This window comes from Pseudarthrobacter sp. TAF60_1, assembly GCF_052113505.1.
Lineage (GTDB): Bacteria > Actinomycetota > Actinomycetes > Actinomycetales > Micrococcaceae > Arthrobacter.
Genome location: NZ_JBFRDI010000001.1, coordinates 280264 through 337621, shown reverse-complemented (window position 1 = coordinate 337621; position 57358 = coordinate 280264). Strand labels below are relative to the sequence as shown.

Annotated in this window: 55 protein-coding genes (1 of these 55 cut by a window edge); 25 read left to right on the top strand and 30 right to left on the bottom strand. The window is 61.3% G+C overall.

Annotated elements, in window-relative coordinates:
- Positions 1-70: the 3' portion of a DUF4839 domain-containing protein gene (locus AB4Y73_RS01670; RefSeq protein WP_441867718.1), read on the top strand. It extends 716 nt beyond the left edge of the window; only the last 70 of its 786 coding nucleotides appear in the window; the start codon falls outside the window, past its left edge; it ends in the stop codon at positions 68-70.
- A 124-nt stretch (positions 71-194) separates the two neighbouring features.
- Here AB4Y73_RS01670 and AB4Y73_RS01665 read toward each other — a convergent pair whose 3' ends face one another.
- From AB4Y73_RS01665 to AB4Y73_RS01645, 5 genes are all read right to left on the bottom strand, one after another.
- Positions 195-650 (bottom strand): hypothetical protein, encoded by a 456-nt coding sequence (locus tag AB4Y73_RS01665; RefSeq protein WP_441867716.1) that lies wholly within the window; start codon positions 648-650, stop codon positions 195-197.
- Positions 650-907 (bottom strand): hypothetical protein, encoded by a 258-nt coding sequence (locus AB4Y73_RS01660; protein ID WP_441867714.1) that lies wholly within the window; start codon positions 905-907, stop codon positions 650-652. The genes AB4Y73_RS01665 and AB4Y73_RS01660 overlap by 1 nt, the downstream gene beginning before the upstream one ends.
- A gap of 171 nt (positions 908-1078) precedes the next feature.
- Positions 1079-1774 carry a CDP-alcohol phosphatidyltransferase family protein gene (locus AB4Y73_RS01655; RefSeq protein WP_441867712.1) on the bottom strand — a complete coding sequence of 232 codons (696 nt, stop codon included), beginning with the start codon at positions 1772-1774 and terminating at the stop codon, positions 1079-1081.
- A 44-nt stretch (positions 1775-1818) separates the two neighbouring features.
- Positions 1819-2226: a hypothetical protein gene (locus tag AB4Y73_RS01650; protein ID WP_441867710.1), complete on the bottom strand. Its 408-nt coding sequence runs from the start codon at positions 2224-2226 to the stop codon at positions 1819-1821.
- Entirely contained in the window at positions 2223-2615 is a 393-nt protein-coding gene (locus AB4Y73_RS01645) for a cupredoxin domain-containing protein (protein WP_441867708.1), read from the bottom strand. The genes AB4Y73_RS01650 and AB4Y73_RS01645 overlap by 4 nt, the downstream gene beginning before the upstream one ends.
- A 339-nt stretch (positions 2616-2954) precedes the next feature.
- Here AB4Y73_RS01645 and AB4Y73_RS01640 point away from each other — a divergent pair, with 339 nt between their 5' ends.
- From AB4Y73_RS01640 to AB4Y73_RS01620, 5 genes are all read left to right on the top strand, one after another.
- A complete protein-coding gene (locus AB4Y73_RS01640) occupies positions 2955-3503 on the top strand; it encodes a hypothetical protein (RefSeq protein ID WP_441867706.1) in 549 nt (182 codons plus the stop codon).
- Complete coding sequence (locus tag AB4Y73_RS01635; protein WP_441867704.1) at positions 3500-3781, top strand: PqqD family protein; 282 nt, start codon at positions 3500-3502, stop codon at positions 3779-3781. The genes AB4Y73_RS01640 and AB4Y73_RS01635 overlap by 4 nt, the downstream gene beginning before the upstream one ends.
- 29 nt (positions 3782-3810) lie before the next feature.
- Positions 3811-5013: a hypothetical protein gene (locus tag AB4Y73_RS01630; RefSeq protein WP_441867702.1), complete on the top strand. Its 1203-nt coding sequence runs from the start codon at positions 3811-3813 to the stop codon at positions 5011-5013.
- An 86-nt stretch (positions 5014-5099) separates the two neighbouring features.
- Complete coding sequence (locus AB4Y73_RS01625) at positions 5100-6680, top strand: polysaccharide biosynthesis tyrosine autokinase (protein WP_441867700.1); 1581 nt, start codon at positions 5100-5102, stop codon at positions 6678-6680.
- Between the two features lie 8 nt (positions 6681-6688).
- The gene (locus tag AB4Y73_RS01620) at positions 6689-7600 is read left to right on the top strand and encodes a nucleotidyltransferase family protein (protein WP_441867698.1); all 912 of its coding nucleotides are present in this window, start codon (positions 6689-6691) and stop codon (positions 7598-7600) included.
- A gap of 12 nt (positions 7601-7612) precedes the next feature.
- On the opposite strand, the gene rfbA is transcribed toward AB4Y73_RS01620, so the two are convergent.
- Positions 7613-8518 carry a glucose-1-phosphate thymidylyltransferase RfbA gene (rfbA, locus tag AB4Y73_RS01615; protein WP_441867944.1) on the bottom strand — a complete coding sequence of 302 codons (906 nt, stop codon included), beginning with the start codon at positions 8516-8518 and terminating at the stop codon, positions 7613-7615.
- A 64-nt stretch (positions 8519-8582) separates the two neighbouring features.
- Here rfbA and rfbB point away from each other — a divergent pair, with 64 nt between their 5' ends.
- From rfbB to galU, 3 genes are all read left to right on the top strand, one after another.
- Positions 8583-9581 (top strand): dTDP-glucose 4,6-dehydratase, encoded by a 999-nt coding sequence (gene rfbB / locus AB4Y73_RS01610; protein ID WP_441867696.1) that lies wholly within the window; start codon positions 8583-8585, stop codon positions 9579-9581.
- Between the two features lie 3 nt (positions 9582-9584).
- Positions 9585-11036, top strand: a complete 1452-nt coding sequence (locus AB4Y73_RS01605) for a sugar nucleotide-binding protein (RefSeq protein WP_441867694.1) — start codon at positions 9585-9587, stop codon at positions 11034-11036.
- A 93-nt stretch (positions 11037-11129) separates the two neighbouring features.
- Positions 11130-12020: a UTP--glucose-1-phosphate uridylyltransferase GalU gene (galU, locus tag AB4Y73_RS01600; RefSeq protein ID WP_441867692.1), complete on the top strand. Its 891-nt coding sequence runs from the start codon at positions 11130-11132 to the stop codon at positions 12018-12020.
- Positions 12021-12044: 24 nt separating this feature from the next.
- Here the strand turns inward: galU and AB4Y73_RS01595 are convergent, their stop codons facing one another.
- From AB4Y73_RS01595 to AB4Y73_RS01530, 14 genes are all read right to left on the bottom strand, one after another.
- Positions 12045-12491, bottom strand: a complete 447-nt coding sequence (locus AB4Y73_RS01595; RefSeq protein ID WP_441867690.1) for a VanZ family protein — start codon at positions 12489-12491, stop codon at positions 12045-12047.
- A gap of 80 nt (positions 12492-12571) precedes the next feature.
- Positions 12572-13183, bottom strand: a complete 612-nt coding sequence (locus AB4Y73_RS01590) for an LPXTG cell wall anchor domain-containing protein (protein WP_441867688.1) — start codon at positions 13181-13183, stop codon at positions 12572-12574.
- A 168-nt stretch (positions 13184-13351) separates the two neighbouring features.
- The gene (locus AB4Y73_RS01585; protein ID WP_441867686.1) at positions 13352-15220 is read right to left on the bottom strand and encodes a DUF4012 domain-containing protein; all 1869 of its coding nucleotides are present in this window, start codon (positions 15218-15220) and stop codon (positions 13352-13354) included.
- A gap of 2 nt (positions 15221-15222) precedes the next feature.
- The gene (locus AB4Y73_RS01580) at positions 15223-16536 is read right to left on the bottom strand and encodes a UDP-glucose dehydrogenase family protein (protein ID WP_441867684.1); all 1314 of its coding nucleotides are present in this window, start codon (positions 16534-16536) and stop codon (positions 15223-15225) included.
- A 63-nt stretch (positions 16537-16599) separates the two neighbouring features.
- Positions 16600-18030 (bottom strand): sugar transferase, encoded by a 1431-nt coding sequence (locus tag AB4Y73_RS01575; protein ID WP_441867682.1) that lies wholly within the window; start codon positions 18028-18030, stop codon positions 16600-16602.
- 510 nt (positions 18031-18540) lie between these two features.
- Entirely contained in the window at positions 18541-19641 is a 1101-nt protein-coding gene (locus AB4Y73_RS01570) for a glycosyltransferase (RefSeq protein ID WP_441867680.1), read from the bottom strand.
- On the bottom strand, positions 19634-20995 hold the full coding sequence (locus tag AB4Y73_RS01565) for a lipopolysaccharide biosynthesis protein (protein ID WP_441867678.1): 1362 nt from the start codon (positions 20993-20995) through the stop codon (positions 19634-19636). The genes AB4Y73_RS01570 and AB4Y73_RS01565 overlap by 8 nt, the downstream gene beginning before the upstream one ends.
- Positions 20923-22266 (bottom strand): O-antigen polymerase, encoded by a 1344-nt coding sequence (locus AB4Y73_RS01560; protein WP_441867676.1) that lies wholly within the window; start codon positions 22264-22266, stop codon positions 20923-20925. Before AB4Y73_RS01560 ends, AB4Y73_RS01565 begins: the two co-directional genes overlap by 73 nt.
- 73 nt (positions 22267-22339) lie before the next feature.
- On the bottom strand, positions 22340-23263 hold the full coding sequence (locus AB4Y73_RS01555) for a glycosyltransferase (RefSeq protein ID WP_441867674.1): 924 nt from the start codon (positions 23261-23263) through the stop codon (positions 22340-22342).
- Entirely contained in the window at positions 23232-24206 is a 975-nt protein-coding gene (locus tag AB4Y73_RS01550; protein ID WP_441867672.1) for an NAD-dependent epimerase/dehydratase family protein, read from the bottom strand. Before AB4Y73_RS01550 ends, AB4Y73_RS01555 begins: the two co-directional genes overlap by 32 nt.
- 73 nt (positions 24207-24279) lie before the next feature.
- Positions 24280-25770, bottom strand: a complete 1491-nt coding sequence (locus tag AB4Y73_RS01545; protein WP_441867670.1) for a polysaccharide biosynthesis tyrosine autokinase — start codon at positions 25768-25770, stop codon at positions 24280-24282.
- 754 nt (positions 25771-26524) lie between these two features.
- Positions 26525-28030 (bottom strand): WD40/YVTN/BNR-like repeat-containing protein, encoded by a 1506-nt coding sequence (locus AB4Y73_RS01540; RefSeq protein ID WP_441867668.1) that lies wholly within the window; start codon positions 28028-28030, stop codon positions 26525-26527.
- Between the two features lie 406 nt (positions 28031-28436).
- Complete coding sequence (gene galE / locus AB4Y73_RS01535; RefSeq protein WP_441867666.1) at positions 28437-29444, bottom strand: UDP-glucose 4-epimerase GalE; 1008 nt, start codon at positions 29442-29444, stop codon at positions 28437-28439.
- Positions 29445-29530: 86 nt separating this feature from the next.
- Complete coding sequence (locus tag AB4Y73_RS01530; RefSeq protein WP_441867664.1) at positions 29531-31396, bottom strand: glycosyltransferase; 1866 nt, start codon at positions 31394-31396, stop codon at positions 29531-29533.
- Between the two features lie 786 nt (positions 31397-32182).
- On the opposite strand from AB4Y73_RS01530, the gene AB4Y73_RS01525 reads away from it, so the two are divergent.
- From AB4Y73_RS01525 to AB4Y73_RS01515, 3 genes are all read left to right on the top strand, one after another.
- Positions 32183-32446: an acyltransferase family protein gene (locus tag AB4Y73_RS01525; RefSeq protein WP_441867662.1), complete on the top strand. Its 264-nt coding sequence runs from the start codon at positions 32183-32185 to the stop codon at positions 32444-32446.
- Positions 32447-32540: 94 nt separating this feature from the next.
- The gene (locus AB4Y73_RS01520; protein WP_441867660.1) at positions 32541-32822 is read left to right on the top strand and encodes a hypothetical protein; all 282 of its coding nucleotides are present in this window, start codon (positions 32541-32543) and stop codon (positions 32820-32822) included.
- A gap of 256 nt (positions 32823-33078) precedes the next feature.
- Positions 33079-35187, top strand: a complete 2109-nt coding sequence (locus AB4Y73_RS01515; protein WP_441867658.1) for an acyltransferase family protein — start codon at positions 33079-33081, stop codon at positions 35185-35187.
- Positions 35188-35276: 89 nt separating this feature from the next.
- Here the strand turns inward: AB4Y73_RS01515 and AB4Y73_RS01510 are convergent, their stop codons facing one another.
- From AB4Y73_RS01510 to AB4Y73_RS01495, 4 genes are read right to left on the bottom strand one after another with little or no spacing between them, the layout of a single operon-like run.
- Positions 35277-35453 carry a hypothetical protein gene (locus tag AB4Y73_RS01510; protein ID WP_441867656.1) on the bottom strand — a complete coding sequence of 59 codons (177 nt, stop codon included), beginning with the start codon at positions 35451-35453 and terminating at the stop codon, positions 35277-35279.
- 50 nt (positions 35454-35503) lie between these two features.
- Positions 35504-35800 (bottom strand): hypothetical protein, encoded by a 297-nt coding sequence (locus AB4Y73_RS01505; RefSeq protein WP_441867654.1) that lies wholly within the window; start codon positions 35798-35800, stop codon positions 35504-35506.
- Positions 35788-36579: a hypothetical protein gene (locus tag AB4Y73_RS01500; RefSeq protein ID WP_441867652.1), complete on the bottom strand. Its 792-nt coding sequence runs from the start codon at positions 36577-36579 to the stop codon at positions 35788-35790. The genes AB4Y73_RS01505 and AB4Y73_RS01500 overlap by 13 nt, the downstream gene beginning before the upstream one ends.
- A 12-nt stretch (positions 36580-36591) precedes the next feature.
- A complete protein-coding gene (locus AB4Y73_RS01495) occupies positions 36592-36714 on the bottom strand; it encodes a hypothetical protein (protein WP_441867650.1) in 123 nt (40 codons plus the stop codon).
- Between the two features lie 63 nt (positions 36715-36777).
- Between AB4Y73_RS01495 and AB4Y73_RS01490 the strand changes: the two genes are divergently transcribed.
- Positions 36778-37038 (top strand): hypothetical protein, encoded by a 261-nt coding sequence (locus AB4Y73_RS01490; RefSeq protein ID WP_441867648.1) that lies wholly within the window; start codon positions 36778-36780, stop codon positions 37036-37038.
- 56 nt (positions 37039-37094) lie between these two features.
- On the top strand, positions 37095-38297 hold the full coding sequence (locus AB4Y73_RS01485; RefSeq protein WP_441867646.1) for an acyltransferase family protein: 1203 nt from the start codon (positions 37095-37097) through the stop codon (positions 38295-38297).
- A gap of 885 nt (positions 38298-39182) precedes the next feature.
- Here AB4Y73_RS01485 and AB4Y73_RS01480 read toward each other — a convergent pair.
- Together AB4Y73_RS01480 and AB4Y73_RS01475 are read right to left on the bottom strand one after the other, a co-directional pair.
- Positions 39183-39572, bottom strand: coding sequence for an Hpt domain-containing protein (locus AB4Y73_RS01480; RefSeq protein ID WP_441867644.1), 390 nt, complete (start codon positions 39570-39572; stop codon positions 39183-39185).
- A gap of 280 nt (positions 39573-39852) precedes the next feature.
- A complete protein-coding gene (locus AB4Y73_RS01475; protein ID WP_441867642.1) occupies positions 39853-40317 on the bottom strand; it encodes an Lrp/AsnC family transcriptional regulator in 465 nt (154 codons plus the stop codon).
- A gap of 217 nt (positions 40318-40534) precedes the next feature.
- Between AB4Y73_RS01475 and AB4Y73_RS01470 the strand changes: the two genes are divergently transcribed.
- The 6 genes from AB4Y73_RS01470 (at position 40535) to AB4Y73_RS01445 (ending at position 48032) form a co-directional block, all read left to right on the top strand.
- Positions 40535-41161, top strand: a complete 627-nt coding sequence (locus AB4Y73_RS01470) for a TetR/AcrR family transcriptional regulator (protein ID WP_441867640.1) — start codon at positions 40535-40537, stop codon at positions 41159-41161.
- Positions 41158-42765, top strand: a complete 1608-nt coding sequence (locus AB4Y73_RS01465) for an MDR family MFS transporter (RefSeq protein WP_441867638.1) — start codon at positions 41158-41160, stop codon at positions 42763-42765. Before AB4Y73_RS01470 ends, AB4Y73_RS01465 begins: the two co-directional genes overlap by 4 nt.
- 281 nt (positions 42766-43046) lie before the next feature.
- Positions 43047-44288, top strand: a complete 1242-nt coding sequence (gene pdhA / locus AB4Y73_RS01460) for a pyruvate dehydrogenase (acetyl-transferring) E1 component subunit alpha (RefSeq protein ID WP_441867636.1) — start codon at positions 43047-43049, stop codon at positions 44286-44288.
- The gene (locus AB4Y73_RS01455; RefSeq protein ID WP_441867634.1) at positions 44285-45397 is read left to right on the top strand and encodes an alpha-ketoacid dehydrogenase subunit beta; all 1113 of its coding nucleotides are present in this window, start codon (positions 44285-44287) and stop codon (positions 45395-45397) included. Before pdhA ends, AB4Y73_RS01455 begins: the two co-directional genes overlap by 4 nt.
- Positions 45398-45400: 3 nt before the next feature.
- A complete protein-coding gene (locus tag AB4Y73_RS01450) occupies positions 45401-46843 on the top strand; it encodes a dihydrolipoamide acetyltransferase family protein (RefSeq protein ID WP_441867632.1) in 1443 nt (480 codons plus the stop codon).
- 1 nt (position 46844) lies between these two features.
- Positions 46845-48032, top strand: coding sequence for an FAD-dependent monooxygenase (locus AB4Y73_RS01445; protein ID WP_441867630.1), 1188 nt, complete (start codon positions 46845-46847; stop codon positions 48030-48032).
- 8 nt (positions 48033-48040) lie between these two features.
- On the opposite strand, the gene AB4Y73_RS01440 is transcribed toward AB4Y73_RS01445, so the two are convergent.
- Complete coding sequence (locus tag AB4Y73_RS01440) at positions 48041-48475, bottom strand: universal stress protein (RefSeq protein ID WP_441867628.1); 435 nt, start codon at positions 48473-48475, stop codon at positions 48041-48043.
- A 144-nt stretch (positions 48476-48619) separates the two neighbouring features.
- On the opposite strand from AB4Y73_RS01440, the gene AB4Y73_RS01435 reads away from it, so the two are divergent.
- From AB4Y73_RS01435 to AB4Y73_RS01415, 5 genes are all read left to right on the top strand, one after another.
- On the top strand, positions 48620-49813 hold the full coding sequence (locus tag AB4Y73_RS01435; RefSeq protein ID WP_441867626.1) for an SLC13 family permease: 1194 nt from the start codon (positions 48620-48622) through the stop codon (positions 49811-49813).
- Positions 49814-49839: 26 nt separating this feature from the next.
- Positions 49840-50364 (top strand): DinB family protein, encoded by a 525-nt coding sequence (locus tag AB4Y73_RS01430; protein ID WP_441867624.1) that lies wholly within the window; start codon positions 49840-49842, stop codon positions 50362-50364.
- A gap of 63 nt (positions 50365-50427) precedes the next feature.
- Positions 50428-50958, top strand: coding sequence for a hypothetical protein (locus AB4Y73_RS01425; RefSeq protein ID WP_441867622.1), 531 nt, complete (start codon positions 50428-50430; stop codon positions 50956-50958).
- The gene (locus AB4Y73_RS01420) at positions 50958-51692 is read left to right on the top strand and encodes an ABC transporter ATP-binding protein (protein ID WP_441867620.1); all 735 of its coding nucleotides are present in this window, start codon (positions 50958-50960) and stop codon (positions 51690-51692) included. Before AB4Y73_RS01425 ends, AB4Y73_RS01420 begins: the two co-directional genes overlap by 1 nt.
- A gap of 2 nt (positions 51693-51694) precedes the next feature.
- The gene (locus tag AB4Y73_RS01415; protein ID WP_441867618.1) at positions 51695-52477 is read left to right on the top strand and encodes an ABC transporter permease; all 783 of its coding nucleotides are present in this window, start codon (positions 51695-51697) and stop codon (positions 52475-52477) included.
- A 6-nt stretch (positions 52478-52483) separates the two neighbouring features.
- Here the strand turns inward: AB4Y73_RS01415 and nhaA are convergent, their stop codons facing one another.
- The 3 genes from nhaA to arsA all read right to left on the bottom strand — a co-directional run bounded on the left by nhaA (position 52484) and on the right by arsA (position 56954).
- Positions 52484-53827, bottom strand: coding sequence for a Na+/H+ antiporter NhaA (gene nhaA, locus AB4Y73_RS01410; protein ID WP_441867616.1), 1344 nt, complete (start codon positions 53825-53827; stop codon positions 52484-52486).
- A 94-nt stretch (positions 53828-53921) separates the two neighbouring features.
- Positions 53922-55187: an MFS transporter gene (locus tag AB4Y73_RS01405; RefSeq protein ID WP_441867614.1), complete on the bottom strand. Its 1266-nt coding sequence runs from the start codon at positions 55185-55187 to the stop codon at positions 53922-53924.
- Positions 55188-56954, bottom strand: a complete 1767-nt coding sequence (arsA, locus tag AB4Y73_RS01400; protein ID WP_441867612.1) for an arsenical pump-driving ATPase — start codon at positions 56952-56954, stop codon at positions 55188-55190.
- Between the last annotated feature and the right edge of the window lie 404 nt (positions 56955-57358).

Here is a 57358-nt window from a genome sequence, read left to right as displayed (position 1 = left end):
TCGGGTGGAAGGTTTCAACCGCACCCAGGGCCTCTTCTTCTTGAAGCCGGTTTCCACCTCAGTACGTTGAGTATGGCTGTCTTGGCCCGCAGCTTCCCTAGACGGAGGACAGGACCCGGCGGCGCCGTTCCAGCGCAACGATGCCGCGGCCGAATGAGAACACCAGCAGCGGAAAGGGCCAGTACGGGCCGGCCTTAGCCTGTGGCCTTGGCCCGCCGGTCCGGGATCTCGATTTGGAACCCGCACGCGCACCGGAGGACGCGGGTGGACAGGTACACGCTCAGCGCCTCGGGGACGGGCCGGTCTGAGTAGCTCGCCTGGACGCTCCGGCGCTCGGTGCCCACGGGGATCATGGGCCGGCCGCAGTGGATGTAATGGCCGCCGAAGGCCAGTACCCCGGACGTGTTGCCGGGCCGGTTGAGGATCCGCGCCACCTCCGCGACGTCGGCATCCAGGGTGCTCGGAACACGGCACTTACTGCACGTGAACGTCACCGCCACCATGAAGGGGGAACCCGCGAAGGGGGAGCCGGCGTCGAGCGCGTCTATGGCGGTGACCTCGAGCCGGGCACCGTTCCCGCAGTGCAGGCACCTCAGCGGGTCCGACGGCGGGCTCTGCCACGTGGCGTCGCCGTCGTGCCTGACGGTCATCAGGCCACCGCCGGGTAGCTGGCCAGGATGTACTCGGCCGCGGCAGGGCCGGTCATGGTGAGCCTGCTGTCCGTGACGTCGATGCCGCAGCGGGTCATGGCGGTGCGGAACGCTGCATCGGAGTGGGGCTGGAGGCCCTTCAGGAGGCACCAGCTGACGTACAGTCCGTACAGGCAGTCAGGCCCGAGGGAGCAGTCGCTGGTTGGATCGAAAAGAGTGGCTTCGTCAAGAAATTGCTGGTACTGCGAGGTGGCCATTCTGGCTCATTCCCTAGCTGCATCATGTGCCGCCGATTTGCTACAGCAGCGCCCGCGGCCCGTGCAAAGGAACCGGGTTGGGAGGCCGTTGAACGGTTCCGTCCCTGAACAGAAATGTACGCCCACTGCTCTGTTTTTGTACAGGCTCTGGTTGGCTTTGTTGACCAACTGTTATCCCAGGCTCTGGACGGAAACCGGGACCCGGCGGAGCCGTTCCAGCGCAACGATGTCGCGGGCAAAGGAGAACACCAGCAGCGGAAGGGCCAGGGCGGGCGCGGCGACTCCAATGGCCGGCGGGATGCCCGGGGCCAGGGCAAGGAGCAGCGCGAACGGCTGGAAAGCCCCGATCGCTTTACTGCCGGCGCGGGGCGGGAGCGGGCTGCGCAGGTGGGGCCAGATGCGGCCGGCGGCCACAAAGAAGTAGTAGAGCGCCCCGAGGCCGAGGGTCCAAGGTCCCACCGTGGCCGCGGTTGCGCAGGAGAGGACCAGCACCAGGGCGGCGTCCGTAGCAGTATCAAAGCGTGCTCCTGCCGGCGATGCCGTGCCGGTGCGCCGGGCGACGGGGCCGTCCAGGGCGTCCATGAGGAAGGCAACGGCACCCAGAATTATCAGCAACGGGCCGGGGCGGGCTCCCGTCAGCAGCACCGGAACGCCCGCCACGGCACACAGGGCCACGACGACGGCCCGGAGTAACGTGACACGGTCTGCGGGCGTGGAGAAGCTCGGGGTGCGGCGAAGGACGGACGCGGCGGCGTTCCCGATGACCACAGCGCCCGCGCCCAACCCAAAAGCCTGCAGTCCGAGGTCCGGCCAGGACACGGCCGAGAGCCAGGTGCCCGCGACGACGTAGACGGCAACTGCGGTCATCGCGTCGGACGAGGCACGGACGGCGGTCCTGTTCTCGATGGTTTTCAGGGAGCTGTCACCCGCCGTCCCCTGGGAGCGGAACGGATGAGTCCCGTGGCAGCGAGGATTGTTCCGGCTCCCTCCGCGACGGCGCTGAGCGACTTCTCGAAAAACCATACGGGATCATACATTGCCGGGAACGGTCCGATCGCGGGAATGTCGACGTACCGGTACAGCACCACGGCCACGAAGCCGCTGAACGCCACGGCCAGGGCAAGGGCGTAGGCGGCTCTGCTGCCCCGGACCAGAACGTAGGCCGCGGACAGGACCGCTGCGGCGCCTTCGAGCAGGAACAGGGTGCCTTGCCCGATCCCGCCAGGTGTGGCGGCCTGGTAACCCGGGGCGAGATGGAGATGAACGCCGGCATCGATGAACAGCATGAGGGCTGTCAGTACCCGCAGGGCCATGCTCATTTGACCGTCAGCGTCCCGTGCATGTCGGGGTGGTGGGTGCAGTGGTACGGGTAGGTGCCCGGGGCTGACGGGGCCGTGAAGGTGGCCGTCCCGCCGTGTCCCGCCACCTTCGCGTCAAAGGCTGAGCCCTTGTCCGCGGTCACGGTGTGGGCCGCGGCGTCCATGTTGGTGACCGTCACCGTGGCGCCCGGTGGCACCGTGATGGGCGCTCCGTATTTGAAGTCCTGGATGGTGATGGTGGCTGCCGCCGTCGCAGCGCTCGCCGTTCCCGTATCAGGCGCCTTCCCCGGGACGGTGGTGACGCCGGAACCTCCGCCGCCGGCGGCGCAGCCGCCTAAGGAGAGCGCTGCGATCAGCAGTGCTGCGGACCAGACCTGAATCGCTTTCATGGTGCACCGTCCTCGACGCCGGAACTCAGGCCGTGTGGTCCTGCCTGTCCCTACATTGTGCTCTTCTGGGGCCAACTTGGCTCCTGTGGGTAAACGTTACGACGGCGGTGGCTCGTCTTTGGTTCAAAAGGTTGCTTGGGTGCCACATCTGGTAGTCATCGCCGCAGCTGGAGGGCGTCTTAAAGCAAAAATGAGCAGAACTTGACGGAATCTTTCAAACGGTTTGATTTATCCTTTGGCCGCGTTGGGAAGAGTAGGTGCGTCGCGACAACGCGCCAAACACTGAGCTGGCCCCAGCGGCCGCAGTTGAAAAACACGGGGGCACAATTGTCTGAGGTTTTGAACACAGAGGTCACGAGCAGCGACGAGGGCGGGTTTAGCCGCCGCCGGGTCATGAAGGGTGTGGCGTGGACGGTGCCGGTTATTGTGACGGCCGTCGGGGCTCCGCCCGCGTCGGCGTCGCCGGGGCCGACTGACGCGTCTGGCACTTGGGGAAATGTGGGTGCATCAACCGCCACGGGAAGTGTCGGCTCACTCGCTGTTCAAGCGCCCACGACCTTCGACATTAAAACAGGAACTGGCTTTAAGGAAACTTCTCTCACCTACACCATCACCATTCCGTCGCTTGGCTCGCAAAAATCGCTGATCGAAATCGCTTCAGCATCGCCTGGCACAGGCACCTCGACAGTCGGTAAGGGAGGTAAGAATACGACCTTCACGGGAACGCTGACCACGACGCCGGGGAATCATAATCTCCATGTCGTCTTGGGTGGGTTCAAGTACACCACCAAGCCGAATAAAACCGGTCTTCACACCTACACGATGACGCTTACGGTCAGTGGGACCACAATATCTACGTCCTCATCGTTGTCAATCACTTTCCCATGATCTGGCGCCACTCCAACTGCGTCGCCAAGGTCCGCACCGAATCTGCAAACCGGTTAGCGGTGCTTCACCTAGACGCAAACCAACCGGTGGTACTGGAAGGCACGGCAGTAACCATTTGGGACCTGATTGACGGCGAGCGGACTGAGCAGGCCTTACTCGCCGAACTGGAGTGCTGCTTCGAGGATCAGACGGCCCAGATGCAGTCCCAAATCGAAGCTTTCCTGGCCAACCTTGCAGCCCAGCACCTGATTGAACCAGCCCACGCCACTAACCAATAATCAGCAACAGCATAAGATCCGGGGGAATCATGAGCGGTAGCAACGTACAAGTGGCGGGGGATCCACCGCAGGTTGCGGAAGTCCTGGGCAGCAGGGACCCACTGTGCCTGAATCTATTAGGCGTGGAGTTCACCGTTCGCTGGGGCCGCGGCGTCACCGGGGAGCAGCGGGAACGGATGCGCTCAGCGTGGGTGCGGTGTGCCAGTGAAAGTGCACCCCACCTTCCGTCACTGCCGAGGGAGCCCAACGGCTCCCAGCCGTTTTCAGCGTCCGTCACCTATCAGGCGCCGGCGAACGACTTCGGCACGTTCGCCTTGCAGGCCGCTTCCTTTGATGAACTGGCTGAGAACCTCACGTCCCGGCTCACTATCGCCGCCATACTGGCAAACGCGGGGGAGCTCACCATGCTGCACGCCTGCGGAGTGGCTGACCCGGTCACTGGGGCGGTCGTGGCTTTGGTTGCGAAGTCGGGAACCGGCAAAACGACAGCAGCGACTGCGCTAGCCGGAACATTTGGTTACGTCACTGACGAGACGGTGGCCATCAGGCCCGACGGCTCAGTGGTTCCGTACCCTAAGCCGCTGTCGTTGAAGCAGGAGTACGTCGTTCCAAAGCGGCAGGTGGGCCCGGACCAGCTCGGACTCCAGCCGGCTCCTGCCAAGCCGTTTATCCAGTCCATCGTGCTGCTCGACCGGGTTGACGGCACTCAACCGGTCCTTCCGACCCTGAGCAAAGTGCCGCTCGCGGACGCGGTTCTGGCTCTGATCCCGGATTCCTCCTCACAGGCTGAAATCGACCAGCCGCTGCAGTCGCTGTGCCGTCTGATCGACGGCGTCGGGGGAGTCTGGCGTGTCGCGTATTCGGAAGCCGCCGATCTGCCCGAAGCCTTGGCACCGCTCTTCCGGGAGCAATATCCCTCGGAGCCAGAGTGGCATGCGCCCGGAGTGACAACCGGGCTGACGGCCCTTCCGGACGGTTACATCCGCCGGACGGCAGCAAAAGATGCCGTAACCATCGACGGCGACCTGCTTGTAATGCTCGACTCGGAGATTGTGCGCCTCAGCGGAATCGGGCTGGCCCTCTGGGAAGCAACCGCGGACGCCGTAGCGGAAGACCAACTGGCCGAAGAAGTCGGCAAAGTACACGGCCACCCGGAAGGCTACCGGGACGCCGTCTCCGAAGCCGTCAAGCAGCTCATCGCGACATCAGTCTTGGAACAGGGCAGCAACTAGCCGCCAGCCGCGTGGGGGACCACCAGAAGCAGTAACCCGGCACCGAAGTCCGGGCCACAATACACGAACCTGAAGAAGGAACCACCATGAGCGTCACCACAGCCACCCCGGGGGAGGCGCAGGCAGGCCTGGACCTGGCCGACTACCTGCGTGTAGTCCGCACGTACTGGAAGGCGATCGTGGCGTTCACCCTGCTGGCCACGCTGGCGGCGTTCGGCTGGACCGTCCTCCAGCCCAAGATCTACTCCTCCGATTCCAGCGGCATAGTGGTCACTCCGGGCTCGGACAACGTGAGCCTCTCCCTCGCCGGCGATAGCTTGGCTAAGGCAAAGGTCAAGAACTACGAGTCCGTGGCCAAGTCAAGACTCGTTGCGGACCGGGTCATCGCGGACCTTGGCCTCAAAACAACAGCAGATGCCCTGCTCGGATCCATCAGCGTGAAGGTGCCGCTGGACACTGCAGAGATCAAGGTGACGGCCCAATCACCGGACCCGGCCACCGCACAGCGCGTGGCCGACGCCTGGGTCAACGGCCTCGCCGCCCAGGTGGAGGCGATCGAAACCGCACCGCCCGCGGAGGCAGTACCCGGCGAGGCAGCAAAGCCCGACACTGGACCGACAACCGCCACCACCGCTTCAGCCGTGCGCGTTCTTCCGTTGGGTAAAGCGGTGCTTCCCACCAGCCCCGTTTCCCCCAACGTCAGGCTCACCCTGGCTCTGGGCGCACTGTTAGGCCTGGCTCTCGGCGTGGCCTATGCGCTGGTCCGCCGGCACCTGGATCGGCGCATCCGCAGCGCGGCGGAAATCGAGCGGCACTTCGGCGTTCCCGTGATCGGCACGCTCCCTGTGGACCACCGCCTGGACGCAAAAAGTACAATTCTGGAAACCGGTACCGCAGGGCAGGTTCACGACGCCGGCGGCGCCATGGCGGAGGCCCTCAGAGAACTGCGCACCAACCTCAGCTTCCTTGACGTGGACCAGCCGCCGCGGATCATCGTAGTCACCAGCTCGGTGCAGGCCGAAGGCAAGTCCACTGTCACGGCCAACCTGGCGGTCACCATGGCGGCTGCGGGCGAAAAGGTGGTGGTGGTCGACGGCGATCTTCGGCGCCCCACACTGGTGGACGTTTTCAACCTCGTGCCGGGAGTGGGGGTCACCGACGTCCTCACCGGCACGGCCGAGCTGGCGGATGTCCTCCAGCCGTGGGGCGCCGTGCCGAACCTCTCTGTCCTCGGCTCGGGCCGAATTCCCCCCAACCCCAGCGAGCTGCTGGGTTCAAGGGCGATGCAGAACATGCTCAACGCCCTGGCCGAGAACGCGATTGTCCTGATCGACGCCCCGCCGCTGCTTCCGGTGACCGATGCCGCCGTACTTTCGCGGGTGGCAGACGGGGCCATTGTGGTGATCCGGACGGGTAGGAGCACCCAGGAGCAGCTCGCTCAGTCCCTTGGAAACTTGGACAAGGTCAAGGGCCGGGTCCTGGGGGCGGTCCTCAATTACGTGCCAACCCGGGGAACAGACTCCTACTCCTACTACGGCACCTATACCTCCGAAACCGCGGCCGCTGGACACTCGGTGGCTGGGCCCCGTCGCGCGTCCACTCTGCCGGTCACCGACGTCGAAGCCCGTCTCGAAGCCGTGCCCGCCGGGCGTAGGGCCAAGGACTAGGCTGCGCTGTGGCGAATCACGGCGACAAAACTCAGCTCAGCATCCCCGAAGGCGTCATCCTCGGCCACGCCCTGGTTTCGCGGGTGGCGGACAGCTTGGGTATCCGGGCTTTCTTCATCAAGGGCCCGGCGAGCGTGGTCCAGGGGCTGCGCCTTCCAAAGACTTCCGGCGACGTGGACGTGTTTGTGCATCCTGGGGAGCTGGAGCTGATACTCCGAGGCCTCCGGGAACGGGGCTGGCGGGAGCGTCCAGTAGACCCGGACAGCACGACCTTTCCCAAGCACTCGGTTACTGTCGACCATCCGGAATGGCCTTGTTGTATCGACGTGCACTTCCGTTTTCCAGGGATGGAGACCGCCCCCGATGACTGCTTTAGGGTGATGTGGGCGAACACCGAGAACCTGGAACTTGCTGGGCAGGTTGTGCGGGTCCCGTCAAAGGCTTTGGGAATCCTGATCCTTGCACTTCACGCTCTCCGCTCGCCCCACCTGCCGGATTGCCGGCAGGAACTTGAATTCCTGGCCGACCTCACTGAACGGGAGTCGCTGGCCGCCGCCGTCCTGGACGTCTCGACCTCGACGGGTGCCCTCGCGGCCATGCGCCCTTTTCTGGAGGGCCTGCTTCCCCAAACGGTGACGGTGGACTGGCCCGAGCCCTCCACGGAATGGCTCAACCGCCTCATGGCCAAAGAGCCGGGCAGCGCCCGGCTGATCGCGATCGCCCAGGCCCCCCTGCTGGAAAAGCCCGGGATGCTGTTCCGTGCCGTCTTCCCCGCACCGGAAGTGCATCTGTCCCGCGACATTTACGCCGATATGTCCCTCAGGGGCCGGTTCAAATCCCACAAAGCCCGGTGGGCCCGCTTTCTGCGCTCGGTACCGAAGATCGTGCGGGACCTCAACCAACTTCGGCACGGAGGTTGAGCCGGTCATAAGTCAGCGTTGGGCCAGCTGGAGGCGCTCCGTTGCGGCGTCCAACCCTTCTGCGACCAAATCCAGAAGGTATTTTCCGTACCCACTCTTAGCGAGCGGAGCTGCCCGTTCCTGCAGTTCGTCATCGCTGAGGAAGCCTAAACGCCAGGCGACTTCCTCAGGACACCCGATGGAAAGACCTTGGCGTTTCTGGACGGTGCGAACGAATTCGGATGCGTCGTTGAGGTCGTTGAACGTTCCGGTGTCTAGCCAAGCAGTTCCGCGCGGCAAAATTTCTACTTGCAGTTCTTCGCGCTCGAGGTAGACCCGGTTGACGTCTGTAATTTCCAGCTCGCCGCGGGGAGAGGGCTTGAGTTCGCGGGCGATCTGGACCACATCGTTGTCGTAGAAGTATAGGCCCGGGACGGCGTAGTGGCTTTTGGGTTTCGCTGGTTTTTCTTCGAGAGAGATTGCTTTGCCTGAGGCATCGAATTCCACTACCCCGTAGGCCGATGGGTCTTGAACCCGGTATCCGAAAACGGCGCCCCCGTCGATATTCTCGAAGCGCCGCAACTGAGTGCCAAGGCCTTGTCCATAGAAAATGTTGTCTCCCAGGACCAGGGCAACGGGACCGTCACCGATGTGTTCAGCGCCAAGGATGAACGCTTGGGCCAAGCCGTCGGGGGAGGGCTGCTGGGTGTAGGTGATGTTGACGCCGAACTGGCTGCCATCGCCCAAAAGACGTTGGAACTGATCGGCATCGTGCGGAGTGGTGATGATGAGGATGTCCCGGATGCCGGCGAGCATCAGTGTGGACAGCGGATAGTAAATCATCGGTTTGTCATAGACCGGGACCAGCTGCTTGCTGATTCCCAGAGTGATTGGATGCAGACGTGAACCGGTTCCCCCGGCGAGGATAATTCCGCGCATATGCAATATCTTCGCCGCCGTTACAAATTCAACCAAATCGTGTCGCTGTGGAACGATGAATGTCATGCAGCGACTTCTTGTTACCGGTGGTGCCGGCTTCATCGGTTCGAATTTTGTCCACTACGTTCTTGAAAACACAGGCGATCACGTCACGGTGCTGGACAAGCTCACCTATGCAGGCAACATCGAGTCCCTGAAAGGCCTCCCGGAGGAGCGCTTTGCGTTCGTTGAGGGAGACATTGTGGACGCCGGTCTAGTGGACGGTCTGGTTGCTGAGTGTGATGTCGTGGTCCATTACGCTGCCGAGTCGCACAACGACAACTCCCTGCACGCCCCGCGCCCGTTCCTGGACACGAACATCATCGGCACGTACACGTTGATCGAGGCGGCCCGGAAGCACAACAAGCGTTTCCACCACATCTCCACCGACGAGGTCTACGGCGATCTGGAGCTCGATGACCCGGAGCGCTTCACCGAGAACACCCCGTACAACCCCTCGAGCCCATACTCGTCCACGAAGGCCGGCTCCGACCTGCTCGTGCGGGCCTGGGTACGGTCGTTCGGGCTGCAGGCCACCATCAGCAACTGCTCAAATAACTACGGTCCGTACCAGCACGTGGAGAAATTCATCCCGCGCCAGATCACCAACGTGATCGATGGGATCCGGCCCAAGCTCTACGGCAAGGGAGAAAACGTCCGCGACTGGATCCACGCAAACGACCACTCCTCGGCCGTGCTCGCCATCATCGACAAAGGCATCATCGGGGAAACGTACCTGATCGGCGCCGACGGCGAGAAGAACAACAAGGACGTCGTGGAGCTCATTCTCAAGCACATGGGTCAGGCGCCCGATGCCTATGACCATGTTGTGGACCGGGCCGGCCACGACCTGCGGTATGCCATTGATTCGGCCAAGCTCCGCGATGAGCTCGGCTGGGAACCGAAGTTCTCCAACTTCGATGCCGGCATTGAGGACACCATAGCCTGGTACCGCGAGAACGAGGACTGGTGGCGGCCGCAGAAGGCCCAGACCGAAGCCAAGTACAAGGAACAGGGCCAGTAACGGATGTCGATCGAGTTCGCCAAAAAACTGCACGCCCACGAAACTCCGATCCCCGGCGTCGTCCTCTATGACCTGCCTGTTCATGGTGACAACCGTGGCTGGTTCAAGGAAAACTGGCAGCGGGAGAAAATGGTGGCACTCGGGCTGCCAGACTTCCACCCGGTGCAGAACAACATCTCATTTAACGAAAAGGCCGGCACCACACGCGGCATCCATGCCGAACCGTGGGACAAATTCATTTCCGTAGCCACGGGCAAGATCTTCGGTGCCTGGGTGGATCTGCGCGAAGGACCATCCTTCGGTGCCGTCTTCACGGCCGAACTGAACCCGAGCCAGGCCATCTTCATTCCCCGCGGCGTGGGCAACGCCTTCCAGACCCTCGAGGACAACACCGCCTACACCTACCTGGTCAACGACCACTGGTCCGCCGATGCGCAGGGACAGTACACCTTCCTGAACCTCGCCGACGATACGGCAGGCATCCAGTGGCCCATCCCCCTTGAGCAGGCTGAACTGTCGGACAAGGATAAGGCACATCCTCGCCTAAAGGATGTCGCGCCAATGCGGCCGAAGAAGATCCTCGTCCTGGGTGCCAACGGCCAGCTCGGCAAGGCCCTGCGGGACCATTACGACGGCGACACGTCAGTCGAGTTCGCCGGCCGCGCAGAAATCGACCTAACCGCGGACGAGTCACTCGCCACGGTCAACTGGAAGAACTATTCCACAATCATCAATGCCGCGGCTTACACCGCCGTCGACACCGCAGAAACTCCGGAAGGCCGCCTTGCGGCCTGGAATGTCAATGTGTCCGCCGTGGTGCGGCTGGCGCGGATCGCTGTCGACAATGATCTGACACTGGTCCAGGTGTCGTCGGACTATGTCTTTGACGGTTCGAAAAAGACCCATGGAGAGGACGAGCCGCTGACACCACTGGGCGTTTACGGCCAGACCAAAGCAGCTGGCGATGCAGCGGTCAGCGTCGTTCCGAAACACTACATTGTGCGCACCAGCTGGGTCATTGGAGACGGCAACAACTTTGTCCGCACCATGGCATCCTTGGCGGCCCGCGGGATCGAACCGTCCGTCGTCAACGACCAGATCGGCCGGTTGAGCTTCACGACCGACATCGCCGCCGGCATTGGCCATCTGTTGAGATCCGGGGCGCCCTATGGCATTTATAACCTCACCAATGACGGCCCCGTGCAGTCCTGGGCAGACATCGCCGCAGACGTGTACGAGCTTTCGGGCGGCTACAGCTCTTCCGTCACAGGAGTAAGCACGGCCGAGTACTTCAGGGGCAAAGCGGCTGCACCGCGGCCTTTGAACAGCCTGCTGGAGCTGGGCAAGATCAAGGCCACAGGTTTCACTCCCCGGGAGGCGGGGGAAGCTCTTCGCGCCTACCTTAAGGTCACCCCGGTATTAAACGCCTCACAAGAGGTGTTTCTCCGACGGTGAACTCCTTCGAAACCCTGGTGACTGAACCCCCTGCACTTCGTAACTGACGCACCCAATTGCGATTTTCTGCCATCGATTTTGTAAGGTTCATTCATGACTATGGGGAAATCTATCACTAAGGCCGTCATTCCTGCTGCCGGCCTGGGGACCCGCTTCCTTCCCGCCACCAAGGCAATGCCGAAGGAGATGTTGCCGGTAGTTGACCGGCCGGCGATCCAGTACGTCGTGGAGGAAGCCGTCAAAGCAGGCCTTGACGACATTCTGATGATCACCGGGCGCAGCAAGCGCGCCCTCGAAGACCACTTCGACCGCGCACCCGGGCTCGAGCGGACGCTTGAGCTCAAGGGCGACAAGCAGCGCCTCGCGTCAGTCCAGGAGGCGTCGGATCTTGGGCCCATCCACTACGTCCGTCAAGGCGAGGCTAAGGGCCTTGGTCACGCGGTGCTGTGCGCGCAGCAACATGTGGGCGAGGAGCCCTTCGCAGTGTTGCTGGGCGATGACCTGATCGATGAAGCTGAGGACCTGCTCACCACCATGATGGAGGTGCAGCAAAAGACCGGCGGCTCTGTGATCGCGTTGATTGAGGTGGATCCTTCGCAGATCAGTGCCTACGGTTGCGCCGACATCACGGCCATCGATGGCGAAGACTATGTTCAGGTCAACAGCCTGGTGGAGAAGCCGGCGGTTGGCGAGGCACCGTCCAACCTGGCTGTCATCGGTCGGTATGTATTGCACCCATCAGTTTTCGGTGTTCTGGAGAACACGGCACCGGGGCGCGGCGGAGAAATCCAGTTGACTGACGCCCTCCAGACTCTGGCTGCAAGCGAGGGCGAAGGCGCTGGCGTCTACGGAGTGGTCTTTAAGGGGCGCCGTTACGACACAGGCGACAAGCTTAGCTACCTTAAGGCCGTCATCACCCTGGCCTCCGAGCGAGTGGAGTTCGGCGAGGACCTGAAGACGTGGCTGAAGGCTTTCGTGGGCTGAGGTCCACTTGCCTTTGTGACGTCCCTACGGGCCCAACGCTGGCAAGCGGCGGGCCCGTAGTCGCTTGAGGGCTTTGCGGGCAAGCAGGGCGCCCATGACAGCCCCTCCGGTATTTGTGACAATATCCAACAGGCTTGCAAAGCGGTTGTGAAGAAACATCAGCTGGCCGAGTTCCATCAGCCCGGATATCAACAAACCGAGTGCCCCGATCTGCCACCACTGGTTCTCGGTAAATGCCAGTGAGGCGACTGCGCCGAGAGGGACGAAAAGAAAAACGTTGGCGAAAGCCTCCACGAATTGGTAGTTGAACCAAAGCGGAATTCCGTGGGCGTGAAGGAAGTCCAGGACGGACGCGAGCTGCCCTTGGACCGGAGCATCAACCGGACTCGGCCAGAATGCAATCAGCCCCAGAAGAACCAGCATGGCTGCCAAGATGGCACGCCAGAAGCGGTGACTGCCGATGTATTTCAACGAGCTCCCTTAAAAGCAGAGGGTGGGTAGGCTCCGAAAACCGGAGCCTACCCACCCTCTTATAGATGTGGGTGTTGACGTTAAGCTGTGGCGTCAGCCTTCGCTCGGCGGCGAACAACAACTACCGATGCAGCACCCGCTGCGAGCGCGCCGGCGCCAACAAGACCCCAGAGGGCCAGGCTGGCGTCGGCCCCGGTTTCAGCGAGACCGCCAGTCCCATTGACCGAAGTGCTAGCGGCGCTCACCTTTGCAGCCTTGACGGTCACGATGGCCGTCACTGTGTGACCGCTTCTAACACCAGTGGCGGTGAGTCGGTAGGTTCCAGCCTCGCTAATTGTCAGCGGGATGGAAAAGTGGCCCTTCGCATCCGCTGTGGCGGTAAAGGACTGCGGTGCGAGTTGCACGGTAATCTTGGTGGCGACCCCCATGCTGGCGCCATTTGCGAAGCCGGCACCGTTTGCCTGGGGTCCATTTATCTGCTCTACCTGGACGTCTACCTGCTCGCCCGGTTCAAAACCGTCGCCCGAGAAGTTGAACTGCTCGCCTTCCTGAACGTCGCCGTTGTCTACATTGCCCTGCTCATTTTCGCCATGTCCTGTGTAGGCGTCCCCCTGATGATCTGCAATGGCCGGCGCAGTGCCCACCAGAACGATCGAACCAGCGAGTACTAATGCCGCAAGTGCTTTTTTCATGAGTGTCCCCCCGGAGACGTTTTGTTTTGTTGTACCCGATTTGAGGAAGTTCCTCTTCGCACGAGACCTCTGCGAAAATCCGGGTGTTGATCCCAGACAGACACTACCACGTCCGACGAACCGAGAACAATGTGAATCAAGACGGTTTACTTAGTGTTAACGCACTGTCTACGGCTGCTCCCCACATTCCGGAATTTCCGCTGGCAGGATCACGTCTTTGACATCTTGAACGGTCGGCGTGACAACCAAGTTAGGTTCGGCATGCTGAACTATTTTGCCGAAAGCGAAGTCCACTGTGGTGCTTTCGCCCGGAGCCAGCTTCACCATCAATGTACCCACAGGTCGGTTGCTGTGCCGCTGTGCCGCAAAGGAAGATTTCTTCCCGTTCACTGCGGCAGATTGAACTGTGGCCTGCGAAGGGCCGTAGACCATCACGTTGGTGTGAACTGATCCAGGTGCAACTCCGAAAGCGCCCCCGCCCGTGACGTAGGCCGGAAGTGAGGATGCGGCGTCGGAGGGGGCGGTGTTTGTGCTGGTGACCCTCACCGTGGTCTGCTCATAACCGTCCTTCGCACATGCCTTAATAAGTTGCACAGTGCGCTTGACGTAGTAGTCCATCTTGGCGCCCGTGTCATCGTTGAAATAGACGCCGAACTGTGCGGGGTCGACGCTCGGCCCGGTTATCGATCCGCTTAGTGGATACAGGCCTATCACGGACTGTTCCATGGGGAGTCCAGACCAGACGAGAACCCGGCCTTCTTCGACTCCCTTGGTAAGCCCCTTGAGTAATCCTTTGGCTTCACCTTTGCCATTGGAAAGGGCGGCAAAAGTTTCCTGTGCCACACCCGCGAAGTAAGCATCCTGAAGTTTGGGGTTCGGTATCTTGGCATAGACATCCGACAACAGGACCTTGACGATATTCTTCCCAGACAGCTCGGTAGGTAGCTCATGGCCGGCCAAAGCGATCAACTCCGGGTGGGTAATTTTCACAGGTCCAATGGCATCCAGGATGTGGCCCAGTGCTACCGGATCAATGGAAACCACTCCGTCTACGCGCTGACCATATTTCTTCTCCCACATGGCCTGGGCAGTGCGGGCGGCTGTCGGAAAGTCGGGGGTGAGATTGACATCCTGCATGAACTTTCCCACACGCGCGGAGTAAATCTGTTGCTGTTCGGGGTCCACAGGAATGGTTGGTGCCATAACGCCAACGTCTACAGCACTGCTTTGGGTCCCAAGGGTCAGCTTGCCGTTGTCGAGGGTGAGGACAGCCAGCGCGCCGGGTATGCCGCCCGAGGCCCGTGATTCCGCGTTGTTTTGGACAATGAGCAGGTAATTGCGTGGTGCCTGGGCGCCGAGCATCCCAGGCGCAATGCTCGAAGCGTTAGCGGCTGCGTCAAGTGCACCGGTGAGGCCTTGCAATTGATCTCTCGCGCTAGTCAAAGGGTCCGCCACCTGCCTGACCAGGTTCGTGGTGTCGATCTGACTCAGTCTGTCGGCTGACAGCCGCACTGTGTGTGCTGCTGCAGAAATGTGGGGGGAAGCTGCTTCGAGCGGCCTGAGATCAGTGCCTGAGCTGCCGGGGAGCAGCGTCTCCCAATTGAGGGAGCTGTAAACCTTAACCAACGGCGCGAGACCCAGATTGGACACATCGTCGGCGGAACGGGCCACTTCGGCCACAGCGATGAAGTTTGCCCCGAGGCCAGGAATCGTGGATGCCAAAGTCCACAGCGGATCGTCGGCTGCTTGTTTCGCCGCGGACGTATGCGCGCGAAGTTCATCAACGGTGGCCTCAGCCCCAGCGGCGTTGTCGTTGGCTAGCTCTTCTTTGAGAGAGGGGATCAGGTGCGTCGCTGACGTGAGCTCGGAATTTATCTCCGTAGCTTTGCTTCCTAGCCAGGCAGCACTTGCCACACCAATAAGGACCATGCATCCCGCCGTCGCGCCAAAGAGCAGGAACCGACGGCGGAGGCCCTTTCGCCGAGATGTCGAGGTCAGGCGTGCCTTGGACCGGGCATCGTCACGTTTGTCGGCCATCGTCAGGGTCGCCCTAGGCCTCGGTAGGCCCAGCCGGCTGCGCGCCACTTGGCGGCGTCCAAAACATTGCGGCCATCCAGGACGCGAGGTGAAGAGACAGATTCCACCAACGCGTAGGGGTCCAATTCGCGGTACTCCTGCCATTCAGTGAGTAGCAACAAGGCATCCGCTCTCTCTACGGCCGCCGACGTATCCGGCTCATAGTGGAGTTCAGGGAATCTGCGCGCTGCGTTTGCCAGAGCCTTCGGATCGGTCACCGTCACGACAGCACCCTGCAATTGCAGCTGTGCGGCAATGCTGAGTGCAGGTGAGTCACGAACATCATCGCTTTCCGGCTTAAATGCCGCGCCCAGAACCGTTACTCGTTTTCCAAGCAGGGATCCGTTGCACAAGTCGCGTGCCAGCTCGACCACACGTGTTCGGCGGCGCATGTTGATAGCGTCCACTTCACGGAGGAACGTCAATGCCTGATCGGCGCCGAGCTCACCGGCACGCGCCATAAAGGCGCGGATGTCCTTGGGTAGGCAGCCTCCGCCGAAGCCGATGCCGGCATTGAGGAACTTTCGACCGATCCGATCATCCATGCCGATGGCGTCAGCGAGTTGCGTGACGTCCGCGCCCACAGCTTCACAGACTTCGGCCATTGCATTGATAAACGAAATTTTAGTTGCCAGGAACGAATTTGCGGCACTCTTAACCAGTTCCGCGGTTGCGTGATCGGTTACGAGACGGGGTGTACCCGACGCGAGTGGAGCTGCATAAACTTCATCGAGAATGGCGACAGCCGGGTGGTCCTCAGAACCGTCTTTGACTCCATAGACAAAGCGGTCAGGATGTATCGTATCGGCCACGGCATGCCCCTCACGGAGGAACTCCGGATTCCAGACTACGTGCGCTTCGGGCTGCTGAAGGGCAATCAAAGCGCAGAGTCTGCCAGCTGTACCCACGGGAACTGTCGACTTACCAACGACTAGGTCTCCCGCGGCAAGGAAGGGCAGTAAGGCAGCGACCGCTGCGTCTACGTGGGTAATGTCCGCGGCATTCTCACCCTGTTTCTGCGGTGTTCCAACACAAACGAAATGAACATCGCTGCCGGAAGCGAGCGCCATATCGGTTGTGAACGTTAAATTGTCAGTCACGGCGCCGTCGTTTAGTAGCTGCTCCAGCTCTGGTTCGTAGAATGGCGGTCGGCCGTTCCTAAGGCCTTCGATTTTCTGCTCATCAACGTCTATACCGACCACCTCATGCCCGAGTCTAGCCATGCACGTTGCATGGACAGCGCCCAGGTAACCGCAGCCAATCACTGATATACGCACAATATGTTTCCGTTCTGAAGAAATTGAAGTCAGTAAACCTGAAAACTGTCACAGTAAATCCAACTAGACAGCACCGGTGCCGGCGAACACAGCTTTGAAGGTCTTCAGCAAGATAACGATGTCACCCATGAGTGACCAGTTCTCAACGTAGTATAGATCCAGTCTGATGCTCTCTTCCCAAGTAAGATTGGATCTTCCACTTACTTGCCAGAGTCCACTCATTCCAGGACTTACGTAGAGTCTTCTGTGAGCGTCATTATCGTAAAGGGCAACTTCACCTTCTCGCTGTGGTCTTGGCCCGACTAGGCTCATTGAACCGCCCAGGACATTGAAGAGTTGCGGCAACTCGTCAAGTGAGAACTTTCGAAGTACACCACCGACGAGTGTGATGCGAGGGTCATTTTCTACTTTGAATAAGGGTTTACCTGCTGTGCCCTGAGCGGCGAGTAGGGCACCCAATTCAGCATCAGCATTCACCCTCATTGAACGGAACTTGAGCATGTAAAAAGATGTCCCTCGAATCCCTATTCGTTCTTGGCGATAGAAGATGGGACCGGGGCTTGTTAGCTTGACTAAAAGTGCTATAACTAGAAACACGGGAAGTAGGCACGCGACAAGTATTCCCGCGGCCACTAGGTCGAACGCCCTCTTACCCACCTTTTTGCCACCGGTCAGCTTCGGCGTGGAAACATGGATCAGCGGCAGGCCTGCCACTGGCTGAGTATGGATCCGCGGTCCCGCGATGTCAGTCAACGCGGGTGCGAGGATCATTCCCACGTCTCTGGCTGCAAGCTCCCATCCAAGTCGTCTGAGATCTCGCGGGTGAATATTGACACCAGCAGAAATCGCTACTGCGTCTACCTCTAGATCTCTTATCTTGGCGAGCATCGATCCCAGCTCCGCATCAACACCGGCTATCGGGACGCCGATCTCAATCGGTGGATGGACGGCCGCGCCCGGTATATACGCAGCCACGGGCTGGTATCCGGCCGCTGGCGCGCTGAGGAGTGACCGAACCAAGTGCGAGGCAGCATGGTGACTACCGATGATCAATACTCGCGAGCTACTCTCGCCTTGCCGGCGAGCGATACTTAGATGCTGACGAATAAGCCATCGAGCTATCAACAGTCCGAGTACGCCAGCCGGGAATGCGAGGCCTACGAAGCCTCGGGCAGTGTCAACGCGGGTGGCGTAAGAGAAAACTGCCACTAGGCCAAATAACCAGGCTGAGGCGGCAATTACCCGCTTGTATTCCTCGGACCCCGCTCCGAGAACCCGGGACTCACGTGAACCCCAGAAACCCAGCATCACCCACCAACTACCAGCCAGTATCGCGGAGATTGTGATGTAGTCAATGTCTTGGGGACCATCAACTGAAGCCTCGTTAAAACCAAATCTCACGCCGTATGCACCAATGATGGCCCAGGCCACGACGAGAGCGTCTGTTAACCGAAGACGGCGGACATACTTTGTCCGCCATGAAACCGCTTTCAAGGGAACCCCCAAACCTTTGTATCTGCCGGAATGATAACCGGCTATGTAGCCGTCTTGAATAGTGTCTTGGCTGGAACACCGACAACCGTCCTATCAGCCAAAGCATCGGTAAGAACTGCGGAGCTAGCTCCCACAATGACGGGATCGTCTATGTGTACTTGGCCAATTATCCGAGCACCAGCGCCTAGATAGACGCCGTGACCCAATGTGGCAGTCTGAACCGATTTGGACACCCGCACCAATGCCAAGAACACCCACTCGAGGAAACAAAAACTGATTCTCCCCTTTCCTACTTCTCCAAGACAGGTCCGCACCCGTCAAAAACTGATTCATCTGCTTGGGCAGGCTTTGTGCCGAGTTGATTGAGCCAGCCTTTGTGGAGAGCCGAAAAGACCAAACCGCTTGATATCTAATAATACAGAACGTAAGCAGTATGCGTACGTCGCGATGAATCTGAAAATCCTTATATTCTATATTTCGCTGAAGATCCTGTGGGAGCATGGAGAAGGCCTACTGCGCTGCTACAAACTGAGAATATATAGCAAATGAACTGGTTCCAAGCAGTCGACTGTCGAATCGAATCCTGGCCATTTTGCTCGCATTCTCACCCAATCTGAGTCGGAGAGAGCTGTCGCCAATGAGCGCCCTGACATAGCCCTCCAACACTGCGTCGCTCTCTGCGATGTATCCGGTAACGCCGTGTTTTACGATATCTATATTGCCAATGCAGTCTGACACCACGCAGGGGATTCCCAAGGCTTGCGCTTGTAGCACCGCGATAGGCAGGCCCTCCCACAAGGACGTCGACACATACACATCAAGGCTTGCAATCCGTCGCAGCGCTTCCTCTTCGTCGAGCCATCCGGTTATGCCGAGCGGCGCGTCAGATATCCAGGAATCCAGGTCGGTTGCGCTTCCCCCGCCGATCCAGTGAACGTCGGCAGTTTCCGCCACGGAGCGGGCTAAGGCGGCGAATTTCCAGGGAGCCTTGGCATATGTAAGGCGCCCGGCGGTACCTATCTGTGGGCGCCGAGTCTGTCTTATGGTAGTGGGAAGTGCGCTGACATCAATCCCGTTTTCCAGGACGTATAGCCGTCTAGAAGAGACTTGACGCTTGGCAGCCTCCATCTCCGAGTCAGAGACGAGGACCATCGCGCTTCCTACTCTATGTAGGCATGCTTCAATGAAAGCAAAAAGCCGTCTCTTCCAAGAAGGGATGTCCTGACGCAAAAATGAAAAGCCGTGTGGGCTGTAAAACGTCGATGCTTGGCGTCTGACTGAAAGCGCCGCCAAGCGACCGACCGCACCTGCGAAGGAGGAATGCAGATGAACGAAGGTAGGCCGGAGCGTTTGCATAAGCCGAACTATCTCGACGAAGAACCCTACGGCCGCCGTTGGCCCCATTCCCGAACCAGCCGCTTCCGAGACGGTGACCCGGTCGACAAAGAGGCCTCGAAGGGCTTCGGGGCTGGGCGTGTCTTGTCGGCGTCCGAGCAGTATGTGCACGTCTGCTCCGTTGCTAGACTGCGAGTTTGCCAGCTGGACCAACGCGTTCAGTACGCCGCCGCTGCTTGCTTGGGAAACATGCAAAATTCTAATAGGATCAAGCATTTCGGCTCAAACTTTCTTCCAGAGGACGGCGAGCCGAATGTCTGGGCCGCTTTTCACGTCGATGATTCGCACTAAACATAAGGCACATGAGGACAGCTAGTCCAAACGAGCACCCTAGGGCTGAATATATTACGGATACCGGGCCCACAATCGGTATTAAAACTATATTGGCAACGACGGCAAGACACGCAGCAGCGAATTGCACGATGCTTCTGGCTGCCTGACGCCCTAATCCCATGAGGGCATCGCCGAATAAATAGTGAATCCCATTTAGCACGACTAGAGGGGCGAGGCACCATAAGTAGCTGCTCGCCTCCTGATAGCTTGCCCCCAGTAGTATCGGAACGAGTGGCGAAGCAAACGCGAGAAAGATGCCAACTAGGGTGCCGTATCCTAGGACAAGAACAAGGGGCTTTTTGACGACGTTCCATGTGGCTGCTGAGCCCTCGACGCCAGCACGAAAGAGCTTGGTATTAAGAGAATAGACAAGAGCCTGAATCGGTGCCGATGCCATCGTTAGGATCTTCGAAGCCGCCGAAAATGATCCAGACGCCGCCAGGAAGCCGTAGGACGAGAGTATGAACTTGTCTGCGTCCGAATACAGTGTTCGGGACGCTGTACCGAGGCTGAAGAAGACGCCCACTTTCCAAGTTTGCTGAAGGCTGTGCTTGACAAATTCGGGGCGACCGGCTGTTCTTACTGCCCAAATTAGAACAATTGCGGTTGTGGTGATCGTCGTTCCGGAGTAATAAATAGACCATTGGGCCGCGGTGGGCAATGGAAATAATGCGAAACCTAGGGCCACAAGCACGCGAATAAGGCCTGCAAGGATACCGCAAATTGCGGTCTTTCCAAGTTGGTCTTTCGCCTGAAATACCTGCTGCGCAAGATCGAACAACCTCAGCGTGAAAACTTCTGAGACTATCAAGGGCAGAAGCACGGCAAAAAAGGATGGACTGATCGACAAGCCTATGAGCCCGGCGATTAAGGCAAAAGGAATCGCCGAAAGTAGGACATACACTATGGAGGTACCCATTTGCGCCTGCAACTTCGATGGGTCACGTGATGATTCAAGGACGAGAACATTCCCAGCGCCGGCTCCCACTAAGCATGACATGACTGAAACCAAAGCCATGGCTCCAGCAAAAAGACCAAACTCGGATGCCTGGAGGGTTCTAGCGATCAGGACAAAATACACGCCTTGAGTTACAAATCCCACCGCATACGAGCTAAGCATCCGCATCGCACCGGATTTGAAAACGCCGAAATTTAATCTAGCGTTCACCGCCTGAAGCTCGCTAATTCTTGTTGGTGGGAGAATATCCTCTGCGACTTTGAGCCGTATAGGATCCAAGGAAGTGCGACGGACGCTATTATGGTGAGATAAAGGTAGCGGAAGTCGCCCAGCAAGGCGTTAACGAAGAACGACCAGATGATCGACACAATTAATATGACAAGAACCGGCAGGGCCGCAACGCTTCCCGAGAGAAACTTTCGGAGGGCTACCGAGGCGATAAAACCAAGTAAAAATGGCATGAAAATCACACCGGGCCAACCGAAATCTAGATAGAAATCCAAATAGGATGTGCCAGTGTTTGTCGCAAAAGGTACCCCGAAGATCTCAGACGAGTAGTAGTCAAGCGAATGCGGGGCTACTGGGACATCTAGACCGCTTCTCTTCAGTAGTCCATATAGTCCCGTGAATGTATATGCCCCAAGTCCCTCAGACGGGGCTACGGCACCGCTTATTTCCGCCGGAGGAGTTGCGATTCGAAAATCAGTATTTATTCGCTGATTTAGGCCAGCTAGCGACGAGATTAGATATTGGGCAAGAGATTCAAAGCCAGTGGAGTTGTGCGTTGCATTATTCCGCTGCTGGATTGGGTAAAGCAAGACAGGAATCATTACGCCGCCAGCTATCAAGAGGGCGGCGAGGCGGCCCCGGTTTCTGCCACCAGATGACAAACGGCTCACAGTGCCGATGGGTCGTTGTGTAATTGACTTGGCATATAGGGCCGTTGTCGCGAAGATAAGCAGACACATAAAAAATGAGGTCCGCTGCAGACTGAATAGGCTATAAGCTGCCGCAAGGATAAGTGGTATCGATGCGATGCCGCGCATGCCAGACTTCCAGAGGATGGCTCCCGTAAAGAGGGATACGTGACCTAGGAAGAGGAGATAGCCGAGACTTCCGGTTATGAACGAGGAACCGTCCAAAGCTGCATTTGTCGTGGCGAGACGATCTTGGGCGTACTGGTACTTGTATTCGTTACCCAGTGCCGCGGAGGAGGAAAATATTGCTTGGACTCCTCCAAGTCGTTGAAGGACCGGCCAGGCATCGATTGCCTGCATCACACCGTAGCCGCCCAAGGCAGCACTGAGACCTAGGTGCATCTTTAGTACCCGGCGTGTACGGACGGCTGGTTTCGGGCGCATGGCTGTGACACGCGAGGAACTCACTACCCATCCGATCAGTGAGCCAGCGGCGCTGGCAAGAAAGCCTACGAAAACCATGGCCCACAGTTCATCGGTTAACGACGGATTCAGGGCGCCGGGAATGGACGCGATAAGCATTACCGTCGTCCATGGCACGACAAGCGCTGTTACTGGGTTTAGCCAAGGCATGCGAGCAAAGTGGCCTATAACCAGTAAAGAGGCTGACACTGCGAGTAAAGCTATGATCATTAGTTACTCACGTTTAGGAGTAGGGGCGGTGGCGTTGGGCGTTGGCCTTGACTTGGTTTAGCCAAGTTTCGGCTTCGATTCGTTCAGCGGTACTGATCGGCGCAACTTTCCGGTCGTAGAGGTAGCGCGCGAGATGTTGGCAACCAGCCGCCGTAAAAAGCAATTGTTTTCCGTACGACACTGAAACATATTTCGCTAGGTCCCTCGAGGAGGATAAACTTCGGGCATATTTGAAGAGGATTTGACGGTTGTATGCCTCATTTCGCTGCAAGCGCTTAGCGGACAGTAAACGCGGAACCCGATAGTACATCAAGCGATCGGGCACCTTGGCAAAAGTGCTGCTTGCCCAGGTACGCAGCCAAAGTTCCTTGTCTTGTGCACGGAGCAGTGATTCGTCATAAGGGTTGTTTCTAAACCAGGACGTTCGCGCCATGATAGTTGGATGTGAGAAGGCATTGCTGCGCAGAAAGCCCTGTCCGTCACTCGGCAGCGGGGGTTCTCTAAAAGCTCCTACAAGGCGGCTTTGCTCATCAATGATGTAAGCATTTGTGCCGAGGACATCAAGATCGCTATTTTCTTCAAATTCTTGAGCCTGGCGAGCAATTCGGTTCGGATGCATGATATCGTCGCCGTCCATTCGGGCCAGCAAGGGAAATTGAGCCAGTCCCGCTACGCGATTTAGAGTGGCTCCTAGACCGGAACGCGAGCGGTACTGAATCAGGCGTATTCGAGGGTCATCAAAGGTTCGAGCAACCGATGTCGCAGCCTCGGTGGGACCGTCACCAACTAAAAGGAGTTCCCACTCAGAATGAGTCTGGCTGAGGACGGAACGAATCGCTAAGGCAAGCTCATCAGTTTGGTCGGTAAATGGAAGTCCAATGGAAACCGCAGTCATGCCGTCATCATCATTTCTTTTCTGAATAATGAAGTAGTCCATGCGACAGTCCGCGCATCCAAGCGACTTGGGATTCGAGCCCTTCGCGAATGGCAACCTTCGGAGTCCACCCTAGAAGAGTTCTGGCCCGCGTGGTACTTCCTCCCGTTCTGAATACATCGCCGGGGATCTTGTTACGGTGCTGAATATTTAAGTTTCGTCCTAGTATGGATTCAATAATTTGCAAGGCACCATTGACAGTGATCGACGTTCCACCGGAAAGATTTATGACTGAACCTGGTACAAGGGTCCTCTGGAGAACCGCCAGATTCGCCGCCACAATGTCAGTGACATGAGTGAATTCGCGGATCTGCTCGCCATCACCGAAGATCGATAATTCAGACCCATTCAGTCCAGCCCTTATGAATCTATTGAAGGCCATGTCGGGTCGTTGCCCGGGGCCATAGACCGTGAAGTAACGAAGAGAAACGGCCGGCAGATCGAAGTTTTTGGCGTAGAGAGTGACCAAGTGTTCCGCAGCTAATTTGCTGACGCCGTAGGGACTTACAGGAGCCGGAAGATCCATTTCATCAGTCGGGAATTCTACTGCATCTCCGTAGACCGACGAGGAGGAGGCATAGACGAATGACTTAAGGCTTGGCGTGTTCTTTGCCGCTTCGAGGAGTCGCTGCGTCGCGCTTATGTTGTGTCGGGTGTAGATAGAGAAATCCTGTCCCCAGGATTTTCTAACACCAGGTTGGCCTGCTTGGTGGAAAACGGCCGTTGCCCCGCGAAGAATTGGCATAAGATCAGCCTCTCCGAGGTCCACTTCGTGGAGTGTGAAGCGAGGATGAATCATAGATGCGACGTTGAGCCGCTTAATTTTCGGATCGTAGTAATCAGTGAAACTATCTATGCCAACGACCTCGAGATCACTGTTGAGGAGTAATTCTCTACAGAGGTTGCCCCCGATGAAGCCGGCGGCTCCAGTTACTACAACTTTCATCCTGAGATCCCTTAAATCTGTACCGTCTGATTGGTGATTCACTTCGTATTCATGTGTTTTTACACAGGTACATCTATAAGTGTGTTGACGGAAATTTTCGGGCCGGACGGGACTTTTCGTCGTCCCAGTTTTTATCCGCCTCGTTAAGTGCAATATATGTCTTTGCGCCGTTACGCATAGCGGCGTGTGGATCTCGCTCGGTGTCGTGTGCGCTGGGTTCGTGGCTGTAATAGCTGTACGCATAGGCGTCGGGGCCTTTTACGGGAAGCCGGTTCAGGACTATTCCCAAGATGGAAGCACCTACCATATTGAGTGCACTTATCGATTTTTCAAGGTCGTGATTCTTGAGTTTTTGTGATCCGACGACGATAACAACGCCTCCGACGTGTTGAGACAGCACTGCCGCATCAGTCACGGGCAGCAGCGGTGGCGCATCGATCACGATGGTATCGAATGCCTGCTCCAGCCGCTCAATCAAATATTTCATTTCGTCTGATCCGAGCATTTCGCTGGGATTGGGGGGAATGCGGCCTGAAGTCAGAACGAAGAGGCGATCCTCACCCCAAGGCTGCAGTAGTTCGTTGACTTCGGCGGCCCCAATCAACGCAGTTGTCAGGCCAGCGTCGCGTTCGAGGCCCAAGTAGTCGTTGACCATCGGTCGCCGCAAATCGGCGTCGATGAGGCACACGGTCTGGCCTGCTTGGGCCAGCGCAATGGCCAGGTTGGTCGCGGTTGTACTTTTCCCCTCTCCCGGGAGAGAAGAGGTTACCAGCACGGTTTTTGCGCTTCCGGCTACATTTGCAAACTGTAGGTTTGTTCGTAGCTGTCGAAATGATTCGGCTCGGGGACTTTGGGGTCCAGCCTGAGTGAGAAGCGGCTTCCGGACTGCGTCCTGATCGAAAGCGATTCCGCCCAGTAGTGGGGCGTCCGTGACTCGGCGCAGGTCGGACTCACCTCGTATGCGGCTATCATGCGTAGTCCGAAGAATAGCTGCGCAAAGCCCGAGCGCGACTCCTGCGGCCAGACCTGCAAGCAGGTTGAGTTTCGTGTTCGGTGCTGACGGAGTGGTGGGCGCTTCTGCCGGTGTGATTATGGACAGCCCTACCGGGGATGTTCCACCGGTTTTTGGCTTTTCCAAACTGTCGATAGCTTTTATCAGGCTGTCTCSGACAGCCTGCGCGGTGGCGGCCGCCCGGACCGGAGAGGCGTCCGATACCGAGATGTTAATCAACACCGTATTAAGATCGGTACTTGCTACCACTCGCTTCGACAGTTCCTGTGACGTGACATCAAGCCCAAGGGCGTCAATCGCGGGCTGCAGGACAACGGGCGTAGTTACTGTTTTCACATAGGACTGCACCCTGGCTTGGGAGAAGGTATTTCCCTGTTGGAGTTCCACGACCGTGCCGGAGTTCTGGATAGAAACGAAAAGTTGCGTTGTGGCGGTGTAAGTTGGTCGGATCAGCGCCGACATAGCCCCACCGGCCATCAATCCAATTAGCGTTAGAACAAGTATAAGTATCCAGTTGCGCCGTAATATGCGCGCGTAATCGCGTAGGTCCATACCGGGGTCCCCCTGGTGTAATTGCAAGAGGCCCGAATGGGACGCCTCCAGAGCAGAAAAGTTCGCACGTTCGGAGCAATCATACCTGCTGGAAGTAGCCCATTAGGGTCAGGTGTAATCTGGCGACGCGACTAGCGGGACGCAACCGATAGGCAAGGGGGCCGATCTGCCATCCCCGTTCGGGGTGCTCTGTCATGGACGTCCGTTCTCAGTTACTGCCAGGTTCGGCTCTATCCCGAGAAACTACTGTCACTTCGATGAGGAGGCAGCAGGCTATGGGCAGCCCTGGTAAAGCAAATCGTCTTTACGGCATCCTTGCCCGCCAGCACTCTTAGGCGGACACTCATTACGTTGCCACGCGCCATGCCGGCTCACTACTAGACCATTGCTAGACTTTGAAAGGTCGTAACAAAACCTCGGTGCGGTTCGTCACCAAGTTGCCCCTAGGATTCTGGGGGTGCGTTTCGTTGAGTCTGCAAAGTACGGATCCCATCTCTAGTGCGCGCCCGGGCTGAAGGTCTCATTTAACTCACTGTGCTGCAGTGCGGCACCGGCAGACTACGGGAATGGACACTCGGCCAAGAGGGAGTGATAGTAGCGACTTAGATTGGCGAGTCATCGAACCCATTCCCCGCAGATCGAATGCCGGATACGCGAACTGGCACACCGAGGGACACCCAGAATTCGGCCTTCTTAAGCGTTCGCGACTACTAAAGTATCTTCGACCCGCCGAACTAAAGGCAATCGCGTCCAATCACAGGGTGAGTAATGGTCGAGAAAAGCCTTGAACCCAGAGGCGGTTGCTGCCTATGTAAATGCGACTGTCCGGTGATGTGGTTAGTACGTCCAGCAGAACGGTTGTGCCGTCAGGATAGCAGGCGAACAACCCGTCCACGTTTCCACCGGCACCGCCATTAATGGAGACGAAGTAATAGACGCCAGTAGCGGGATCTATGGCGCCGTAGTAAGCCATTACGCCCCATGCTTCACCTCCAAAGATTGCGGAGACGCCGGAAATTGTGAGTTTCGCGCTGTTGAAAAGGGTAACTTGCGTACCAGAGTCCACGGACTTGATGTACGTATCAATCGGGATGAAGTCCTGCCCCAAGGTGCGCAGCCGACTCCCCGCGTCGTCCGCCGTGAAGCTGGCGGAGGCAGAGGTGACGACGGGGCTGCCACTCGTCATGGTCAGATCGCGCACTTTACGCGAGGCGAGGCCGCCTGGAACAGCTGTATGCCGGTGGCTGTGTCGCGCATGCCACCGAGGAGTTAGGGTCGCCTTGTCGACCCGGAGGACTGACATGCCAGCTGTGGTATCAGACGCGTACCAAACAGACGCCTCATCGAAGCTGATCTGACAAGATTGATACGCTTGGCTCGTGCCTAATTCGCCAGGTAGTTTTGCCCACGTAGCCCCGTAGTCAGTGGACCTGTAATTGTATCCGGCACTGTCAGCGTCCCCAACTGCCATATAGACGTGCCCGGGGTTATACGGGTCTACACTGATGCCATGGACGTGGCGCGCAGCGAAGCCTCCTGGCCCAAGCACGCGTTGCCAGGTGGTACCGTCTGCCGATCGGTAGACGGACGGCCCCCCGACCGCATCCCCATATTCGCCCCAGTAGATATATTGCGAGTCGGCATCAAAAGCGGTGCTGAATATTGTCGAACCTGTCGCTCCATTCAGTAGGGAGCCTGACCAATTAAAGTTACCTATGCCAGCGACTGGCGCGGCTCGAAAAATACCTGGACGTCCGTCAGAGGATTTCAGTGTCTGGAAGTAGTAGTTGCCCTTGAAGGCCACAATCGCGGTCTTTCCGGCCTTTGAGCCCGATGCTGGCGCATCTGTTGGTACGTTGCGGGGAAACCACGTTGCCCCTCCATTATCGGACTGCGCCAACCCGTAAGAGTTTTGACCGAGAAGGGTCTGGCCATTGTTGAAAACCCCGATGATGGACCGTCCACCAGTAGCCTGTGAGGTGTCACCGTAAGGTCGAGAACTTGTGATGCGCTTATCGACCAGATAGGTGACCGTCGCTGTATCTGCCATAGCCACTGAGGCAGCCGGATTTGTGGTACCAGCAGCGTGGGCTGGTGCCGCGGTGAGAAGAGCTGCTGCGCCTGCTCCGACAGTTGAAACCGCCGCTAATCCTAGTATTTTGCGCCTATTAATTTGATCGGTGGCCGAGTGACCATTCTCGACCGTGGCGGCGGGCTGGTTTTCGTCAGCCCCTTCAGGGCCATGCTCTGTGAATTCCATAACGTCAAGGTAGCTTCATCCCTATTGAGCAAACACCGTAGTCGGTACGCGCATTTTCCGCTTGAGGGATGATGCATGGTACTCGGTAGCCGATCTCAACTACGCGCACTTGAAATGGCAACACTTGAATCTCAAGGCCTCATAAAGGATTTATCAAGATAAGCGCAACTACTGCTTGGCCGTGGTCGTCACCGTAGGTCGATATACGTTTGATGGAAGGTCGAAAAGTTCGCGGTTTCACACAAACATCTGCATTCGAGCTACTGATTTGATATCTAACGGGAACGCCCTGTGAGTCGGTACTTTGGCCAAAGACCTTTGCCGAATTATGATGTTATGGACGGTAATCGCCCGCCTCTTTGCTAGAATCCTAGGTCGGCGCGTCCGATCAGTATATTGGACTTCTTTAATAACCTTGGGGATTGGTCCGTTGCCACCGCCAGTGGTCCTGGCACATCTGCTTCAAGTCTCTCTCTGCCGACCATCCCAGATCGGCCCGCGCAGCTGAGGGGTCGGCATAGCTTACGGCCACGTCGCCCTGACGCCGAGGAGCGATCTCGTAGACAATGGTTTTGCCAGCTGCCTTGCTAAACTCGTCGATCACTTCCAGCACAGACGCCCCCCGTCCAGTTCCCAAATTCCAGCGGTACGCTCCGGTGCTTGTCATTAGGTGGCCAAGCGCGGCAATGTGTCCTTCCGCGAGGTCCATGACGTGTATGTAGTCTCGCACGCCGGTACCGTCGTCGGTTTCGTAGTCGGCTCCGAAAACTACGACTCGTGGGCGCTGGCCCACTGCCACCTGAGCCACGAACGGAACAAGGTTGTTGGGGGCGCCTTCGGGGTCTTCCCCAATGAGACCTGAAGGATGTGCCCCAGCAGGATTGAAGTATCGGAGCAGAGCAATGCTCCAACGTGGGTCGGCGGCGCTCAAGTCACCGAGTATCTCTTCTACCTGTATTTTCGTGCGGCCGTAAGGATTGACGGCTGCCATAGGCGAATTTTCAACCAAGGGAACAGTTCCGGAGGCGCCATAGACAGTAGCGGACGAGCTAAATACGAGTTTGTAGACCCCGTGCTTTGCCATGCTCTGCACTAGATTGAGCGTTCCGGCAACATTATTTTGGTAGTAACGCAGGGGCTCAACAAAGGACTCTCCGACCGCCTTTAATCCGGCGAAGTGTAATACCGCATCAAAATTTTCACGGGCAAAGATCTCATCGAGAGAAAAGTCATCCAACAAGTCAATCTGACGAAAACTAATCGACTTTTGAGTAATCTCCTGTACCCGTCGGAGAGACTCGTACTTAGAGTTCGCCAGGTTGTCCAGTGCCACCACATCATGGCCTGCCTCAAGTAAAAGTAGAGTCGTGTGGGACCCGATGTAGCCAGCAGCTCCCGTTACAAGTATTTTCATGAACCCCGTCCCGCATGTTTAATGTACCAAGGAAAATGCCAAGCAGACCCTGTCAAAGTAAGGGCCTACTCGACGCCCATTCAAGCTCACGTAAAAGCTTTTGTGAGGTCTCCTTTTGCACCAACAGCAATTGCTGCCGTAATCTGTTGGGCTTGGGCAGTCTTACCCAGCCTAATCGCCATACCCCAGAGTGCAATATGAAATATTGATGAGTTAAGCCTAAATCTTGCATTATCTAAAACGCCGGCACAGTTATTCTTATCAAAAATTACTCTGTTGCGAACCGCAAAAAATGTGCGATTCGATTCCGTCGCATGGAGAAGTCCAGCTAGTCCAGAATGGCCGTTAGACTCAGACCATTTCGCATCGATGTCATTCACAACCGCCCCCGGGCAAAGTGCAACTCTGCCACCCATGCTGACAAATCTAGCGGTGTATTCAGTGTCATCTTCATAGAGCCCTAGTGCAGTGTTTGGCAGGCCAACAATTTCGAGGGACCTTCTAGATGTGAACAATCCTCCGTACGGAGCGTACGGCACAATAATGTGTGCTGCAGGCCCCCCTAGATCGGAGATTGATGCTGGAAGCTTGGATCTCACGCGCTGCCAAAGGTCAAAGTACATGAAGGAACCCTTGGGTGGATAAATGCAAGCCGGAGGAAGGCCATTGGCCACCGCGGCGTGGCTCGGACTGCTAGGTCGCACTGCGCAGACAGCAACTGGACCGCGCGGACTGGAGTGTCTGAGCGTCATCTCCTCTTGCATCAAGTTGTCAAGAGCACCAGGATCGCATTCGTTGTCATCGTCGAGAAGCCACAGGTAGTCTTCTTCTGTCGTCTGGAGGAAGGCCCGGATAGCGCTGGCAAATCCTTCAGCGGACCCGAGGTTTTCTTGCAAGCGCACAAGGTTGACGCGCTCGTCGTTTAGGGCCAACTCTTGAAGACGAGTTTGTGTCGGTTCTTCGGAACCGTTATCGATCACGATGACTTGCGCCGCTCCAGCAGCAAAAGCGGCTTTTACTGTTCGCTCTACCAAGGGATATCTGTTCGCATATGTGACCGTTGCTGCGATAGCACGCGACGCAACTGGGACCTGAACCTTTTCGCTCATAAGCTGATCCAGAATTTTTTGCGCTGCTGAGTATTCGGTGGAGTCGATTTTGAGCCATTTTGTGCTGAAAAATAACTGCGACAAGCCGAGTTTACCGATTGCACCTAGTACTTGTTGCTTTATTTGCGAACCGGCCAGGCGTATCGAACGCGAAAGCGGCTTACTGTCGCCGGTTGAATACTTATCGACGATCAGTCGATTATATGCTTCATCGCGTTGCATCCTCGCAGCAGAAATCACTCGGGGTCGTCTGTAGTACATCAGTCGGTCCGGTATCTTGGCAAAGTTACTATACTCCCAGGTGCGGAGCCAAAGTTCTTTATCTTCGCCGCGCAGGAGGTCCTCGTCATAGGGGTTGGCCAGGAACCATTCCTTCTTTGCCATGACAGTCGGATGGGTGAACGCGTTGCTGCGAAGATAGCCCGCGCCGACCTCGGGGAGGGCCGGTTCTTTATATAGGCCTGCCAACTGCGAGTCTCCGTCAATGAGGTAAGCATGTGTTCCGAGCACATCTAGGAAGGGCATCTCGTCAAATGTATTTTTCTGAATGGCGATTCGGTCAGGGTGCATTATGTCATCCCCATCCATCCGAGCAATTAGCGGAAATCGAGCAAGCTTGCTAATTTGATTCAGCGTTGCGGCCAGTCCGATTCGCGTGTCGTTTTCATAAAATCGAATCCTTGAATCGGTATACTGGTGCGCAATTTCTCGGGTTTCTTGATCGGGGCCATCACCCATTAATATGAGCTCCCAGTCGGCATGTGATTGCGCAAGAACTGAGCGGATTGCAAGTCCCAGATATCCGCACTGATCGGTGTAGGGGAGGCCAATTGTAACACTCATCTATTTCTCACTTACTTTGCTCCGTAACCGACTTATCAGAAGGGAAGATGGGAGATGGATAGATGGACACCCTTCGTCATCCTCACACCGGCCCGCTCCGCGCGTAAGATCCCTGCCGTTGGTTACAATAACAGGCTCCCGCTTCTTTTGTGGACCATGACCTAGTAGTTGCGTTCGAGGTTCAAATTGCACCACAGATCAGCGTGCTGATGTTAGGCGGCTAAGTGGTTGAGACCGTATCGGCAGGTGGACGTGGTCGCGCGCCCCGAGTCAACGGTCGGGTTGCTGCCGGCATTCATGTGTCGTCGTGCGGCCAATTTTCCAACCTAGCTCGGGTTTCGAACGTCGAGTTCCTTGCCCCATTACGGCACGCGGTGGCAATCAGGGTGGATCCATCCTAGGAGCGGTTCTCTTGGTCTTATATCTTTGGGGTCCGCCCAAAGTTTCCGCGATGCGGATGGAGGTGAATAGTAATACTCGGCGCGGGGCGACTGGTGGCACCGCACAAGGGGAATCACGGGTCTCCTCACCTTCTATTGCGAAGTAGCTTAAAGCTTCCGATGATTACCAGACAACGGACGGGTTATGAGGCGTTTGTCCCGTCTCGACTTGGCGGGGTTATGGAAACGTTATTTATGCTTGCTTAGTGACTTTTCAGCGAAACGGGGGCAGCCCCGACCTCAGAGGAACGTCCGTTCGCGCCCGAGAATGGGCTCATTTCGGCCGTAACACGCGCTCGACGGGCTGCGAACGATTGCCGTCATTGGCGTCTTCCTCTTCCATACCGTGACGGAAGTCGTCCCCGGCGGATCGATCGGCGTGGACGTGTTCTTCACGGTCAGCGGCTTTGTGATCACCCTCCTGATCATGAAGGAGTACCGGGCCGCGGGGCGGCTTTGCCTGGGCGTTTTCTACGCCAAGCGGCTGGCGCGGCTCTGGCCGGCGCTGCTGGCGGTGTGCGCCGTGGTGATTCTGGGCGGGTGGATCTTTCCGCTGTCGGGGTGGGCGGTCAGGAAGCCAACGCAATTCCGGCGGCCGGCTACGTGGTGAACCTGTCGAACTTTGGTCTGTTCGGTTCCTCGACCGGGGGCAACGCGCTGAGCCCCACCTGGACCCTCGCCGTGGAGGAGCAGTTCTACCTGGTGTGGCGGTGGTGCTGCTGGTGATGCTGCGGTTTTGGAAGGTCCGCACCGTCGCCTGGCTGGCCGCCGTCCTGGCGGCCGGGTTCCTTGTCTCACGGCTCCGCTTGGTGTTGGACGGGGCGTCGCTGGCCCGGCTGTACACGGGCCGGACACCCGGGCCGGTCAGCTGCTGCTCGGGTGCACCCTGGCCCTGGTGTTCGCCTCCGTCACCCCTGGTTCCGGGGTCCACGCCGCTCTGGACCGGCGGCCCCACCGCCCGGCCGGCCTGGCCTCACGGGTCCTGAGCCACCCGTGGCTCGCCAACCCCGGACGCGACCTCTCCTACGGTGACGGCCTGGGAAAACCGCGCGCTTCGGCTTCCGACAGGTCTCAGTCACGCGCCAGGTTCTAGTTCGGAATCGTGGCACTACATGTCATGGTTTGGGAAGTTCAGTCAGCGTACATAACCGGATTTACGTGGCAGGTAGAATCGGGGGCAGGTCTCAACTTATAGGGGAACAAATGGCGCAATCGACGCTCTTTCGGCATGCACTAAAGCAGATGAAGCCGAAGCAATCCAGTCTTCGCCCCGACATCCAGGGCCTTCGAGCCCTCGCCGTCCTGCTGGTCATCTCCGATCACATGCTCGCATACCCGTCAGGCGGCTTTGTGGGCGTGGACGTGTTCTTCGTGATTTCAGGGTTCGTGATCACTAGCAGCCTCCTGCGTGAGCAAGCCCGGCGAGGTCGCATCTCGTTCGCCGACTTTTACCGGCGTCGGGCGCGCCGCATCCTGCCGCTCTCAATGCTGGTGTTGCTGGCAACGGTCGGAGCAGGCTGGGCTATCTTCACAACCAGCAGGGCGTGGCAGATCACCCAGGACGGCATCTGGTCGATGATCTTCGGGGCTAACTGGCATTTCGCGTTGGCCGGCACGAACTATATGGAGTCAGACGGTGTTGTCTCACCACTCCAACACTTCTGGTCACTGGCAGTTGAGGAGCAGTTCTATTTCGCGTGGCCGTGGCTAATCGTTCTCGTTACTGGCGTTCTTGCCTCGCGGATGGGCTGGGCTCAGGGCATGGCGTTGCGGGTGCTGGCGTTTGTCATGGCCGCAGTCTCCGTCATTTCGTTCGGGTTCGCAATCTGGGAAACCGCAGCATCCCCAACATTCGCTTACTTCTCGACCTTTTCCCGGGCATGGGAGCTGGGCGCCGGCGCCCTGCTGGCAGTACTCAGCCCAGTGATGAAGCGCCTCCCTGCGGCTATCCGCCCGCTACTTGCATGGGTGGGTCTTGGCGGAATCCTGGCTGGCTCGTTCATCATCACGACGCAGTCTCCGTTCCCTGGTCCGTGGGCCGCGCTCCCGGTTGTGGCAACGATGCTAGTAATTGCGGCTGGAACCGGCGGCTCGCACGTTGGTCTTGCGCCCATCACCAACCCGGTTGCACGCTATCTAGGGGACATCTCGTATTCGCTCTACCTCTGGCACTTCCCAGTCATTATTCTGCTGGGTACCCTCGTTCCGTTGGCGGGCCCCATGGAATACCTCATGTTCTTTGCGATCATATTGGGGCTGTCGGCGCTTTCGTATTACTACCTCGAGGAGCCTATTCGCCACTCTAACTGGCTTGAGCCGGGCAAGAGGGAGCGGATGACAAACCACTCCATGCAGGGCCGTTTGGCCATTGGCGGCGTGATCGCTATGGGTATCGTAACTGCAATCGTTGTGGGCGTCGCCCTATCCAACACCGCCCCGGCTCCGGTGTCCGCTGTTACCGCGCCGCGGGCTACGCCAGGTGCAACGGTGGCGGCTCCCGCGACCTTGGCCGACGCGCACGCCGCCACAATTCAGGCAGCCCTGACGACTGCCGCGTGGCCAGCACTTTCCCCGTCCGTGGACGAGCTCGGACCGCAGGCGAAAGCGCCCGAGTGGGCTAACGATGGATGCCTGGGCATGGACTCCAAGTCAATGGATGATCCAGTGGCTAACGCAGACCGTTGCGTCTACGGCAACCCGGACGCGTCCCGAACTGCTGTGGTGCTGGGCGATTCCATGGCGATCAGTTACGTGCCAGGCATCCGGGCGGCGCTTGAGCCCAAGGGCTACAAAGTGGTCGTGTATACGGTCCAGCAGTGCCCGGCGGAGTCCGTGACCGTCCTGAAGGGAGACAAGTCACCGCACCCGCGATGCGACGTGTTCAGGAACTGGGCACTGGGCAGCATCAGGGGCATGAAGCCGGACCTAGTCATTATGACCAGTAACCACGGTGCTCCGATGGCCGACGGCGCTACCGGCGCGGCTTCCTCGGCCGAGTGGGCTGCCGGTGCGAAGGCCACTTTCGCTGCGTTAGCAGGTTCGGCGACCAGGACCGTCATGCTTACGCCACCCCCAGGCGGAAAGAGTCTCGACGCTTGCGCAACCCGGGCCAGCAAGCCCAGTGACTGTGTTACGGGAACCGACCGTGACGACGAGCGTACGGTTGCTGCCATAAAGGTGGAGGCTGCGGCGGCCAATGTGAAGCTAATCGACGCAACACCTTGGTTCTGCATGTCCGGCAACTGCCCGTCCTTCGTAGGCACAACGCCTGTTTACGCAGATGGTGGCCACCTGACCGCTAAGTACGCCACGGCACTGGCCCCACTGCTTGCCGAGGCGCTGGGAGCCTAGAACGCAGAGCCAAACGGGGGTGTCACATAATCGGTGGCACCCCCGTTTTTGCATCTTAGCTAGATGGTTAGCAGCGGGTGGCTGAATCCCTAGACCCACAGCACGCCGTGCGTGCCGTCGATGAACATCCGCGAGTCGGGCGAAGTGTTGAGGATGTTCAGCGGGGTGATCGTGCCGTCCGGGAAGTACGCGAACAGACCATCGACGTTGCCGCCGGCAGCGCCGTTTATGGACACGAAGTAGTAGGTGCCCGTCTGAGGGCCCACCGCGCCGTAGTAGCACATGACGCCCCACGCCTCGCCGCCAAACACGGCGGTCAGCCCGTAGCTGCGCTGGTGGCGTTGACGAACAGGGTGACCTGCGTGGCCGAGTCAACAGACTTGATATAGGCGTCAATAGGGACGAAGTTCTGCCCCATAGTGCGGAGCCTCGATCCCACGTCGGCGGCTGTGAAGTTCGCTGTTGCCGAGGTCACGACAGGGCTTCCGTTGGTGGTGACAAGGTCCGTCACCTTGCGCGACGGGAGCCCGCCGGGAACCGCGAGGTTGCGGTGCGTCTGCCGCCCGCCCCACTCGGGTGTGAGAGTGGCCCGGTCCACCTTCAGCATTGACATGGCCGCCGTGGTGTCCGGAGCGTAGTAGATGTTCTCGGCGTCGAAGCTGATTGGCAGGACTGGTACGCCTGGGACGTGCCGAGAGCTCCGGGAAGAGCCGCCCAGGTTGCGCCGTAGTCAGTGGAGCGGGCCATGTAGGTGGTCGATGTCGCGTCACCGAGGGCAGCGTAGACGTGGCCGGTGTTGTAGGGGTCCACGCTGATTCCCTGGACGTGCCGACCACCAGCCATCCCACCGGGGCCGAGTACCTGCGTCCACGTAGTGCCGTCTGGGCTGCGGTAGATGGACGGACCACCTACAGGGTCGCCGTACTCGCCCCAGTAGACGTACTGGGCATCGGCGTCGAGGGCGGTGGAGAAGATCGTCGATCCGGTAACGCCAGTGATCAGCGGCCCGGAACAGGTGAAGTTTCCCGCGCCGGCGAATGGGGTTGCCCGAAAGAGGCTGGGCAGCCCATCGCTGATCTTCAGGGCCTGCAAATACCAGTTGCCCTTGAACTGCACTGCGGCCGCCTTGCCGACACTCGAGGAGGACGACGCAACGTCTGTTGGCACGTTGCATCCGATCCAGGTTGTTCCGGCGTTGTCTGACTGCGCGAGGCCGAAGGTGTTCCAACCGAGTAGGGTGTTGCCGCTGTCGGCCATGCCGATCACGCCGCGGCCGCTGGGTGCCTGCTTGGTGGCTTCCATCGGACGTTGCGATGCAACCGGCTTGGACTTCACATAGGCCTTGGCTGCGTTTGCTTTGGTGAGGAGTCGTTTGGTTGCTGGCTGAGTCATCGTGAGGGCCTCCTAGGCGTTGAAGTAGGGGACACTATCGGTGTCAGTGAGAACGGGTACTGCTTGGGAAAATGCGAGGCCGTCCGCGAAGTACGGGACGCCGTCCGTATCGACTCCAGCCTGGGCCTGAGACATAGAGACATAAGTGGCAGAAACTTCCGCGCCGTTTGCCCGCGAAGTTCCGCCACGCGAGTGGTTATGTGTTGCTTCACGTCGGCGGTGGTCAACCATCTGCCTGCGGCGATCAAGGACTTGATCGTCTCCTCCTATAACGATGCGCTGACTCCCGTCTTCATCTGGATGGTCCCGCTCGCGGTGCTCGCCGCCGTCGTCCTGGTCTTCATCAAGGAAAAGCCGCTGGCCACCGCCATCGAGCACGACGTCCTCTCCGAGTCGATTTCCGAGGGCAACATCCTCATCACGGCCGACGACGAGGAACCCGCAAGCGCCCCACGCTAAGGGTTCTCCCAGCCTCCATTTAGCGGGGTTATAGAAACGTTATATATGCTTGCTTAGTGATTCTTAAGCAAAGCGTGGCAATTTCCGCACTGGAGGAACGCCCGTCCGCACTCGAAAACGGGCTGATCTCCGGGCGGAAGCACGCCCTCGACGGTCTGCGGACCGTCGCGGTCATCGGCGTCTTCCTCTTCCACACCGTGACGGAACTCGTCCCCGGCGGCTCGATCGGAGTGGACGTTTTCTTCACGCTCAGCGGCTTTGTAATCACCCTCCTGATCATGAAGGAGTACCGGGCCACGGGGCGGCTGCGCCTGGGCGTTTTCTACGCCAAGCGGCTGGCCCGGCTCTGGCCCGCGCTGCTGGCAGTCTGCGCCGTGGTGGTTCTCGGTGGGCTGATCTTCCCGCTGTCCGCATGGGGCGGCCAGGAAGCCAATGCTCTCCCGGCGGCCGGCTACGTGATGAACCTGTCCAACTTTGGTCTGTTCGGTTCCTCCACCGGCGGCAACGCGCTGAGCCCCACCTGGACCCTCGCCGTGGAGGAGCAGTTCTACCTGGTCTGGCCGGTGGTTCTGCTGATCATGCTGCGGTTCTGGAAGGTCCGCACCGTCGCCTGGCTGAGCGCCGTCCTAGCGGCCGGGTTCCTGGTCTCACGGCTCCACCTGGTTTTGGACGGGGCATCGCTGGCCCGGCTCTACAACGGGCCGGACACCCGGGCCGACCAGCTGCTGCTGGGCTGCGCCATGGCCCTCGTGTTCGCCTCGGTCACCCCGGGGTCCCGGGTCCACGCCGCCCTGCAGGCCGGTGCCCGTTGGGCCGGTCCGGTCGCCGGGCTTGCCTTGGCTGCAGCCTTGTTCGTACTTCAGGAGCCGAACACGCCGGGCGCCTGGTTTGATGTTTTCTGGACGGGCGGCCCCACCGTTCTGGCGCTGCTTGCGGGGGTGGTCATCGGCTCGCTGGTCCTTCGCCCGGCCGGCCTCGCCTCACGGTTCCTGAGCCACCCCTGGCTGGCCAACCCCGGCCGCGACCTCTCCTATGCCGCCTACCTCTGGCACCTGCCCGTCTATCTTCTGGAGATACCGCTGGTCCCGTCACTCTGGCTCCGCGTTCCGCTTGCGGCGGCACTGACCGTGCTGATGGCCTGGCTGTCTTTCAGGTTTGTGGAGCGCCCCATCCGCCGCTGGGCCTCCAAAAGGCAGGAGCCCGCCGTCGCCCGTTCCATTCCGAAGCCCCGGGAACTGAAGCCCGCCGCGACGCAGTAGGCACAACGTGATGCCGGCGCATTGTGCCCCGGGCACTACTTGTGTACGCGACGGGCAAGATTACCGACGACGAGGGGGGATGCCACACGGGAATCCGCCTTGGGGGCAGTTAGAGAGGGCCGGCGGTTGCTGGGAGGCAGTACGTACGATCTCGGTCCGCACCGCCACCGCCGGCCCAATGTCCACCCTAGGCGGCGCGCTGATCCAGTTCACGAGTAGCGGCTACCCGATAAAAAACCGGAGGCTACTCGGTGGGTTCATGTCTTGACCATCAGACGCCGTGCTCGGGTCCTGGGTTAGACGTCTTCATTGAAGCTCAAAGTGACCCTTAGAAATGTCTCTATAACCATCGGCAATTCAGAGCCCTCGGCGGAGTGGTCCCCGGGCCGCGCCGGGCTCAAAGTAGGTTGCCGGTGGGAGAGTGGGTGCTCGTCGTCGACGACGAGCCGGACCGCAGCCAAATCCACTTTGGTGCTCGCCGCTCGGCTGGAGACCAGCAGCGTGCGGAGCATTTAATTCAGAGCGGATCAGTTTCTCGTTGGCTCCGTCAATGGCCACCGTCCTCGCACCGATCCGCATGCTCAGTCCGTTGCGGTCCAGCGCAAGACGGGGATCCGTTGCCGGGAGGCAGGCGCCCGGGTTCCCGTGGTCTGCTCGGCCGGGGGAGAGCCGGTGAGGCCGGCTGCGTCACTCGGCAGCCGTGTCCGCCTCTTGAGCGCGTGGGGTCAAAATGCGGACATAGGCATTGCTGAACAGTCGGACACGGCGACCACCTCTACCCATCAAGGTCCGGCTGGCCGAGTTCCGGTGTTCGATGAGTGCGGACACGGGTAGCCCGTACCCTAGTTCCCCGTTACGAGCTTGCCAGGCACACTTGGTCTGCTGCTAAATGGCCCGCGATTGCCGCATGGCCAGATATTTCAGCAGCGGATGGGAAGTGTGCCGGATGCATCGTTCGATCTGTGAAAGGTGGGCAGCCGCGAGCCTGGGCAGGACACGGCCGGGATCCGGGTTGGAGTCCGTCCGAATGGACTGCTCGAGATCGAATGCAAGCTCCGCCAACCGCTCGGCGCCGACCATTTGGCTGGACGTCTTGAGGCCCAGGACCACATCCAAGGCGCCGGCGCAGTCCCCGGTGGTAAGGGCCAGGCGCAGTTTTTCAGTTCTGATGGGTAGATAGGCGACGAAATTCGTCACGAAGATCGTCCACACGTCCTGGTTGTCATCTAGTTCGCTGCGGAGACGGTCCAGTGTGGCCTGATCCAGGAGGGGCACTTCGTTGCCCTTCTGCCGTGGCTGCTTCTTTGTCGGTAACGACGAAGACCCTGACGTGTAAGTCCTCACCTAACCCCCCGAAGTCGATGTGCCGTGGAGTCCCTGAGGACTCTCACTTGAGGCTACGTGGCAGGGTATGGCGGTACACGAGTAGTAGGTACTCTATTTTCAGCCCCGAGCCCCGAGCCCCGAGCCCCGAGCCCCGAGCCCCGAGCCCCGAGCCCCGAGCCCCGAGCCCCGAGCCCCGAGCCCGCATCCGCGGCCGCAGACCGCGGACGCACTAACGCGTATCCACGTCCTCGAACACCAGGAACGTCTGCGTGTCCAGGACGCCCGGCATGGACTGCAGCTCGTCGAAGATCACCCGGCGGAGGTCGGTGTTGTCGATGGCGCGCACCAGCAGGATGACGTCGAAGTCGCCGCCCACCAGGGCAACGTGGTGGACCTCCGGAATGGCCCTGAGCTCCTCGCGGAGCTCGCGCCAAGAATGCTGGCTGACCTTGAGGGTGACGTAGGCCGAGGACTTGAGCCCCGCCTTGATGGGGTCCACCAAGGCGGTGAACTTGGTCAACACCCCTTCGCTGGTGAGCCGTGCGATCCGGGTGTAGGCGTGGGCCCTGGAGATATGGACGTTCTGAGCCACCTGGGTCACGGACATCCTGCCGTCCCGGGTCAGCTCGGCGATGATGTGGCGGTCCACGTCGTCCAGCGGCGCCGGTTCCGTCCGGTCTGGTGTCTCTGCCAATATGTCCACAGCTCCCTGGCGTAGTGCCCCCCGTGACGACGATTCGTCTCCCAGAATAGCCCTCCATGGCCGCGTGCTCCACGAATTGCGGCGACCGTGGATACGAAACATCGGATAGGTCAATGCTGGGCATGAAGAGTGGCCACAGAAGGACTGACCTGTTCGGCTCGCGAAAAATGCAGTTGTGCAATTCATGCACTTATGCAAAAATATTTAGATGCCTGAAGCAATCACTCCCACCCTGCGCGAGCGGAAAAAGGTGGAAACTTGGACGGTGATCCACGAGGCAGCTTCATCGCTTGCCCACGAGCGCGGGTTGGAGCAGGCCACCGTGGAAGTCGTTGCGGAGACCGCGGGGGTTTCGCCCCGGACATTTTTCAACTATTTCCCGGCTAAAGAGGACGCTGTCCTGGGCCTCCGTGAGCCCGTCCTGGATCCGGAGGAGGCCGCGAAGCTGGAAGGCGCGGCCGATCTGCTCGGCCAAATCTCCCTGTTGCTCGTCGCGGTGGCGCGGTCAGCTTTCGGGAGCACCGATGCCGGCCGGCGCCGCGATCTGCTGCAGCGGTACCCGAATCTGCACCGCCGTCAGATGGAGTACATGGCCAAAGGCGAAGCCTTGGTTTGCGAGGCAGTGATCGCCGCGCTGGCAAACGATCCGGCCTGGTCCGGCGGCGCCGAAGGCTTCAGCCCGGGGGAGACTGCCCGGATGCTGGTCATGCTCGCCGCGGTGCCTGCCAAGTTCGCGGCAACCTCGCCCGGTTTCGATCCCGCCTCAGGACTCACACCCGGGGAACTCGCCCCCGCTCTGGAACTTTTTCACCACTTGCAAAGGAAACTCTCATGACCACCCCCACTGTCCCGGAGGCGGCCAAGGCCCCGGAGAAACAGCACATCGTGCTGCTGTTCGTCGGGCTGATGCTCTCCATGCTCCTCGCATCGCTCAACCAGACCGTGCTCAGCACGGCGCTGCCCACCATCGTGGGTGAACTCCACGGTGTCAGCGACATGCTTTGGGTCATCACCGCCTTCATCCTCGCCTCCACCATCACCATGCCCGTCTACGGCAAACTCGGTGACCTGATGGGCCGCAAAGCCCTGCTGATCGCAGCGATCACCCTGTTCATGATCGGCTCGGTTATCGGTGCGCTGGCCAACGACATGGGGATGCTCATCACCGCCCGCGTCATCCAGGGCCTGGGCGGCGGCGGGCTGATGATCCTCTCGCAGGCTGTCATCGCCGATGTGGTCCCGGCGCGGGAACGCGGCAAATACATGGGCCTGATGGGTGGCGTCTTCGCCATTTCCTCCGTAGCGGGGCCGCTACTGGGCGGCTGGTTCACCGAGGGCCCCGGCTGGCGCTGGGTCTTCTGGATCAACATCCCCCTGGGCCTGCTGGCCCTTGCCGGTGCGTTCTTCTTCCTGAAGCTGCCCAAGCACGCCGGAAAACCCAAGCTGGACCTCGGCGGCATGTTCCTGCTCGCCATCGCCACCACGGCCCTGGTGCTCTTCGCCACCTGGGGCGGGGGCAAGTACGACTGGACTGACCCCATCATCCTGTCCCTGATTGCGGTCACCATCGTGGCTGCCGTCGCGTTCGTCCTCGTGGAGCGCCGCACCGCCGAGCCCATCATCCCGCTGCACCTGTTCAAGGACCCGAACTTCAACCTCTCCACCTTCGCGGGCCTGCTGATCGGTGTGGCCATGTTCGGCGCCATCGGCTACCTCCCCACCTATTTGCAGATGGCCTTCAGCGTGAACGCGACTGAGTCCGGGCTGCTGATGATCCCCATGATGGGCGCCCTGCTGGTGGCCTCCGTGGGCTCCGGCCAGCTGGTAAGTCGTACGGGACGGTACAAGTGGATGCCCATCGCCGGGTCGGTGCTGGTGGCCGTGGCCCTGGTGCTGCTCTCCACGCTCAAGCCCGGACAGCCGCTCTGGGAAATCTGCGCGTACCTTGCCGTGATGGGTGTTGGGCTGGGCCTGAGCATGCAGATTCTGGTCCTGATCGTGCAGAACTCCTTCCCGCTACGTGAAGTGGGCACCGCCACGGCCTCCAACAACTTCTTCCGCCAGATCGGCGCCACCCTCGGTTCCGCCGTGGTGGGAAGCCTGTTCGCCAGCCGGCTGGCAAGTCTTCTCACCGAGCGGATGCCTGCGGCTGCCACCGGCGGCGGCACCCCGGGCGGGTCGAACTCCCTGACCCCGGCGGTGGTCAACCACCTCCCGGCGGAGATCAAGGACCTGATCGTCTCCTCCTACAACGACGCCCTGACGCCCATCTTCATCTGGATGGTCCCGCTCGCGGTGATCGCCGCCGTCGTACTCGTGTTCATCAAGGAAAAGCCGCTGGCCACCGCCATCGAACACGACGTCCTCTCCGAATCGATCTCCGAAGGCAACATCCTCATCACCGCTGACGACGAGGAACCCGCCGCCGCTTCGCGGTAGCTTGCGACGGTTCGCCAAGGCATGACAAGGTCCGCTGACAACGGCGCAGGAATGTCGCCCCCGACCATCATGGTCGGGGGCGTATTTCTTTGTGGGGAGATCCTGGAGACTTGGCTTGCCAATTCGTCTACCGCGTGAGCTCGTAATCCAGCTCACGTTTCAATTCGTCTCCCAAAATCGCCCTCCCGAGCTGTCTTCTCCACAATTGCCGTTAGGTCTGGATACGAAACATCCGTTAGGGCAATACTGGGAAGGAATAGTGGCTACAGAAGGACTGACCAATGACGATCTCCGCGGACCACTCTGCGCCCCGTACCGCCCCGGGCTCTGCGCCGGACCGGGACCAGCGCCCGACTGCCGAAAACGCCGTGACCGAAGCCGTCCGCAAGTTCGGCATCACGGTGGAGGACTACATGCTCCCCGCCCGGCACCAGATCCAGATGGTGGACCCGGAGGGCAGGCTCCTGGCCGAAGGCGAGCAGGGCACCGAACCCGGCCACGAATACCCGTTGCCCGGCGATGCCGAACTGCTGGCAGCGTACGAGCAGCTCGTCGTCGGACGCCGCGTCAACGACCAGAACTCGGCACTCGTCCGGCAGGGCCGCATGGCCGTGTACCCGTCCAGCCACGGGCAAGAAGCCTGCCAGGTGGCCGCGGCGCTCTGCCTCGCCGAGGGCGACTGGCTGTTCCCCACGTACCGGGACGCCGTGGCGGTCATGACCCGCGGGGTTGACCCCGTGCAGACCATGACCATCTTCCGCGGCGACTGGCACAGCGGCTACGACCCCGCCCAGCACAAGGTGGGCATCCAGTGCACGCCGCTGACCACGCAGCTGCTGCACGCCGTCGGCGTTGCGCATGCGGCCAAGCTCCGCGGCGAGGATACGGTGGTCATGGCCATGTGCGGCGACGGCGCCACCAGCGAAGGCGACTTCCACGAAGCCCTGAACTTCGCCGCCGTCTTCCACCTGCCCGTCATCTTCTTCGTCCAGAACAACAAGTACGCCATCTCCGTTCCGCTGGCGCACCAGTCCGTGGCGCCGTCCTTGGCGCACAAGGCCGTGGGGTACGGCATGGCCGGCGAACGCGTGGACGGCAACGACGTCGTCGCCCTCCTCGCCGTGCTGGACCGGGCCGTTGCGCTCGCCCGGGGCGGCTCGGGCCCGCTCCTGGTGGAGGCGAACACCTACCGGATGCAGGCCCACACCAACGCCGACGACGCCACCCGCTACCGGCAGGACAGTGAAGTTGCCGAGTGGCTGGCCAAGGATCCGGTGACCCGGATGCGGACGTACCTCACCGACCGCGGACTGCTGGACGACGACGGCGCCTCGCGGATTGCGGCGCATGCTGAGGATGTTGCCACTCAGCTTCGCGAGGGGCTGGGGGAGGAAGTTCCGGTGGACCCGCAGGAGCTCTTCCGCCACGTGTTCTCAGAACCAACACCCCAACTGAAGGAGCAGGCCGCCATGCTGGCCGACGAACTTGCCCGCGACGCAGCCTCCGGGGAGGCCTCCAAATGAGCCCGACAGTCACCACCTCCTCCGAGGCGAACGGCAACGTCAGCGCAGCCACCGCCCGGGCCGCCGCCTCCGCCGCTTCCGCGGCTGAGGCGTCCGGACCGCAGTCCATCACCATGGCCAAAGCCCTGAACACGGCCCTGGCCGATGCCATGCAGGCCGACTCCTCCGTCCTGGTCTTCGGCGAGGACGTGGGCCAGCTGGGCGGGGTCTTCCGCATCACCGACGGCCTCACCCGCACGTTCGGCGAGCAGCGCTGCTTCGATACGCCCCTGGCCGAGTCCGGCATTGTGGGCATGGCCGTGGGGATGGCCATGAACGGGATGCGCCCGGTGGTGGAGATGCAGTTCGATGCCTTCGCCTACCCGGCGTTCCAGCAGATCGTCAGCCACGTGGCCAAAATGCACAACCGCACCAAAGGTGCCCTGAAGCTGCCCATGGTGATCCGGGTTCCCTACGCCGGCGGCATCGGGGGAGTGGAGCACCACTGCGACTCCTCCGAGTCCTACTACGCCCACACCGCCGGCCTGAAGGTCTTCACGCCCGCCACCGTGGCCGATTCCTACCGGATGCTGCGGGAGGCCATCGACTCGGACGATCCCGTGATGTTCATGGAGCCCAAGAAGATGTACTGGTCCAAGGACATGGTGGACCTTGAGGAGCTGCGGTCTGCTCACGCTGCGAACCGCAAGGTGGGCAGGTCCTCGGAGGGGCGTGCCGCCGTCGCGCGTTCCGGCACTGACGCAACCTTGATCGCGTACGGGCCGTCCGTGCCCACCGCGCTCGCCGCCGCTGCCGCTGCCGCTGAGGAGGGGCGCTCGCTGGAAGTCATCGACGTCCGCTCGATCGTCCCGTTCGACGACGAGACCGTGTGCGCGTCCGTCCGCAAGACCGGCCGGGCCGTGGTGATCGCCGAAGCGCACGGCTTCGCGTCCGTGTCCTCCGAGATCGTGGCGCGCGTCCAGGAACGCTGCTTCCACTACCTCGCCGCACCGATCCGCCGCGTGACCGGATTCGACGTCCCCTACCCGGCACCGAAGCTCGAGCACTACTACCTGCCCGGCGTGGACCGCATCCTCGACGCCGTCGACAACCTCCAGTGGGAAGACTGACCAATGACCTCTGCACTGCAAGTATTCATGCTGCCCGATCTCGGCGAAGGCCTCACCGAAGCCGAACTGATCAACTGGCTGGTGGCCGTGGGCGACGAGATCCGCGTGGACCAGCCCATCGCCGAGGTGGAGACGGCCAAGTCCGTGGTGGAGGTGCCGTCGCCCTACGCCGGGACCGTGGCTGAGCTGCACGGCGAGCCCGGGCAGACGCTGGACGTGGGGAAGCCTTTGATTTCTGTTGCGCGCGTTGGCTCTCTTGCGGGGGCTGGCGCGGATGATGCCGCCCCCGCCCCTTCGCCGGACGAGGAGCCGGTGGTTGAAACCGCGGCCGCCAACGCCTACCGCGAGGAGGAGAAGGCAGGGTCCGGCAATGTGCTGATCGGCTACGGGACTCCCGGCGGTGCCGGGCAGTCGCGGCGCACCCGGGCCCCGCGGCAGCTTTCTGTGGTTGAGCCCGCCGAAGCCCCGGATCTGGACCTCTCGCTGCTCCGCACCCGGGTGCCGGGGAAGCTGGGCGCCGTCATTTCCCCGCTCGTCCGGCGGATGGCCCGGGAACACGGCGTGGACCTCGGCGACCTCCACGGCTCGGGCGACAGCGGGCTGATCATGCGCCGGGACGTTGAAGCGGCCATCAGCAGTCCTGACGTTGATGCTCGCCCTGTAGTTGAGGCCAGCCCTGTGGCTGAGCCGTCGCGGGCGGTGGGCGATACCCCGGCCGGGACCGATTCCCGCACGGGCCTGCCCATCTCCGCCCGGACGCCCGTGAAGGGTGTCCGCAAAGTTGTTGCGGCGAACATGACCCGCAGCCGGCAGGAAATTCCGGAGGCCACGGTCTGGGTCGACGTTGATGCGACCGCCTTGGTGGAGCTTCGGGCCGGGCTCAAGAAGTCCGATCCTCACAACGCGCCCGGCCTGCTCGCGTTCATTGCACGATTTGTCACAGCCGGGTTAAAACGATTCCCGGAGCTGAACACCCGGATCGAAGCCGCCGCCGACGGCGCCCAGGAGATCGTGGCATTCGACGGCATCAACCTTGGCTTCGCCGCGCAGACGGACCGCGGCCTGACGGTGCCCTCCATCCGCAACGCCGAGAAACTCAGCGCCCGCGAACTGGACGCGGAGATCCGCCGGCTCACCGCCGTCGTGCGCGAAGGGAAGGGGACGCCCGAGCAGTTGGGCAGCGGCACCTTCACGCTCAACAACTACGGCGTGTTCGGCGTGGACGGGTCCGCGGCCATCATCAACCACCCCGAGGTGGCAATCCTCGGCGTAGGGCGGATCATGGACAAGCCGTGGGTGGTGGGCGGCGAGCTCGCGGTCCGCAAGGTCACCGAACTGACGCTCACCTTCGATCACCGCGTGTGCGACGGCGGCACGGCAGCCGGGTTCCTCCGCTTCGTGGCGGACGCGATTGAGAACCCGGGGAGCGTGCTCGCGGAGCTGTGACATGAAGGCTGTGGTGGTGGGGGCGGGCATTGCGGGTCTTGTGGCGGCCCGCCAGCTCGGTCTGGCCGGCTGGGACGTGGAGCTCCTCGAGAAATCCGCGGCTCCGCGCCCTGACGGCTACATGATGGACTTCTTCGGTCCCGGGGTGGAGGCCGCAGAGCGGATCGGCCTCTACCCGCGGCTCGCAGAGGTGGCCTACCACGTGGAGGCAGCGGAGTACGTTGACGCCGCCGGGCGCCCCACGTCCAGCCTCGACTACGACCGGTTCGCCAGGCTTGCCGGCGGGAAGGTCCTGAGCCTGCTGCGGCCGGACATGGAACGTGCCGCCCTCGCTGCCCTGGAGGACGTGCCCCCGGGCCGGGTGCGCGTCCGCTACGGGGCGCCGGTGTCCCGGATCTGGGGTGATGACGACGGCGTGCGGGTCGCGGTGGACGGCTCACCGGACGTGACGGTCGCGGCGGACGTCCTGGTTGGTGCTGACGGCGTCCACTCCGCCGTGCGGGCCCGGGTCTTCGGCCCCGCGGCGGAGTACCTGCGCCCCCTGGGCATGCGTGCCGCCGCGTTCATCGTGACCGACCCCATCCTGAATGCCCGTTTCCGGAACCGGTTCGTCCTCACCGACAGCATCAACCGGATGGCCGGTCTCTACAGCCTCCGCTCCGACGAAGTGGCGGCCTTCATGGTCTACCGGGATGCCACCGGCATGCCGGGGCACCAGCGGTCCGGGAGCCCGCGGGAGCGACTGCGCCGGGAGTTCGCCGGACTCGGCTCCGCGGTGGACCGGCTGCTGGAACTGTGCCCCGAACATCCGTACGACGATCTGGTGGCACAGATTGTCATGCCGCACTGGCAGCGGGGACGGACCGTTCTGGTGGGGGACGCCTGCGGCGCCGTCTCACTCCTCGCCGGGCAAGGCGGCTCGCTCGCGATCGCCGGCGCCGCGCTGCTCGGGGACGTCCTGGGACCCGTGGCCTCACCTGCGGACATCAGCCCGGCACTCACCGAGTTCCAGCGCCGCTGGCGCCCCACGGTCCAGGAGGCCCAGGCCGCCGGGCGACGCACAGCATCATCGTTCCTCCCCGCCACCCGGACCCAGCGCCTTCTGCGGCAGTGGATCATCCGGGCCACCCATCTGCCCGGAATCGACCGGCTGGTTGCCCGGCAGATCGTGGGACGAATCGCGAAGTAGGCGGGGAATCAGGCACCGCTCCTGGGCCGGACAACCAGCACGGGACATGGTGCATGGTGCATCACCTGGCTGGAGATTGATCCGAGCCGCAGCCCTGCGAACCCGCCATGGCCCCGGGATCCCACAACCAGCAGGTCCGCATCTTTGCTGGCTTCCAGCAAAGCGGTGGCAGCCAGGTCACGGACGAGTATTCCCTCGATGTCCACGTCGTCAGCAGCGACGGCCTTCAGTGCGTCGGTCTGGAGACGCTCAGCGGAGTGAAAGGAGTCGTTACTGCCGCTGTCCTCTACCGTTGACGGCACTGGAGGGTAGTGCCACGCGGTAACGGCACGGACCTTGCCGTGCCGGAGACGGGCTTCATCCACGGCCCACCGAAGAGCGGCCAGAGACTGCTCGGAACCGTCGATACCGGCCACGATGAGGAACCTGCCGCTAGCGTCCATTTCTTCTGCCCTTCCACCCGCCGACTCACTGCCACCGCCCGGCAGTGCCAGTCTGTGCCCGTCGCCCGAACGGGTCAAGGCCACGCGGCTAACCTCCACGGACCCTTCCCGCTAGGGCCAAGGAAGCCGGACTAGAATCCGTTCATGCGTCTGGCGATCATTGGAGCGGTTCTGCTGGCGGCCGGCGCGGTGGCGGCGGTCACCGGGACGCTGCCCGCGGCTGACCTGGCCGCGCTGGTTGACCGGGTGGCGCCCATCCTGTTGTTCGTCGTCGCCATGACCGTGGTGACCGAGCTGGCCAGCGAGGCCGGCATCTTCCTGTGGATTGCGCGCCGGTTCCGGCACTGGGGCCGCGGCTACAGCTTCCTGCTCTGGCTGTTCCTGGCGGTGTTCGCCACGCTGAGCACCATCTTCCTCTCGCTGGACACCACGGCGGTGCTGCTGACCCCGGTGGTGGTCAGCGTGACCCGGCAGGCCGGCCTGCCGCCGCTGCCGTTTGCCCTGATGACCGTATGGCTGGCGAACACCGCGAGCCTGCTGCTGCCCATCTCCAACCTGACCAACCTGCTGGCGCAGCACAGCCTGGGCGGGATCAGCCCGGCCGGCTTCGCGGCCCTGATGTGGGCGCCGTCCCTCGCCGCGGTGCTGGTGCCGCTGGTGTTCATTGCCCTCGTTTTCCGCCGCGACCTGAGCAAACGCTATTCGCGGATCCCCGTGGGACGGGTCCGGCCGGATGCGGAAACCGGAAGCCCGACGGCGGCCTCCACGGACCGCGTCCTGCTCGGCGGCACCGCCGTGGTGCTGGCGCTGCTGCTGCCGGCGCTGGTGTCCGGGGTTCCGGTCTGGATCCCCGCCGCGGCCGCCGCGCTGGTCCTGGCTGCGGTCTTCGCGTTCCGCCGGCCCCGGGTCCTGAAGGTGCAGCTGGTGCCGTGGTCCCTGCTGCTGTTCGCCTCCGGACTCTTCCTGGTTATGGAAACCGCCCGGCACCTGGGCGCCTCTGCATTCGTGGGCCAGCTCGCCGGCACGGGGGAGAGCTTCCCGGAGCTGCTCCGGCTGGCCGCCACCGGCGCCGCGGGTTCGAACGTGCTGAACAATCTGCCCGCCTACCTGCTGGCCGAACCCCTGGCTGAGACGCCGCAGCGGATGGCGGCGCTGCTCATCGGGGTCAACGCCGGCCCGCTCATCACGCCGTGGGCCTCGCTGGCCACCCTGCTCTGGCACGACCGGCTGGTGCGGATGAACGTCCTGATCACCTGGCGCGGGTACGCGCTGTTCGGACTGATGGTGGCGCCGCTGACCGTGTTCGCGGCGGTTCTGGCACTGACGGCCGCGGGGTAGTTTTAGACCAGACGGGAGGGAACGCCTTGAATCCAGCTAAAGATGAGATTGTGTCCGGATACAGCCGCGTGCGGCGGGAACTCGATGCCTGGCTGGCAGGCGCTACCGCGGAGGACCTTCGCCGGAGGAGCAACGGCACGAAGTGGACCAACGAGGAACTGCTCTTCCACATGGTCTTCGGGTACATGGTGGTCCGGGCCCTGCTTCCCCTGGTCCGCCTGGTCAGCCGACTGCCTGCCCCGGCAGGTAGGGCGTTCGCGGCGGTACTCAACGCGGGAACCCGGCCCTTCGACGTCGTGAATTATTGGGGCTCCCGCGCGGCGGCGACGGTCTTCAACCACCGGCGGATGGCGCGGAAACTCGGTAAGACCATCGAATCCCTGTCACGGCAGCTGGACCGCGAGACTCCCGGCAGCCTGTCCCGCTCCATGCCGTTCCCGGACAGATGGGACCCGTTCTTCAGACCCGTCATGAGCCTGAACGATGTCTACGCCTACCCCACCCAGCATTTCGACTTTCACGCCAAACAGCTGAGCCTGCCTCCGGCGTAACGCTGCGCGGGGACAGAATATAGATCAGCTATCCGCCGAAACCGCTCACGAGAAGGAGTGCCCATGCTCAGCCTGCAGGACATTGACAACATCGTCCTCAATGGAGGCGTCGTGGTGGACGCAGCCGGCGAGAAAATCGGCTCCGTGGAACAGATCTTCACCAGCGGCGATTCGGGGGAGCCGGCATTCGTCACCGTGCGGACCGGCCTGTTCGGCATGTCCGAATCCTTCGCCCCGCTCTCGGGTGCCAGCCTCGATGAGTCCGTGATCAGGGTCGCGTACGCGAAGGACACGGTCAAGAACGGCCCGCGCATCGAGAGTGACCGCGGCGCCATCACGGAGACGCAGGAACAGGAACTCTACAGCTACTACGGGCTCTACCCGGACGCATCCGGTGAAGCCAATGGAACGGGCAACGGGCAAAGGAACGACGACGGCGAACCGTCCGCGGGGCAGGCGCCCCTACCCCCGCACCCGCTGCCTCACGGCGGGCCGCCACCCGCGCCGCCGCACCTTCACAAACACGTGCCCCCGCACCCGCACCCGGGTCCGCACCCGCATCCCGGTCCGCACCCGCCGTCGGGTCCCCACTGATGAGAACGGAAGCGGCCATTTGGGCGGAGCGTGTATCGAAATCCCTGGGCGGGTTCCCTGTACTGGACGACGTAACCCTTCGCGTGGGGCGCTCGGAAATCCACGCCTTGGTCGGGCTGAACGGAGCAGGGAAGACGACGTTGATGCGGATCCTGCTTGGCATGCTCAAACCGGACAGGGGTTCGGCTCACCTGGCGGGACTTCCGGTCTCCGGCGCAGGAGCGCAAGTGTGGTCACGGGTCGGGCAGATGCTGGAGACCCCGTTCGCGTATCCGGAGCTGACCGCTCACGAGAATGTGTACTGTTCCGCCCGCCTGCACGGATTGAGGAAGGACGCCGCCAGTTCCGCCGCGGGACGGGCATTGTCTGACCTGGGTCTGGACGAATATGCGGACCGGCGCAGCGGGACGCTGTCGCTGGGGAACCGGCAGCGCGTCGGTTTGGCAGCCGCCCTGGTCCAGGGACCGGACGTGCTTGTCCTGGACGAACCGACCAACGCACTGGACCCGCGCGGTGTCATCGTTCTTCGGCGGTTGCTCCAGGAAGCACGTACGGATAGGGGCGCGGCGATCCTGGTCTCCAGCCACCACCTTGACGAGGTTGCACGGATGGCTGACAGGATCAGCGTGCTTCACCGCGGAAGGATCATCGGCACGCTGCAGCCCGGGGCCGTGGACCTCGAACGCAGCTTCTTTGACTTGGTCCTGCAGTCCGACCTGAACGAGCAGGAGTAACGGTGGGCGCTTCCGGAACGGCCCGGGAGTTCGAGGCACTCAAGTTCCGCCGGGCACCGGTGGTTTGGACGGTCTCGGCCCTGATCGGCATTGCCCTGCCGGTGCTCGCAGCGGCCTTCATGGTCGCGGCCACCACCGACGGGTCCAGCCAGATCGGCCTCAAAGCCGCCGCCATGCTGACTGGTACGGGCTGGGCCGGGTATCTGGCAATGGTGGGAATGCTGCTGTCCGTCGGGGCACTGATGGGTATCGGCTTCGTAGTGTGCTGGTGCTTCGGCCGCGAGTTCACCGAAAAAACCGAGGCGTGCCTGTTTGCCCTGCCGGTCACCCGGCGGCGGCTTGCCTACGCGAAGTTCACGGTGATCCTTCTCTGGTCCCTGCTGCTGTGCCTGGTCAGCGTCGCCGTTGCCTTTCTTGCCGGCGCCGTCATCGGACTCGGCCTGCCCGGCACGGAAGTTCTGGTGGCCGCCGGCAAGGCATGGTGCGGCGGCGCCCTGGCGGCCCTGCTGGCGTGCCCGCTCGCCGTAGTGGCCAGCGTGGCACGCGGCTATCTTCCCGGCGTCGGCGCCCTGGTCCTGCTGGTGGTCACCACCCAGGTGGTGACGGCATTTGGCGCCGGAGCCTGGTTTCCCTACGCGGCACCCGGGCTGTGGATGGGCATGGGCGGCGCGGCCGCCGCCGAAACGGTCAGCCCTCTGCAGCTCTTCCTGTGCGTCCCGGTCTCCGCGCTCGGCATCGCCGCAACGGGCCAGTGGTGGAAGAACATGCAAATCAGCTCCGGCTGAGGTCAGTCACGGGCGGTGCTCGTCCTCGTAAACGTCCGGGACGCCGTCGTGGTCCGTGTCGACGGCCTCTTCCGCCTCCACGGCACGGTACTGGCGGTTCCGGGTGACGAGCACTGCTGAGGCCAGGAGGGCGGCCAGCAGCGACGCGGCCAGGATCCCCACCTTGGCGTGGTCGTCGTGGACGCTGCCCTGTCCGAAGCTCAGCTCGGCCACCAGGAGCGAAACCGTGAAGCCGATCCCGGCCAGGAGGGACATCCCGAACACGTCAATCCACTTCAGCGACTGGTCCAGGGACGCCCTGGTGACTTTGGTGAGGAGCCAGGTGGTGCCCAGGATCCCGGCCGGTTTGCCCAGCACCAGGGCCACGATGATGCCGATGGCCACGGGGTCCGTCAGGGCCGCGGCCAGGCCGCCCCAGCCGCCCACGGCCACACCGGCGGAGAAGAAGGCAAAGACCGGGACGGCAATGCCGGCGGAAATCGGCCGGAACCGGTGTTCGAAGATCTCGGCCAGGCCAGGACCCGCCGCGGGGCCGCCGCTGGCAGCGGACCGGATCACCGGGACGGCGAACCCCAGCAGCACACCCGCCACGGTGGCATGGATACCGGAGGCATGCACCAACGCCCAGGTGAGCACACCGAGGGGAAGCAGAATCAGCCACGCCGCAGCGGGCTTGGCGCCGAAGAACCGGCGGTATTTCTGGGCCAGGAAGGCATAGACGGCCAGCGGAATGAGGGCCAGCAGCAGCGGGCCGGCCTGGATGTTGCTGGAATAGAACACCGCGATAATGCTGATGGCCAGCAGGTCATCCACCACGGCCAACGTCAGCAGGAAGATCCGCAACGCACTGGGCAGGTGGGAGCCGATAATCGCCAACACGGCCACCGCGAAAGCGATGTCCGTCGCCGTGGGGATGGCCCAGCCCCGCAAAGTTTCAGGGCTGGCCAGATTGATGAGCGCGTAGATGGCGGCAGGGACCGCCACGCCGCCGACGGCCGCCGCGATGGGCACCACGGATTTACTGAACTGGCGGAGGTCGCCGGCCACGAACTCACGCTTCAGTTCGAGCCCCACGAGGAAGAAGAAGATGGCCAGCAACCCGTCGGCCGCCCAGGTCCCCAGGCTCAGGTCCAAATGCCAGGGCTCGTACCCGACGCGGAAATCGCGCAGCGCAAAGTAGCTCCCGGAAACCGGGGAATTTGCCCAGATCAGGGCGAGGACGGCTGCGGCGACCAGCAGGATGCCGCCAACGGTTTCCTTCCGCAGGATCTCGCCGATGCGCAGCACTTCGCCGTAGCTGCCCCGTCCCAGAACGGAGGAACGCGGCGAAGCAGGCGGAATTTTGCTCATGAAAGTGTCCTAAAAATCGGGTCGACAAAAATACTGCCGACCAGACTTCCCGGCTCACCTCCTGCAAGTCTACCCGCCGGCATCTCCCGGGCTGCTAGGCGCCGAGCGTGGTCTGATGAGGCCTGACGGCGATGAAGATGGCCAGCGCGGCGGCCTGGACGACGGTCAGGGTGACGGCGAGGGCCAGTATTGACTGCTCGTACAGCACCCCGATGAGTACGCTTCCGGCCAGCCAGGCCAGGCCGTAGCAGGCAGTGAAGATGCCGTAGGCGCTGCCACGCCTTCCTGCCGGGGCCAGCTCGGCGACGGCGGCGCGCATGGTGCTTTCCTGGACGCCCATGGCGGCGCCCCAGAACAGCACCCCGGCGACTGCCAGCGGGGTGCTGCTGCTGAAACCGAGCCAGGGGACGGCCGCTGCGAGTAGGGGAAGGGCAAGCAGGACCTTCAACCCGATCCGGTCATAGAGCCAACCCGAGGCCAGGGCCGCCACAGCGTCCACCGCCATAGCCACCGCGTACGGGACGGGAACGAGCGCAGGCGGCAGCAGTCCGGTGGCGACGAGATGGAACGAGAGCAGCCCGAAGGTTGCATAGCCGAACATGGTCAGGCTGCTGAATGCGGCGTACGTCCAGAACTGCCGGGGCATCCGTCCCGCCGTTGGGGGCGCCAGCGTGGCCGGGCCCGGCCCGGCGGATCCTGACGTCATGCCAGGCTTTCCATGCGGGAAGGACACCTCATAGACGGAGGGGTCCGGGATGCGATTTCTCAGCCAGAAGAGAAGCAGCATCGCCGCCGCCCCGGGAACAGTGAGCAGGAGGAACCCCGGGCCGTAGCTGCCGGAAAGTGACAGGGCCGCGCCGATCAGCAGCGGGCCGAGGAATGCGCCCACCTGATCCAGTGCCTCGTGGAACGCGAACGCCTTGCCGCGGCCCAGGGCGGTGCCGGCCTCGGCGAGCATGGTGTCCTTCGCCGGACTCCGCACGGCCTTGCCCAGACGTTCCGCCAGAACAAGCAGGCACGCGATCCACAAGGCGCTGGTCATCCCGAGCAGCGGCACCGACAGCGCCGTGAGGCCGTAGCCCGTGATCGCCAGGGCCCACCGCAGCCGGGGCCGGTCCGCCAGGCGCCCGAAGACCAGGCGCAAAACGAGGGCCACTGCCTCGCCCGCGCCCGTGATGACGCTGATCAGAAGGGCAGAAGCGCCAAGTGCGCCGAGGAACGGGCCCGTGACGCTCCTGGCCCCTTCGTAAACCATGTCCATCAGGGCGCTGATAATGCCGAAGACAAGGATGAACCGGAACGCGGTCAGCGGTGGTCCCGCCACGCTCCGGCCAGCGAAGCCCGCGTCTGTGCCCTTCACTTACTGCGCAGGCAGGGTGCTGAGAGCTGTCAGGGCGGAGAGTTTGTCTTCGCCGATGGGCTCCTCGGGCAGCAACGGAATCAGGCCCACCCTGCCGGTCAAGGTGTGCACCTTCGCGATCTGCTCAATCTCATTCGCCGCGCGGGCCTGCAGGAAGGGCGTCCGGGGGTGCGCGGCGGCGATCGAATTGTTGATCACCCAGGCCCACGGGTGAATGCCCGCCCTTTCCAGGTCAGCCTGCAGCTCTTCGGCTTCCAGCACCGGTGTGGTTTCGGCGAGCGTGACGAGAACAACCTTGGTCTGGGTCGGATCCTGCAGGCGCATGAGGGGCGTCACGAATCCCATGGTGTCGCCAACCTGGCGGGCGATCTCCCGGTGATAGGAGCCGGTCGCGTCCAGGAGCAGCAGTGTGTGACCGGTCGGCGCCGTGTCCATCACCACGAAGTGCCGGCGGGATTCCTGCACCACCTTGGAGAACTGCCTGAACACAGCCACCTCGTCGGTGCAGGGGGACAGGAGGTCCTCGGCCAGTGCCGCGCGCCCTGCATCGTCCAGGTTCCGGCCCTTGGTCTGCATGACGTGGGTGCGGTATTCCTGGATGGCCGCTTCGGGGTCGATGCGGGAGACCTGCAAACCCTGAACCACCCCGTGGAGGGTGTCGGTGAGGTGGGCCGCAGGGTCGGTGGTGGTGAGGTGGACCGAGTGCCCGCGTCGTGCCAGGGCAACAGCGATGGCTGCAGCGACCGTGGTCTTCCCCACCCCGCCCTTGCCCATACACATCACCAGCCCGTGGCCGTCCAGTTCTATTTCGTCCAGCAGGGCAGCCAGCGGCCGGTCCTCGACCTCGGGCACTCGCCCGTCTTGGGCAGTGATGTCCGTTCCGGACGTGGGCACAAAAAGGGACTCAAGTGCGGGTATGCCCACCATGTTTCCCGGCTTCAATTCCAAAATATCGCGGGGTAGGCCGGCCACAGCCGCGGGAATGGCGGCCATGGCCGCCGCTTCGCGGGCGCGCAGCGCCCGGGCCAGCTCCTCGTCGCCGGCGGCTTCCGGCAGGACGCCGTTGACGACGACGTAGCCGCCTCCGATTCCGATCTGGTTGAGCTCGAGATAGGTCCGCTCAATCTCGCCCAGCGACGACGTCTGGGCGCGGCTGACCAGCACAAGCCGGGTTCTGGCGGGGTCCGTGAGGGCCTGCACCGCTTTGGCATAAACCTGCTTATGCTTCTCGAGCCCGGACAGCGGCCCCAGGCAGGACGGGTCTCCCTTGCCGGCCGCCAGGAAGTCGGTCCACGAGCCGGGCAGCTGCAGCAGCCGGATCGTGTGGCCTGTGGGGGCGGTGTCGAAGACGATGTGGTGATACCCACCGTAGGGGCCGTCGTCGGTCAGCAGGTTGGTGAACTCGTCGAAGGAAGCGATCTCCGTGGTGCAGGAACCTGAAAGGCTCTCGGCGATCCCGATCAGTTCCGCTTCCGGGAGGATTCCGCGAACGGGAGCGATGATCCGTTCGCGGTAGGCCGCAACGGCCTGCTCCGGATCGATTTCCAGCGCAGAGAGACCAGGCACATCCCGGATGGCAGTGACGGTGTTCCCGATGGTCACTCCGAATACCTGCCCCACGTTGGACGCGGGATCGGTACTAACGAGCAGGACGTTCCTCCCGGCCTTCGCGAGCGTGAGCGCGGTTGCACACGCCACGGAAGTCTTACCCACGCCGCCCTTGCCCGTAAAGAACAGGAACCGGGGAGGGTTCTCAAGGAATTTCACGCTCCCATGCTATCGATCACCATCGATTCCATGGAAGGAGCGTTCCCGGCTGTCTGATGGTGGGTAGTGGAGGCTGCAGAACTTGAGTACTGGTTACTCGTGCATCGCGTCCGCATATTCGGTTTACTTATCGTGCCGGCGGGATTCAGGGTTGGTGCCGCAATGATCTCCGCCGGCGCTATCGTCGCAGGACCTGACGCGATTGTAGGGCCCGCCAATCGCGACGTGGACAGGAGCAGGAGGTTCACATGCGAGTTAGAGTTTCAACCGGAGAGGCAGTGGATCCTATGGATTGCCCCCACCAGTTTGTGGGCCGTTGCGATGAGTGTTCGGCTGCGCTAGGGCAGGCGCAGTTGGCCGATCCGCTGCTCGCAAACCCCTGGAAACTCGGGTTATCCAGTTCT

Bases quoted from the DNA above. Each gene is read 5' to 3' on its own strand.
- AB4Y73_RS01585 (WP_441867686.1), bottom strand. From the start codon at position 15,220: ATGGCCGACAAACGTGACGATGCCCGGTCCAAGGCACGCCTGACCTCG.
- AB4Y73_RS01570 (WP_441867680.1), bottom strand. From the start codon at position 19,641: ATGCTTGATCCTATTAGAATTTTGCATGTTTCCCAAGCAAGCAGCGGC.
- pdhA (WP_441867636.1), top strand. From the start codon at position 43,047: ATGACGATCTCCGCGGACCACTCTGCGCCCCGTACCGCCCCGGGCTCT.
- AB4Y73_RS01625 (WP_441867700.1), top strand. From the start codon at position 5,100: ATGAGCGTCACCACAGCCACCCCGGGGGAGGCGCAGGCAGGCCTGGAC.
- AB4Y73_RS01645 (WP_441867708.1), bottom strand. From the start codon at position 2,615: ATGAAAGCGATTCAGGTCTGGTCCGCAGCACTGCTGATCGCAGCGCTC.
- AB4Y73_RS01440 (WP_441867628.1), bottom strand. From the start codon at position 48,475: ATGGACGCTAGCGGCAGGTTCCTCATCGTGGCCGGTATCGACGGTTCC.
- AB4Y73_RS01660 (WP_441867714.1), bottom strand. From the start codon at position 907: ATGGCCACCTCGCAGTACCAGCAATTTCTTGACGAAGCCACTCTTTTC.
- AB4Y73_RS01655 (WP_441867712.1), bottom strand. From the start codon at position 1,774: ATGACCGCAGTTGCCGTCTACGTCGTCGCGGGCACCTGGCTCTCGGCC.
- galE (WP_441867666.1), bottom strand. From the start codon at position 29,444: ATGAAAATACTTGTAACGGGAGCTGCTGGCTACATCGGGTCCCACACG.
- AB4Y73_RS01635 (WP_441867704.1), top strand. From the start codon at position 3,500: ATGATCTGGCGCCACTCCAACTGCGTCGCCAAGGTCCGCACCGAATCT.
- AB4Y73_RS01590 (WP_441867688.1), bottom strand. From the start codon at position 13,183: ATGAAAAAAGCACTTGCGGCATTAGTACTCGCTGGTTCGATCGTTCTG.
- AB4Y73_RS01455 (WP_441867634.1), top strand. From the start codon at position 44,285: ATGAGCCCGACAGTCACCACCTCCTCCGAGGCGAACGGCAACGTCAGC.
- nhaA (WP_441867616.1), bottom strand. From the start codon at position 53,827: ATGAGCAAAATTCCGCCTGCTTCGCCGCGTTCCTCCGTTCTGGGACGG.
- AB4Y73_RS01630 (WP_441867702.1), top strand. From the start codon at position 3,811: ATGAGCGGTAGCAACGTACAAGTGGCGGGGGATCCACCGCAGGTTGCG.
- AB4Y73_RS01450 (WP_441867632.1), top strand. From the start codon at position 45,401: ATGACCTCTGCACTGCAAGTATTCATGCTGCCCGATCTCGGCGAAGGC.
- AB4Y73_RS01560 (WP_441867676.1), bottom strand. From the start codon at position 22,266: ATGCCTTGGCTAAACCCAGTAACAGCGCTTGTCGTGCCATGGACGACG.
- AB4Y73_RS01470 (WP_441867640.1), top strand. From the start codon at position 40,535: ATGCCTGAAGCAATCACTCCCACCCTGCGCGAGCGGAAAAAGGTGGAA.
- AB4Y73_RS01425 (WP_441867622.1), top strand. From the start codon at position 50,428: ATGCTCAGCCTGCAGGACATTGACAACATCGTCCTCAATGGAGGCGTC.
- rfbA (WP_441867944.1), bottom strand. From the start codon at position 8,518: ATGCGCGGAATTATCCTCGCCGGGGGAACCGGTTCACGTCTGCATCCA.
- AB4Y73_RS01420 (WP_441867620.1), top strand. From the start codon at position 50,958: ATGAGAACGGAAGCGGCCATTTGGGCGGAGCGTGTATCGAAATCCCTG.
- AB4Y73_RS01445 (WP_441867630.1), top strand. From the start codon at position 46,845: ATGAAGGCTGTGGTGGTGGGGGCGGGCATTGCGGGTCTTGTGGCGGCC.
- AB4Y73_RS01490 (WP_441867648.1), top strand. From the start codon at position 36,778: ATGTGTTGCTTCACGTCGGCGGTGGTCAACCATCTGCCTGCGGCGATC.
- galU (WP_441867692.1), top strand. From the start codon at position 11,130: ATGACTATGGGGAAATCTATCACTAAGGCCGTCATTCCTGCTGCCGGC.
- AB4Y73_RS01550 (WP_441867672.1), bottom strand. From the start codon at position 24,206: ATGAAAGTTGTAGTAACTGGAGCCGCCGGCTTCATCGGGGGCAACCTC.
- AB4Y73_RS01605 (WP_441867694.1), top strand. From the start codon at position 9,585: ATGTCGATCGAGTTCGCCAAAAAACTGCACGCCCACGAAACTCCGATC.
- rfbB (WP_441867696.1), top strand. From the start codon at position 8,583: ATGCAGCGACTTCTTGTTACCGGTGGTGCCGGCTTCATCGGTTCGAAT.
- AB4Y73_RS01500 (WP_441867652.1), bottom strand. From the start codon at position 36,579: ATGACTCAGCCAGCAACCAAACGACTCCTCACCAAAGCAAACGCAGCC.
- AB4Y73_RS01505 (WP_441867654.1), bottom strand. From the start codon at position 35,800: ATGTCAATGCTGAAGGTGGACCGGGCCACTCTCACACCCGAGTGGGGC.
- AB4Y73_RS01650 (WP_441867710.1), bottom strand. From the start codon at position 2,226: ATGAGCATGGCCCTGCGGGTACTGACAGCCCTCATGCTGTTCATCGAT.
- AB4Y73_RS01495 (WP_441867650.1), bottom strand. From the start codon at position 36,714: ATGTCTCAGGCCCAGGCTGGAGTCGATACGGACGGCGTCCCGTACTTC.
- AB4Y73_RS01540 (WP_441867668.1), bottom strand. From the start codon at position 28,030: ATGGAATTCACAGAGCATGGCCCTGAAGGGGCTGACGAAAACCAGCCC.
- AB4Y73_RS01555 (WP_441867674.1), bottom strand. From the start codon at position 23,263: ATGGACTACTTCATTATTCAGAAAAGAAATGATGATGACGGCATGACT.
- AB4Y73_RS01515 (WP_441867658.1), top strand. From the start codon at position 33,079: ATGAAGCCGAAGCAATCCAGTCTTCGCCCCGACATCCAGGGCCTTCGA.
- AB4Y73_RS01435 (WP_441867626.1), top strand. From the start codon at position 48,620: ATGCGTCTGGCGATCATTGGAGCGGTTCTGCTGGCGGCCGGCGCGGTG.
- AB4Y73_RS01465 (WP_441867638.1), top strand. From the start codon at position 41,158: ATGACCACCCCCACTGTCCCGGAGGCGGCCAAGGCCCCGGAGAAACAG.
- AB4Y73_RS01665 (WP_441867716.1), bottom strand. From the start codon at position 650: ATGACCGTCAGGCACGACGGCGACGCCACGTGGCAGAGCCCGCCGTCG.
- AB4Y73_RS01530 (WP_441867664.1), bottom strand. From the start codon at position 31,396: ATGAGTGTTACAATTGGCCTCCCCTACACCGATCAGTGCGGATATCTG.